The sequence below is a fragment of the Nocardioides sp. WJ219 genome (genome assembly GCF_058559815.1).
Genome location: NZ_JBZUJV010000002.1, coordinates 449,915 through 506,714 on the forward strand (window position 1 = coordinate 449,915; position 56,800 = coordinate 506,714).

Consider the following 56,800-nt stretch of genomic DNA (forward strand, 5'->3'; position numbering starts at 1 on the left):
CGGCCCTCGAACTGGGCGCCGACCTGCTCGAGCAGCGACGCCTTGACGTCGTCGAGCTTCTCGTCGCGCTCCTGCTTGCCGGCGATGGCCAGGGCCTCGGAGGTCTGGGGGGCGACCGCGGCGTGGACGGCGTCGTAGACGTCGTCCTCGAAGTCGAGGAAGACCGGGAAGTCCTGGACGGGCTTCGCGGCACCCTTGGCCAGCTCGGCCTGGGCCTCGCACAGCTGCTTGATGAACGGCTTGGCGGCGTCGAGGCCGCTGGCCACGATCTCCTCCGACGGCGGGGTGGCGCCGCCGGCGACGAGCTCGTAGGTGTTCTCGGGGGCCTCGGCCTCGACCATCATGATCGCGACGTCGCCGGAGTCGGTGACCCGACCCGCGACGACCATGTCGAAGGTGGCGCTCTCGAGCTGGCTGTGGCTCGGGAACGCGACCCACTGACCCTCGATGAAGGCGACGCGGACGCCGCCGACGGGGCCGGAGAACGGCAGGCCGGACAGTTGCGTGGACAGCGACGCGGCGTTGATCGCCAGGACGTCGTAGGGCTGGTCGGGGTCGAGCGACATCACGGTGATGACGACCTGGACCTCGTTGCGCAGGCCCTTCTTGAACGTCGGCCGCAGCGGGCGGTCGATGAGGCGGCAGGTGAGGATCGCGTCCTCGCCGGGCCGACCCTCGGACCGGAAGAACGAGCCGGGGATCTGGCCCACGGCGTACATCCGCTCCTCGACGTCGATCGTCAGGGGGAAGAAGTCGAAGTGGTCCTTGGGGTGCTTGCCGGCCGTGGTGGCCGAGAGCAGCATCGTCTCGTCGTCGAGGTAGGCGGTCACCGAACCGGCGGCCTGACGGGCCAGCAGGCCGGTCTCGAACTTGACGGTGCGGGTGCCGAACTTGCCGTTGTCGAGAACGGTCTCGACAGCACTGATGACGGGTTCTGTCACGTCTGATCCTTTTGTTCGCGGTGCGATCCGCGAGTCCCGCGCACGAGCCGGGCTCCGGCGCCCCGGAGGTCCGGGACGAGGTGGAGGCCGGGCGGTGGGCCGATCTTCGATCGAGACCCGCAGGCCCGGCGTCGGACGACGCTCGTGCTCCTGAAGATCACTACCGAGGACCGGGCCGGACGGTGGCGCGGATCGCTCCTGTGTGTGGGTGTTCAGTTGTGGTGGTGCGAGGGGGCGTGAGCCCCCGGAACGCAGACGTCGGGACCCACCAGGTGGTGGATCCCGACGGCGACGTCAGCGGCGCAGACCGAGGCGCTCGATGATCGAGCGGTATCGCGCGATGTCGGTCTTGCGCAGGTAGTTGAGCAACCGCCGGCGCTGGCCGACGAGCAGCAGCAGACCACGACGGCTGTGGTGGTCGTGCTTGTGCGTCTTGAGGTGGTCGGTGAGGTGGGCGATGCGGTGGCTGAGCAACGCGATCTGCACCTCGGGCGAGCCGGTGTCGCCCTCGGTCGTGGCGTACTCGGCGATGATCTTGTTCTTCGTCGCTGCGTCGGTCCCGACGGACATGGCGGCTCCTCCTGGTATGTACTCGCTGCGCGGCGCGCCGGGGCCTGTTCTCCCGGGCACTCGATTCCGCGGCCGTTGCACGGCACCGTGAAACATACCGTCGGGCGCGGCGCCACCCCAAAACCCGGCCCACCCGCACCATCCAGCGCGGCAGCGCGGCAGCGCGGCGGCCGCGCGTGGCGGCGCCGCCACGCGGCCGGGCCACCAGCACGACGATGCGGCGCCGACAGGGGCACGGACGACGCGCTCGCGTCATCGAGATCAGTAGCGAGCCGCGCGCACCACCATCACGTCGGGGAGGTTCGCCACGACGGGCCGCCAGGTGCGCTCGGCGTCGGTCGAGGCCCAGACCGCCCCGTTGCGGGCGCCGACGTAGAGCCCGACCGGGTCGTGGTCGTCGGCCCACATCGCGTCGCGCATCACGCCGACGTAGCAGGGGTCGGGCAGGCCCTCCCCGAACGTCGCCCAGGTGGTGCCGGCGTCCTGGGAGCGCCAGACGCCGGCGCGGGCCTCGGGTGGGTAGCGGCGGCCGCTGCCCTCGAGCGGGAACACGTAGACCGTGTCGGCGTCGTGCGGGTCGACCACGGCCGGGAACCCGAAGTCGGCGGGCAGCCCGTCGGCGATCGACTGCCAGGTCGCGGCGTGGTCGTCGGAGCGGTAGACGCCGCCGTGGTTCTGCAGGAAGAGCCGCTCGGGCCGGTCGGGGTGCCGGTCGATCTTGTGCACGCACTGGCCGAACTCCGGGAACTGCTGGCCCTCGGGGAGGAACTCCGCGCGGATGCCCTCGTTGCGCGCCTCCCAGGTCTCGCCGCCGTCGGCGGTCTGGTAGACGCCACCGGAGGAGATCGCGACGGTGATCGAGGCGGGGTCGGTGGGGTGGGGCAGGATCGTGTGGAACGCCTGGCCGCCGTAGCCGGCGCCCCACTCGGGGCGGTGCGGGTGGTCCCAGAGACCGCGGACCAGCGCAAAGGTGCGGCCGCCGTCGGCCGAGCGCCACACAGCCCCGGGCTCGGTGCCGGCCCACACGACGTCGGGCTCGATGCCCGGCGTGAGCTGCCAGACCCGCTCGACCGTGGCGCCCTGGCCCTCCTCGAAGCGGATGCCGCCGCCGGGCGTCTCCTGCCAGGTGGCGCCGAGGTCGTCGGACCAGCGCACCTGCGGCCCGAACCACGACGACGACGCGCCGGCCAGCAGCCGCGGCGTACCGCCGGCGCGGCCGTCGACCAGGCAGGAGTAGACCTCCTCCATGTCGTGGTGCGGGCCGGTGACCGACCAGTCCTGCCGGGCGTCGTCCGACGTCGCGATCCACAGGCCCTTGCGGGTCCCCACCATCAGTACCGTGCCCATCAGGTCCTCCTCGGGTCGATGCGTCCGCGCGCCCCGGTGACGGAGTGCGTCAGGAGGACTGACCGGCCCGGGCCGGGGTACTCATCGCCGCGGTGCGGGATCCGCGTGCTCGAGCAGCCAGAGCGCGATCTCCTCGCCGGCGAGCACGCCGGTGGCCTCGGTGACCGGGCCGTCCCAGCCGTGCGACTCGAGGTAGGCACCCCGTGGCACGAGCGCGTGGCGGGCCATCCGGAGCATGCCCTCGTCGAGGATGGAGTCGCCGGCCGCGGCGACCAGCTCGCCGCCGTCGAGCTCGCAGAGGCGGGCGAGGCCAGCCTCCTTGGTGAGCGTGTCGGGCATCGCGTAGACCTTGGTCTGCTCGTGCGTCAGCCGCCAGCCGTCCTCACCCGCGATCGCCTCGAGCTCCTCGACCCACGCGGCCTCGACCGGTTCGCCGTTGAGCAGGAAGTAGCCGAAGGCGCCGTCGGCGTCGCGCAGGCTGCGCACGTGGGGCGCCTCGACGAGGTGGGCGACGCGCTGGGTGAACTCGGCCATCGGCCGGCGCTGCGCGACGAGCTCGGCGGTGGCGCGCGCGTGCTCGGCGTCCGGCTCGCCGTCGACGAGGAGCACCCCGCCGTTGAGGCACAGGATGCGGCGGTACGTCGGCAGCCGCAGCCGCAGCACCTGGGCCGGCGTCCGCGTGGTGCAGAGCACGAGCTCGGCGGCGGCGGCCTCGACGAGCGCGTCCCACGCCCGCTTGGTGACGTAGGCCCAGTCGCGTCCGTCGAGCACCTCGAGGCACTCCAGGGACTCCAGCGGCACGTCGCCGATCCGCTTGTGCGACCACAGCAGGGTGCGGTCGATGTCGCTGGCGATCATGGGGTCCTCACGACTCGGTCCGGGCGAACTTGGGGTGGATCAGGCCCATCGAGGAGTAGGCCAGGTCGTCGACCACCTCGACGGGGACGCCGCGCTGCTCGGCGAGCAGCTCGACGTGGCCGAGCTCGTGGCGCCGGTCGGGGTGCACCAGCACGCGCCAGGGCACGCGTCGCAGCAGCACCCGCGTGGTCTCGCCGACGCCGGGCTTGACCAGGTTGACGTCGCCGATGCCGTAGGCCGCGCTGACCTCCTCGACCGCCGCCCACCCCGACCACGTCGGGGCGCGGTCGGCTGCGAGCAGCCGGGTCGCCTCGGCGCGGGCGTCGGCGGCGACGGCGTCGAAGTGCGACTCGACGGTCTCGACGTACTGCATCGACACGTCGGCGGGGGCGAGCTCGGCGTAGAACTTGGCGCCGTGGAAGTCGTCGGGGCCGATCAGCCGGTCGTTGAGCACCGTGCGCGAGACCAGCCCCGAGACGGTGGAGTTGAGGCAGGCCGAGGGGATCAGGAAGTCGTCGCGGGTGCCGTAGACCTCGGTGCTGCTGCCGGGGTCGGCGAGCACGGCCAGCGACGGGTCGAAGCGCAGCCCGAGCCGCTGCTCCATCTCGGCGCAGGCCGCGGTGAGCTCGCGCGAGATCGCCCCCTTGCCGGTCCAGCCGTCGACGAAGACGACGTCGCCGGGGTCGTGCTGCCCGGCGAGGTGCTGGAGCGCGACCGCGTCGAGGCCGCGGCCACGGACGATCGACATCGTGTAGTGCGGCAGGTCGAGCCCGAGCCGGCGGGCGTAGCGGCGCAGCAGGATCCCGATCGGGGTGCCGGCGCGTGCCAGGGACACCAGGACGGCGTCGGGCCCGCGCAGGTCGACGACCAGGTGCACGAGGGTGGCGGCCGCGAGGGCGACCCGCCGGGCCTGCTCGGACAGCGCCTTGTCGAACAGCGCGTAGTAGTCGTCGCTGGGCTGGTACTCCACCGGCAGCGACTCGGCGTAGTGGGCGCGCCCGGCCTGGATGGCCTCCTCGCGTTCCTCGACCGGCGCCTCGAGGGCGGCGTGGCTGAGGTCCTTGAGCAGCCAGGTGACGTCGTCGGCCGGGTAGGACCCGAACGCCGGACCGTGCAGCGGGGTCGGCATCAGGCGCCGCCGACCCGGGCCACGACCAGGCGGTCGCAGAGCCCGCGCAGGGCCGCGCGCAGCTCGACCGCCCCGTCGGCCGGCGTGGCGTCGTCGACGACGAGCACGATCGCGTCGAAGCGGCCGTCCTCGAGGTTGTAGGCGAAGCGGGGCTTGGCGTCGTCCGCGCCGTCGTGGGGCGGGAAGGTGATGCCGTGGCGCACGGCGTACGCCGGGTCGTCACGGACGACGACCGGGGACCGGGTGGTCGACGAGACGGTGACCGCCAGTGCCGGGCGGGTCGCCTCCAGGTGCTCGGCGATGCGGTGCGGGAGGTACATCAGCTCCTCGGTGCCGAGCACGTGCACGCTGCTCGCGCCCGCGGCGAGGTCGCCGACCTCGGTGGCCAGGGCGCTGACCGCGGCCTCGAAGCCGTCGGCGTCGGCCGGACCCAGCCCGTGCCGGCCACCGTCGGGCACGCCGGCGGGCCAGGCGTAGGTCGTGGCCACCTCGGACGCGCGCTCGGGACCGGGCGTCGGGAGGGGCCCGTCGGTCGCGACGGCGTCGCGGACGTCGGCGTCGGGCTCGTGGGTGCTGCGGACCTCGCCCTGCAGCAGTGAGACGAAGGTGATCGACGTGCCGAGCTCGGCGGCGACCCGGTCGGCGGTGGCGTGGGCCTCGTCGGGGCGCAGGTCGACCAGCGCGGCGACGACGTAGGCCGGTCGCGGGGAGATCGCGTGCAGCTCGCGGACGGTGTTGAGGATCGTGCGGCCGGTGGTCAGCTCGTCGTCGACCAGGACCAGTGGGCCGGTGCCGCGCAGCAGGTCGGGGTCGCGGGGCTGGAGCCGGTGGGTGGTGGCGTGGCTGTGCTCCTCCTCGAAGCTCAGCGCCGACCACCCCGGGCGCCGGGTGGAGTGGATCGCGGTGGCGCCGAGCCGGTCGGCGACCAGGTGGCCGAGACCGGTGGCGGTCTCGGCGTAGCCCAGCACCAGCTCGGCGCGGGTGCCGCCCAGCGCGGCCTCGGCGAGTGCCCCGAGGTCGGAGCCGTGCCGGCGCGCGACCGACGGCGACACCGGGACGTGCTTGGCGAGCACGGTGCTCACGACGAGGTGGACGCGGCGCGGGTTGCGCCGTACGGCCAGGCCGACGAGGTCGTCGACCGGCGCGCTGCCGGGACGGGTGACCAGCTCGACGCCGGCGTGCTCGCAGACCCACTCCCCCGGCCACACGGTGCGGGGTCCGCTCACAGGCGCGTCTCCTCGGTGGCCGCGGCCAGCAGGTCGACGAAGGTGACGTCGGGCGCGGCGACGCCGAACACCTCGGCGCGCAGCAGGCACTGCTGGGCCCAGGCCAGGTGGGGGTTGGCCTCGTTCATCTTGTTCCGGTACGACGACCGCGTGACGCCGCCGCCCTCCTCCTTGGCCGACAGCACGTCCTGCGCGTCGTCGTACTCCTCGTGGGAGACCACGGACAGCGCGTGCACGACCGGCACGTGGCTGGGGTGGATGACGGTCTTGCCGACCAGGCCGTTGGCGCGGTCGAGCAGCACCTCGCGGATCAGGCCGTCGAGGTCGCGGGCCAGCAACCGGGCGCGCAGCTCGCGGTCGTCGTTGCGGACGAACGGCGACTCGCGCAGCTGCGGCTTGAAGAGGCGGTCGGGCGCGGTGAAGTACTCCCACACCGGGCCGGTGACGGCGTGCCCACCGGGCCGGCCGAGCACGTTGACGACGTCGGCGACGGCGCCGGCGATGATCCGGACGTCGTAGATGGTGAGGTCGCGGGGGCGGCGCAGCGCGAAGACCGAGGCCATGTCGGTCGCGCCGATGCGCACCGCGAGCACGCGGTCGGCGTGCTTGGCGAGCAGCGCACGCATGCCGAGGAGCTCCTCGATGCGGGTCTCGCGGTACATCACCTCGGGGGTCTCGATCACCGGCATCACCATCAGCCGGCGGCCGACGACGCGCTCGCAGTCGCCGACGGCGTCGAGGAACTCGGGACCGTGCAGCGTGGAGAACTTGGGCAGCACGAAGCCGTCGATGACGTCGGCGGCCTCGCCCATCAGCGCGGCCAGCTGCCCCGGCTGCTCGGGGGTGCGGACGCGCACGAACACCAACGGCAGGTCGTCGCGACCCCGCAGCCGGGCGAGCTGGTCGGCGACGTGGGTGACGGCGTACTCGACGGCGTTGTCGGGGATCGAGTCCTCGAGGCACACCACGCAGCTGCCGACCCCCAGGCGCGCGACCCGCAGGACGTCGGCCGCCAGCTCGTCGCGGTTGGCCGGGATGTAGAGCGTGGCACCGAGGGCGTGCGCGAGCACGCCGAGGGAGTCGTCGCGGCCGAGATCTGCCGGCTCGCGGTGGAAGAGTCGAGCCCGGTCGACCGGGTCGAGGAAGTGGAACTGTCGCACGACGTCGTCCCGCCTCTCCATGTGGGGAACGGACGCGCAGGAGACGAGTCCGGAGGTTCGGGACAGGATAGGACGAGCAGGCATCTACACAACTCCTCCCGAGTAACGTGCAGCCCAACAGTCCCCGAGCACCGAGGAGCACCCATGCCCGTTTCGCTGTCCAAGGGCGGCAACGTCAGCCTGACCAAGATCGCCCCCTCGCTGCAGGCGGTGCGGGTCGGCCTGGGCTGGGACGCACGGACCACCGACGGCGCCGACTTCGACCTCGACGCCAGCGCCCTGGTGTGCGGGCCGAACGACAAGGTGCTCTCCGACCAGCACTTCATCTTCTACAACAACCTGGCCTCCCCCGAGGGCACCGTGCGGCACGCCGGCGACATCCGTGACGGCGCTGTCGCCGGTGACGACGAGGTGGTCGACGTCGCCCTCGCGCAGCTGACCCCCCAGACCGACAAGGTGGTCTTCAGCGTCACCATCCACGACGGCCTCCAGCGCGGCCAGAGCTTCGGCCAGGTCAAGAACGCCTACATCCGCGTGCTGGACCAGGCCAACGGCTCCGAGCTCGCCCGCTACGACCTCACCGAGGACGCCTCCACCGAGACCGCCATGGTCTTCGGCGAGCTCTACCGCAACGGCCCGGAGTGGAAGTTCCGCGCCATCGGCCAGGGCTACGCCTCCGGCCTGCAGGGGATCATCAGCAACTACGGCGTCACGTTGTAGGTCTGGTCGGCCTCCGGCGGACTCCCCGGCTGGCCGGGGATTCTGCCGCTGCGGTGGCGGGCTCGCGAGTAACTCACCGTCCGGTGGACCTACCCGCCCGAATTCGGGCGGGTGAGTCGGGCGGACGGTGAGTTACTCGCGCCCCGCCCGGTGCCCGCCCGGGCCCGGATCCGCTACAGCCCCCGGAACCGCTCGACCTGCCGCGTGACGGCGTCGGTGATCCGGTCGCCCTCCTGCAGCAGCGCCCAGTAGTCGGGGTGGGTGCCGCGCAGGCCCGAGCGGAGGCCGTCGAGGCGGCGGGCGAGGGCGTCGAGGTCGCGGGCGACGGCGTCGGCGCCGGGCTTGGGGGTGTTGACCACCATCAGCTGGGCGTCGCGGAGCCGGAAGCGGACCTTGCGCATGACCTCCTCGGGGTCGGCCTTGACCCCGCGCAGGGCGGCCAGCCGCTCGCCGGGGGCGGCGACCTCGGCCTTGGCGGCGTCGAGCTCGACGCGCGCCTCCTCCAGCAGGCGCAGCGGCAACGACCACTCGGCGCCGGCGTCGACGAGCCGGTCGAAGTCGTGGAGCCGGCTGCGGGCGGCGGCCAGGTGCTGGCGCACCGAGTCCTCGGTGGAGTCGAGGTCGTCCCAGTTGCCCAGGCTGAACTCGCGGCGCAGTGCGGCGAGGTCGTCGTGCATCCGGTCGAAGCGGGACTCGACGGCGTCGACCGCGGTGCGCAACGACGTACGACGGGTGGGTGCCTTGGCGACCCGCTGCGGGTAGTCGGCTGCGAGCTGCTCGACGGCCGCGGCCACCTCCTCGAGCTCGGCGGCGGCCTGCTCGAGGGCGGGGAGCCCGGTCGCCGGCTGCCAGTCGCTGGCCACCAGGGCGGCCGTGCGGGTGCGGGCCAGGAGGCCGTTGAGCTCGGGGGCCTCGAGCCCGGTCTGGCGCAGGACCGTCGCGGCGTCGGCGACCCGCCGCGCCTGGCCGGCCGCGACCTCCCGCAGCTCGCGCGCCCGCTGGACGGCCCGGCCGATGCGGGTCAGCTCGGCGTCGTAGTCGGCGACGACCTGGTCGAGCGCCGCGGCGTGCCGGGCGAGCCGGGGCCCCACGTCGGCGTAGGCGCGGTGCGCGTCGCCGAGGCTCCGCTGGTCGAGGGTCTCGTCGTAGGGGTGCTGGTCGAGGGTGGTGAGGTACTCCCCGATCAGCCGCTCGGCCTCCTGGTCGAGCACCCGGAACCGCGGGACCAGGCCCGAGGACGCCGCCCGCTCGGGCAGGTAGGCCTGGAAGCTCTCGACCATGCCGCGCAGGGTGCGCTGGGCGTGGTCGAGGTGACGGAAGTCCTCCATCAGCTGGTCGAGCGCGCTCCGGGTCGCCTCGCGCTGCGACTCCGGGGTGCGACTCGCCACGTTCGTCATCGTACGAGTCGCGGCAACGACGTCGGCCCGCCCCTCTGCGAGAGGGACGGGCCGACGTCGGAACGGGTGCTGCGGAGGGCTACACGTGCAGCGTGTGGTCCTCGTCGGCGTGCGACCTGTTGTAACGGACGCTCGACCACAGCGCGGCCAGGATGAACCCGACGCCGATCAGCCCGGTGACCACCTCGGGGACGTGGAGCCCGAGGTTGGCGAACAGCAGGAACGCCAGGGCGCCGATCGCCCAGTGCGCGCCGTGCTCGAGGAACACGTACTCGCTCAACGTTCCCTGGTGCACCAGGTAGATCGTGATCGACCGGACGTAGAACGCGCCGACACCGAGACCGATCGCGATGATGATCGGGTCGGACGTGATCGCGAACGCGCCGATCACGCCGTCGAAGCTGAACGACGCGTCGAGCAGCTCGAGGTAGAGGAACAGCGAGAACCCCGCCTTGCCCGTCGCCAGCGCCACGGCGCCGACCTCCTTGCCGGTGCTGCGCGACTTGGTCTGGGTACCGCGGTCGGTGCCGCTCGCACCCGTGCCACCGCCCGGGGTCGCGCCGGCCGGTACCGGCGGGTTGTGACCGAGGTCGTCGTCGTCCTCGACCTCCAGTCCGCCCTCGAAGAAGTCACCGAGGCCACCGACCAACAGGTAGAGGATGATGCCGAAGACCCCGGCGAGCATCAGGTCCTCGGCGTCCTCGGAGAAGATCCGCGAGAACGTGAAGAGCCAGATCAGGGCGACCAGCACCGAGACCGCGGGGAAGGCTGCGGCCCTGGACATCGCCCGCTCCACCGGACCGAACCAGTGGTGCTCCTTGTCCTCGTCGAAGACGAAGTCGAGGAAGATCATCAGCAGGAACATGCCACCGAAGGCCGCGATGAGCGGCTCTGCCTCTTCGAGGATGTAGCCGTAGGTGCCCGGGGTCTCCGGGTTGCCCTTCTCCAGTGCCAGCTCCCACGCCTCGACCGGCCCGAGGTTGGCCGTGACGAACACGATCACCAACGGGAACAGCAGCCGCATGCCGAAGACGGCGATGAGGATGCCGACGGTCAGGAAGATCGTCCGCCAGAACTCCGACATCCGGGTCAACACCTTGGCGTTGACGACGGCGTTGTCGAACGAGAGCGAGACCTCGAGGACGATCAGGATGGCGGTGATCGACAACCCCGTCCAGGTGTCGTACCAGAACGCGACCGCGAGGCCGATCAGGGTGATCAGGAAAGACCAGCGAAGGGCCTTCAGCAGTTCCACAGGTTCAGCTCACTGTCAGTTGGGAGAGGGCGACGGTCGCGACCGTCAGAGGTTCACGCCGTAGTCGCGCACGATGCCGGCGAGGCCGGAGGCGTAGCCCTGGCCGATGGCGCGGAACTTCCACTCGGCGGCGTTGCGGTAGAGCTCGCCGAAGACCATGGCGGTCTCGCTGGAGGCGTCCTCGGAGAGGTCGTAGCGGGCGAGCTCGGTGCCGTTGTTGGCGTCGACGACGCGGATGAAGGCGCCGGTCACCTGGCCGAAGTTCTGCCCGCGGGCGTCAGCCTGGTCGATCGAGACGGCGAAGACGACCTTGTCGACGTCGGCACCCATGCCGGCCAGGTCGACCTCGACGACCTCGTCGTCGCCCTCGCCCTCACCGGTGCGGTTGTCGCCCTGGTGGACGACGAAGCCGTCGGGCGAGGTGAGGTTGTTGTAGAAGATGAAGTGCTGGTCGGTGACGACCTTGCCGTCGGCGCCGCAGGACAGCGCGGAGGCGTCGAGGTCGAAGTCCTGACCGGTGGTGGTGCGCACGTCCCAGCCGAGGCCGACGAGCACCTTGTTGAGTCCGGCGGGCCCGGCCTCCTTGGTCAGGGAGACGTTTCCGCCCTTGCTCAGGCTCACTACCATGTCGATCATCCTTCGGGTCGGTGTGTGGGTTGCGGAGGTAACACTACAAACGAGTCCAGGCTGGTGCGCGATCCCCGCCTCCACGGGGTCCGGTGGTCGGACGGTAGGTCGGTCTCAGCCGACGTTGACGCCGTAGTCGCGGGCGATCCCGGCCAGCCCCGAGGCGTAGCCCTGACCGATCGCGCGGAACTTCCACTCGCCGTCGCGGCGGTAGAGCTCGCCGAAGAGCATCGCCGTCTCGCTGGAGGCGTCCTCGGACAGGTCGTAGCGGGCCAGCTCGGTGCCGGTGGCACGGTCGACGACCCGGATGAAGGCGTTGGTGACCTGGCCGAAGGACTGCCGGCGCGCGTCGGCGTCGTGGATGGAGACCGGGAAGACGATCTTGTCGACCTGCGCCGACATGCCCTGCAGGTCGACGTTGACGGACTCGTCGTCGCCCTCGCCCTCGCCGGTGAGGTTGTCGCCGGTGTGCTCGACCGTGCCGTCCGGGGAGCGCAGGTTGTTGTAGAAGACGAAGTGGCTGTCGTCGAGGACCCGCCCGTCCTGCCCGCAGACCAGGGCACTGGCGTCGAGGTCGAAGTCGGCGCCCGCCGTCAGGCGGGTGTCCCAGCCCAGGCCGATGGTCACGGCGGTGAGGCTGGGGGCGATCTTGCTCAGGCTGACGTTGCCGCCCTTGTTCAGGGACACAGACATCGCGGTCCTCCATCTACGTCGGATCGGTGGTGCTCGGGACCGTACCCGTTCGCGCCCACCCGAAGCCGGTGGGCAGCGTCGAGGCACTCGCCGTGGACGCCCGGGGGTGCCACCATGACCCGATGGGCGTCCTGAGCCAGCCACCCGTCCCTCCCGGCTTCACCGGGACGCGCCTCGGCGTGTGCAACCTGTGCGAGGCGATCTGCGGCCTGCGCCTGACCCTCGAGGACGGTGTCGTCACCGGCATCCGCGGCAACCCCGACGACCCGTTGTCGCGGGGCTACGTCTGCCCCAAGGGCGTCTCGATGGCCGACGTGTACGCCGACCCCGACCGGTTGCGCCGTCCCGTGCGCCGCGTCGACGGGCCCGACGGACCGCAGTGGGTCGAGCTCGACTGGGACGACGCCCTCGACCTGGTGGCCGACCGGCTCGCCGCCACCACCACCGCCCACGGCGGCGACGCGGTGGGCGTCTACCTCGGCAACCCCAACGCCCACTCGCTCGGGTTCGGCACCCACGGCCCGGCCTTCGTGCGCGCGCTGGGCACGCACCACCGGTTCAGTGCCTCGACGGTCGACCAGGTGCCGCACCAGCTCGTGGCCTGGCAGCTCTACGGCCACCAGCTGATGGTGCCGGTGCCCGACCTCGACCGCACCGCGTTCTTCCTCGTCGTCGGGGCCAACCCGATGGCGTCCAACGGCTCGCTGATGACCGTGCCCGACTTCCCCCAGCGCGTGCGCGACCTGCGCGCCCGGGGCGGCCGGATGGTCGTGCTCGACCCGCGGCGCACCGAGACCGCCAAGGTCGCCGACGAGCACCACTTCGTCCGCCCGGGCAGCGACGCGGCCGTGCTGCTGGCGATGCTGCACGTGCTGGTCAGCGAGGGGCTCGCCCGACCGCCGGCGTACGTCGACGGGCTCGACCGGCTGGCCGAGCTGGTGGCGCCGTTCACGCCCGAGCGGGCCGAGGCGCTCTCCGGCGTCGGCGCCGACGTCGTGCGCGGCCTGGCCCGCGAGCTCGCGGTCGCGGGGTCCGGCGTCGTCTACGGGCGCATGGGGGTCTCCACCCAGCGGTTCGGGACGCTGTGCCAGTGGGCGATCGCCTGCCTCAACCTGGTCGCGGGTCACTTCGACGAGCCGGGCGGCGCGATGTTCCCCGAGCCGGCGGTCGACACGGTCGGGCGGCGCGTCGTCGGTCCGGGTCGGCACGGCCGCTGGCGCAGCCGGGTACGGGGCATCCCGGAGCTCGCCGGTGAGCTGCCGGCCTCGACGATGGCCGAGGAGATCCGGACGCCGGGCGAGGGCGCGATCCGGGCGATGGTCACCGTCGCCGGCAACCCGGTGCTGTCGACCCCCGACGGGCGCGGCCTGGCCGAGGCGCTCGACGGGCTCGAGTTCATGGTCTCGATCGACCTCTACCTCAACGAGACGACGCGGCACGCCGACGTCGTGCTGCCGCCGACCAGCGCGCTCGAGCGCGACCAGTACGACCTGGTCTTCCACGGCTTCGCCGTGCGCAACACCGCCCGCTGGACGCCGGCGGTGTTCGAGCGCGACGACGACCAGCGCCACGACTGGGAGATCTTCGCCGGGCTGACGACCCGGCTCGCCGAGCGGCTGGGCGTGCCGCTCGGCGACGACGCGGCGGCGCAGCTCTCGGCCGCCCCGGCCGACCTCATCGAGCTGCTGCTCGACACCGGCGGCCGCACGACCGCCGCCGCGCTGGTCGAGCACCCCGAGGGCGTCGACCTCGGACCGCTGCGCCCCACCATGCCGGGGCGCCTGCAGACCGACGAGCAACGGATCGACCTGGTCCCCGCGTTGCTGATGGAGATGCTCGGGCCCGACCTGGCGCGGCTGGCCGCGGCCGAGCCGCCGGCGACCGACGAGCTGGTGCTCATCGGCCGCCGCCACCAGCGCGACTGCAACTCCTGGCTGCACAACACCACCAGGCTGACCCGGGGCCGTCCCCGGCACCACCTGCTGATGCACCCCGACGACCTGGCCGCCCGCGGGATCGCCGACGGCGCGAGAGTGGTGATCTCCTCGCGGGTCGGCGCGGTCGAGGTCGAGGTCAGCGGTGCCGAGGACATGATGCCGGGGGTGGTCTCACTCCCCCACGGCTACGGGCACCAGGTCGAGGGCACCCGCCTGACCCACGCCCGCACGGTCGCCGGGGTCTCGATCAACGACCTCACCGACCCCGACCTGCTCGACGTCTCGGGCAACGCCGCGCTCAACGGAGTGCCGGTGACGGTGTCGTCGGCCTGATCCCCGCCGGCTGCTCGGCGGCGACGGCGGCCGCGGGCCGCGACGGCCACCACGAGCGCTCCCCGAGCAGCACGAGGGCGGCCGGCAGCATCACCAGTCGCACCAGCGTGGCGTCGAGCAGGATCGCGGCCGACAGCGCCACGCCCATCATCTTCATCTCCAGCATCGACAGGGTCGCGAAGATCGCGAACACCGAGACCATCACCGACGCGGCGCTGGTGACCACCCCCGCGGTCTCGGCGATCCCCCGCTCGACGGCCTGGCGCGTGGGCAGACCGGCGTCGACGAGCTCACGCACCCGGCTGAGCACGAAGACGTGGTAGTCCATCGAGAGCCCGACCAGCACGACGAGCACGAACAGCGGCACCCAGTCGATGACGAAGCCCGGGGTGGTGAAGTCGAGCAGGTCGGCGCCCAGCCCCTCCTGGAAGACCAGGACCATCAGACCGAAGGCGACGCCCACCGAGGCCAGGTTGAGCACCGCCGAGAGACCGGCGATCACGACGCTGCGGAACGTCGTCAGCATGATCACGCAGGTCAGCAGCAGCACGAACCCGATGATCAGCGGGAGCCGCTCCCCCAACCGGTCGGCGAAGTCGAGGCTCTCGGCGGGGCCGCCGCCCACGGCGGTCTCGACGTCGCCGCCCAGCCCGCCGGTCGCTGCGGGCACCAGGTCGTCACGCAGGTCGCGCAGGGCGTCGTCGACCCGCTCGTCGGACTCCTCGTAGGGCATCGCGAGCTCGAGCACGGTCGTGGTGCGGTCGGCGGACGCGAGAGGCTCCGCCTCGGTGTCGACGAAGTCGTCTCCGGCGACGGCACCGCGCTCCAGGGCGACGAGCGCCGCGGCCACCCGCCCGGCCGCGTCGGCCTCGGCGCGGACGACGACGGTGGCGCTGGCGCCCTCGGCCGGGAACGCCGCGTTCAGGTCGCGTGCGGTCTGCACCTCGGTGATCGAGCCCGGCAGGGTGTCGAGGTTGGCCGAGTGGATGCGCAGGCCGAGCGCGGGGAGGGCGAGCCCGACGACCACGACGGTGGAGAGGACCAGCGCCGCCACCGGACGGCGTACGACGGGCGCGAGCAGGCGGCGGCTCAGCCCGCCGCGGCCGATCCGGGCGTTGAGGCGCCACAGCAGCGGCACCCGCGGACGGTCGACCCACCGGCCCAGGCCCGCCAGCAGCGCGGGCAGGACGGTGATCGAGCCCAGCACGGCCACGCCGACGACGAGGATGGAGCCGATCGCCAGGCTGTTGAACGTCGTGTCGCCGACCAGGAACAGCCCGGACATCGCGACCACAACGGCGCCGCCGGAGACCAGGATGGAGTGACCGGAGGTCTGCGCGGCGATGTCGACGGCCTCGAGGGTGGTGCGACCGGCGGCTCGCTCCTCCCGCTCGCGCTTGAGGTAGAAGAGCGAGTAGTCGACGCCGACGGCCATGCCGATCAGCACGATCATGCTGGTCACCGTCGACTCCGCGGGCACCAGGTGCGACAGCGGGGCCATCACGCCGACGGTGGCCGCGACGCTGCTGGCGGCCAGCAGCACGGGGAGGCCGGCGGCCACGAGGGCGCCGAACGCGACCAGCATCAGCAGCAGGGTGATCGGCAGGCTGATGCCCTCCGCGGCGGCGAGGTCGTCGGCGACCCGGTCGTCGATGGCGGAGTCCATCGTGACGTCGCCGGTGGCCCGCACCTCCAGCCCGTCGTGGGCCGAGGCGACGGCCGCCGCGGCGTCGTGCAGCTCGGCCGCGAGGTCGCCGCGATCGTCCTCCCCGTCGCGGGTCAGCTGGATCGGCACCAGCAGCGCCGAGCGGTCGTCGCTCCACTGCGGCACGAGGACCTTCTCGACGCCGGGAAGGGTCTGCACCCGGGTCCGGAGGTCGGCGGCGGCCGCGTCGGCGACCTCGGCGTCGGGCGCGCCGGTCCCGGCGGCGGTGACCAGGACGTTCTCGGACTCCGCCGGGTCGAGCCCGGCGGCGGCGATCATCGCGTCGGCGCGGCCGGACTCGCCCATCCGGTAGTCGGCGTCGTCGGCCTCGACGGTGGGCACGAGCGACGCCAGGGCGACGGCGATCGCCACGAACGCGAACCAGGCGCCGATGGCGCGCCACGGGTGGGTCGCGCTCCAGCGAGCGGCACGCCGCGGGAGGGTGGTGAGGGGGTTGGTCATGGGGGTGCTCCTGGTCTGCATGAGGTCGGGATCGGTGCAGACCTCAGCCTCGTGAGCCGGGCGCGCCGGGTCAGGGGCGCAGCCACCCCTCCCGCGGTGGTGCCAGCACCACTGCGCCGGCCCGCGGCGACGCGGGAGGATCGACCCGTGACCACCACGACCGAGGCCGAGCCGGCGCCGCCGTTCGAGCCTCCCGGCCACCTGCGGCTGACGGGGTACGCCGTCGCCCACCTGCTGCTCGGGGTCGTGGCGCTGGTGCTGCTGGTGCTCACCGTCGTCGGCGCGGTCCTGATGGTGGTCTGGGTCGGGGCGTTGCTGCTCGCGATCTCGCTGCCGCTCACCCGGCTCGTCGCCGACGCCCACCGCCGGATGGCCGCCGAGGTGCTCGGGCTCGACGTGCCCCGTCCCTACCTGCCGGTGCCGCGCCACCCGTGGCACGCACTGGTCGCGGTGGTCCGCGACCCGATGTCGTGGCGCGACCTGGCCTGGACGGCGTGGGCGTGCACCTTCGGCTGGCTGCTGGCGCTGCTGTGCGTGGTGGAGGCGATCGCCGTGGTCACCTGGCCGCTGTGGTGGTGGACGCTCCGCCCCAAGATGCGGACGCGCAGCCAGATCGACCTCTGGTTCCTCGCCACCAGCCGCACCGAGCGGCTGCAGCAGCGCGTGCAGCAGCTGACCGAGACCCGCGCCGAGGCCGTCGACCACGCCGCCGCCGAGCTGCGCCGCCTCGAGCGCGACCTGCACGACGGCCCGCAGGCCCGGCTGGTCGCACTGTCGATGAGCCTGGGCCTGGCGGAGCAGATGTTCGAGCGCGACCCCGACGGCGCCCGCCGGCTCGTCGGCGAGGCGCGCTCGACGACGTCGGCGGCCATCAACGACCTGCGCTCGGTGGTCCGCGGCATCCATCCCCCGGTGCTGGCCGACCGTGGGCTGGCCGGCGCGGTCGAGGCGCTCGCCCTCGACATGGCAGTGCCGGTGGTGGTCACCGCCCGGCTCGACGGACGTCCCCCCGCGCCGGTCGAGTCGGCGGTCTACTTCGGGGTCGCCGAGTGCCTGGCCAACGTCGGCAAGCACGCCGGCGCGAGTGCCGCGTCGATCGAGCTGTCCCACGACGGCGAGCGGCTGGTCACCCGCGTCGTCGACGACGGTGCGGGCGGCGCAGACCCGGCCGCCGGCACCGGGTTGCGGGGGCTGGGTCGCCGATTGGCCGCCCTCGACGGCACGATGTCGGTGAGCAGCCCGACCGACGGGCCGACGGTGGTGACCCTGGAGGTGCCGTGCGACTTGTCCTCGCCGAGGACCACGCCCTCCTCAGGGCCGGGATGATCCAGCTCCTCGAGGCCAACGGCTTCGAGATCCTGCACGCCGCCGAGGACGCGCCCTCGCTCACCGAGGCGCTGAGCGACCCCGCCGCCGACGCCGCCGTCGTCGACGTACGACTGCCGCCGACGCAGACCGACGAGGGCCTCCGGGCGGCCATCGCCGCACGCGCGGCCCGGCCCGGCTTCCCGGTGATGGTGATCTCCCAGTACGTCGAGCAGCTCTACGCGCGCGAGCTGCTCGCCAGCGGCGAGGGGGCGGTCGGCTACCTGCTCAAGGACCGCGTCTCCGACGTCGCCGAGTTCGTCGACGGCGTACGACGCGTGGCCGCCGGCGCCACGGTGCTCGACCCCGAGGTGGTCGCGGCGATCATGGCGCGGCGTCGCGAGGAGCCGGTCGACCGGCTCACCCCGCGCGAGCGCGAGGTGCTGGGGCTGATGGCCGAGGGGCGGTCCAACGCCGCGATCGCCGCGCGCCTCGTGGTCACCGAGAAGGCGGTCGCCAAGCACATCAACGGGATCTTCACCAAGCTCGACCTGTCGTCCGCCGACGACGACCACCGGCGCGTGCGAGCCGTGCTCACCTGGCTGCGCGCCTGACCGGCTCCCCTCAGGACACCGTCACCGGGTGGCGCACGACGGCGTCGAAGAAGTAGCCCTGGGAGTTGTACGGCGTCACGTCGGGCTGGGTGCGCCCGGCCCGGTCCGTGGCCCTCGCGAGGAGCTGGTGGGACCCCGCCGCCGGCCGGCGCCAGGTGACCGACCACGAGGTCCAGCCGAACCCGCGGTCGCCGCGGTCGCGGTGGTGGTGCCCGTGCCCGCGATCGTCGAGGTCGGCGCGCTGCCACGTGTCGCCGCCGTCGAGGCTGACCTCGACCCGCGCGATCGGGGCGGCGCCGCTCCACGAGCGGCCGGTGAGCCGGTGGGTGACGCCGGCGCGCAGGGTCGCGCCGAGCGGCAGCTCCCAGGCCGAGCGCACGGGGTTGACGGTCAGCGCCGGGGAGTCGGCCGGGTAGGAGCCGCCGGTGAGGCGGTAGAAGGTGGTGTTCCACGGCGAGGTGAGCTCGCGCCGGGCGACCTCGAGCGAGCCGAGCCACTTGATGCTGGCGACCCCGATCCAGCCGGGCAGCACGAGACGCAGCGGGAACCCGTGGTCGGGCAGCAGTGGCTCGCCGTTGGCCCCCCAGGCCAGCAGCGCGTCGTCGAGGGCCTTCTCGACCGGGAAAGGCCTGCGCACGCGCCCGTGGTCGGTGCCGCCGCTGCGGAACGGGTCGTCGAGACCAGTGGCCATGATCGACACCGCGTCGGACGACAGGCCGAGCCGGCGCAGCACCGACCGCAGGCGCACGCCCTCCCACTGCACGGTCCCGACCGACCCGAGCCGCCACGCCGTGCCGCTGACGGCCTGGCCCTGCTGGGTGGTGAAGAAGCTGCGCCCGTTGCCGGTGCACTCGTGGACCGAGGTCAGCCGCGTGCGCGGCAGGCGCTGGAGGTCGCGGAGGGTGAGGCTGAGGGCGTCGGCCTCGCCGCGGGCGGTCGCGAGCCCGTCACCGAAGACGCGCAGCGCGTACGTCGAGGGGTCGATCGTCGGCGTGCTCGTGTGGTTGCGCACGAACAGGTCGGACTGAGGCGTGAGGTGGCGCCGCGGGTCGGCGGACTCCCAGCGCATCTCGGCGTTGGTGCCGTGGTCGACGAACCGCTCGGGCGGGAGGGGCTTGAGGATGGCGGGTGCCCCGGCGACGGCGGGAGCGGCGGTGCCGTGGAGGACGGCGGCCGCCGCCGGCGCGGCGGCCGCGGCGGACAGGACGGTGCGGCGGCTCGCACCCACGCGGGAGGTCATGGCCCCGAAACTAACACGACTATGTCACCTCACTTACACAGACGTGCCGACCGGATCCCGGCCTGGGACACTGACCCCGTGACCGACGTGCGGGACGACGACCAGGCCGAGGCGGCGTACCGGCGCCGCGACCGGCGCCGCTCGTGGACGTTCTGGCTCGGCCTCGGTCTGGTGCTGTCGGGGCTGGCGATCCTGGCGTGGATCGGGTGGCAGCTCTACGGCACCAACTACGTCTCGCAGCGCCGGCACGACGACACGGTCCAGCGGCTGGAGAAGGAGTGGGCCCAGCCGAGGAGCGAGGCCGGCGCCGACGTCCAGACCGACCAGGGCCGGGCCACGGCCATCCTGCGGATCCCGGCGCTGGGAGACGACTACGCGATCCCGGTGCTCGAGGGCGTCGAGGACGACGCGCTCGCCTCGGGCATCGGTCACTTCGAGGACTCCGCCGGGCCGGGCGAGGTCGGCAACTACGCGCTCGCCGGGCACCGGATCACCCACGGCGAGCCGCTGCGCGACATGCCCGACCTCGAGCCCGGCGACACCGTCGTGCTGGAGACCCGCGACGCGGTCTACACCTACCGCCTCGACACCGGCGGCGACGACCTGCGGGTCCCCTTCACCTCGGGCTGGGTCGTCGACCCGGTCCCGGTCAACCCCGACGGCGGCGTGGGGCCCGTGGAGGGCGAGGAGCGGCTGCTCACCCTGACGACCTGCGCCGAGCTGTTCCACACCGACGACCGGCTGGTGGCCTTCGGGCACCTCGTCGACGTCGAGGAGCGGTAGCCGGGGTCAGGGGGCCGGCGGCGCGTCCTGCCGCTCGCGCAGGGTGAGGTAGACCGCGCGCATCCCGACCGCCCGGTCGAGCTCCTCGGTGACCGAGGCGAAGAACTGGCTGCGGTAGGCGTCGTCGGTGACCGCGTTGACGGTGAAGTAGAGCCCGGAGAAGGTGGCCAGGAACAGCGAGACCTTCATCAGCTGGACCGAGATGCTGAGGTTGCCGACGTTGTCGATGCCGCCCTCGAGCCCGGTCCAGGCCTCCTGCACCGTCTGGGTCATGATCAGCGACCCGAAGACCAGGAAGAACACGAACACCGCGACGATCAGCAGCAGCACCTGGACGACCTGGACCACGAGCAGGACGAGGATCAGGTTGGCGCGGGCGTAGCCGGTGACCTCGGCGTGGCGCGCCGGGTCGACGCCGGCGTCGAGCAGCCGCACGGTCGCCGCCTCCAGCGGGGTGCCGCGGGTGGTGCGGCGCAGGAACTCCTCGTCGACGGCGTCGTCGACGCGGTCGACCTCCTCCGGCAGGCGGACCAGCAGGAAGACCACGGCGAGCGTGGTCAGCAGCAGGACCGTCGTCCAGAGCAGGCCGGGCGAGAGGTTCGCGGTCATCTGCCACGCCTCGGCGTTGATGAACAGGAAGGTGACGAAGACCAGCAGCAGCGGCAGCGCGCGACTGGCCATCGGCACCAGCAGCCGCAGGGTGCTCAGCGTGCGGCCCCCGGCCCAGCGCACGATCGGACCGGCTCGCAGGGCGGTCATCGCGTAGACCACCAGGCCGGCACCCACGAAGGAGAACAGCACGGCAGGGGCCGCACTGATCTCTTCGGACCACCAGGCGAGCAGCACGCCGATGGCGATCGCCAGCAGCACGACGCCCAGCATCGGCGGCAGGAACCGGCGCGGTCGCAGCGCGGCGCGCACCGAGGACCGGACGTCGGGCACGAAGTAGGACAGGCCGTGCGCCAGGAACCAGCTCTCGGCCCTGTCCACCTCGGTGTCGCCGGTGATCTCAGGCACCCAGCAGCTCCCGCGCCCGGCGGACGTCGTCGGCCATCTGGGCGACGAGCGGGTCGATCCCCTCGAAGGCGACCATCCCGCGGAGCCGGTGGACGAAGGTGACCTCGACCTCGACGTCGTACAGCTCGAGGTCGGTGCGGTCGAGCACGTAGCTCTCGATGCGCCGGTAGCGCACGTCGTCGAACGTCGGGTTGGTGCCGACGCTGATCGCGGTCGGGAAGGACTCCCCCGTGTCGAGGCGGCGCAGCCGACCGGCGTAGACGCCGTCGGCGGGGGCGGCGGTCAGGCCGTCGGTGGGCACGTTGGCGGTCGGGTAGCCGAGCTCGCGACCGCGCTGGTCGCCGCGGACCACGACGCCGCGGACCGCGAACGGTCGGCCCAGCGCCTCGGCGGCACCGGCGACGTCGCCCGCGGCCAGGCAGGTGCGGACGTACGTCGACGACCAGACCTGCGGTCCCCCGTCGAGCTCGACGCCCTCGGCGGCGAACCCGGCCCGGGTGCCTGCCTCGACCAGGAACGCGAGGTCGCCGGCGGCGCGGTGCCCGAAGCGGAAGTTGGCCCCGACCACCACCGACCGCGCCCGCAGGCTCTCCACGAGCACGCGGTCGACGAACTCCTGCGGCGCCCAGGCGGCGACGTCGAGGTCGAACGGCAGCGCGAGGACGTGGTCGACCCCGGCCTCGGCCAGCAGCGCCGCCCGCTCCTCGAGCGTGGTCAGCATCGAGGGCGCGTGCTCGGGGCGCAGCACGGCCATCGGGTGCGGGTCGAACGTCACGGTGACCAGGGGTACGCCGAGGTCGTCGGCCCGCGCGCGAGCGCGGGCGAGCACGACCCGGTGGCCGCGGTGGACGCCGTCGAAGTTGCCGACCGTGACGGCCGTCCCGGACCCGACCACCGCAGCCGGGACCTCGTCGGAGGAGCGCCAGATCGTCACGACGCCCAGCGTAGAGAACCAGCGACCCGCCGCGGCTGCCGCCCACCCACCGGGTGGGGTCAGACGAAGACGGCGACGGCGCGCGAGCCGTCGCCGGCCGGCTCGTAGAGGGCCAGGAACGCCCCCGACGGGTCGAAGACCGCGGTCAGGCCGGCCAGGGGGCGCGCGAGGCGCCGTCCGAAACGGACGTCGCCGGCCTCCTGCTCGTCGAGGTCGACGGCGGCGAACGTCGCCCGCGCCGCGGCGGCGATCGGGACCACCGCGAATCCGTCGGCCAGCTCGTCGAGCGTGCGGGCGGCGGTGAGGTCGAACGCGCCGACCGCCGTGCGCCGCAACGCGGTCAGGTGGCCACCCACACCCAGGGCCCGCCCGGCGTCGCGGGCGATCGCGCGGATGTAGGTGCCGCTGGAGCAGCGCACCGAGATCCGGACGTCCGGGCCGGTGACCTCGTGGACGGTCAGGTCGTGGACGGTGACCCGGCGCGGCTGGAGCTCGACCTCCTCACCGTCGCGGACGCGCTGGTAGGCGCGCTTGCCGTCGACCTTGATCGCCGAGACCGCGGTCGGGACCTGGTCGATCTCGCCGACGAAGCCGGCGAGCACTGCCCGCACCTCGGCCTCGACCAGGTGCTCGGCGGGGCTCTCGGAAACGACCTCGCCCTCGGCGTCGTCGGTGGTGGTGGCGACCCCGAGCCGGATCGTGGCGTCATAGGACTTCTCGGTGAGCACCAGGTGACCCAGGAGCCGGGTCGCCCGGTCCACGCCGAGCACCAGCACCCCGGTGGCCATCGGGTCGAGGGTGCCGGCGTGACCCACCTTGCGGGTGCCGGCGAGGCGACGCACCCGGGCGACCACGTCGTGCGACGTCATCCCCCCGGGCTTGTCGACGACCACCAGGCCGGGCTCGACGCTCACGCCTCGCGGGTGTCGGCGTCGGACGGCTCGTCGTCCGTCTCGTCGGCCGTCTCGTCGGGGTCGTCGGGGTCGTCGTCCCCGGCCTCGCGCGGCTTCTTGTAGGGGTCGGGCTCGCCGGCGTACGTCGTGCCGCGGGCGGCCGCGGTCGCCTCGTCGAGGGCGCGGGCGCGGGCCAGCACCTCGTCGAGCGCCCGGGCCTCGTCGGGCAGCGCGTCGTGGAAGAAGGTGAGCGTCGGGACGATGCGGGTGCCGAGCTGCTTGGCCACCTCCGAGCGCAGGACGCCCTTGGCGGACTCGAGCGCGGCGGCGGTGCCGGCCATCTCCTCCTCGGTGCCGAGCACCGTGTAGAAGATCGAGGCCTGCTGGCCGTCGCCGGTGAGACGGACGTCGGTGATGGTGACGAACCCGAGCCGCGGGTCCTTGATCCGCCGCTCCAGCATCTCGGCGACGATCACCTGGATCCGGTCGGCGATCTTGCGCACGCGAGGACTGCTCATGGTTTCTTCCTATCAGTACGGCGCCGCTGCGGCGCCGGACGAGCTGGACGGGGCACCGCCCGCCGGTGGTGCGAGCGGAGCGAGCCTGGCAGGGCGGAACCGACGACGAGCGCGGCGGAGCCGCTCCGCGCCTGTGACGCCGCAGGCGGCCCCCGCGAAGCGGGGGCCGCCTGTGGTGGGGAGCGTCAGCTCCGGGGGATCTCCCGCATCTCGAAGGCCTCGATGATGTCGCCCTCCTTGATGTCCTGGAAGCTGCGCAGCACCAGACCGCACTCGAAGCCCTCGCGGACCTCGGAGGCGTCGTCCTTCTCGCGCTTGAGCGAGGCGAGGTCGAGGTTGTCGGCCACCACCTTGCTGTCGCGCAGGACCCGGACCTTGGCGTTGCGCCGGATCACACCGCTGGTGACCATGCAGCCGGCGATCTTGCCGATCTTGGAGCTGGAGAAGATCGCTCGGATCTCCGCCTGGCCCAGGGTCGACTCCTCGAACTCCGGCTTGAGCATGCCCTTGAGGGCCGCCTCGATCTCGTCGATGGCCTGGTAGATGACGGTGTAGTACCGGATCTCCACGCCCTCCTTGTCGGCCATCTCGGTCGCCTTGCCCTGCGGGCGGACGTTGAAGCCGATGATGATCGCGTCGGAGGCGGCGGCCAGGTCGACGTTGGTCTCGGTGATCGCACCGACACCGCGGTCGATGACGCGGATGCTGACCTCGTCGCCGACGTCGATCTGTGACAGCGCGTCCTCGAGGGCCTCGACCGAACCGGACACGTCGCCCTTGAGGATCAGGTTGAGCTCCTGGCTCGCACCCTTCTCCATCGAGGCCATGAAGTCCTCCAGCGTGCGCCGCACGTTGCGCTTGGCCTGCATGGCCGCACGCTGGCGGGACTCGCGCTTCTCGGCGATCTGGCGGGCCATCCGGTCGTCGTCGACGACGAGGAAGTTCTGACCCGCACCGGGCACCGCGCTGAGGCCGAGCACCATCGCCGGACGTGCCGGGAGGGCCTCGGTGATCTCGTCGCCGTGCTCGTCGAGCATGGCGCGCACCCGGCCGTAGGCCGCACCGGCGACGATCGAGTCGCCGACGCGCAGCGTGCCGCGCTGGACCAGGATCGTGGCCACGGGGCCGCGACCGCGGTCGAGGTGGGCCTCGACGACCAGACCCTGTGCGTCCTGCGTGGGGTTGGCCCGCAGGTCGAGCGAGGCGTCGGCGGTCAGGACGACGGCCTCGAGCAGCTTGTCGAGGTTGAGCTCGGACTTGGCCGAGACGTCGACGAACATCGAGTCGCCGCCGTACTCCTCGGGCACCAGGCCGTACTCGGTCAGCTGGCCGCGGACCTTGGTCGGGTCGGCGTCGGGCTTGTCGATCTTGTTGACCGCGACGACGATCGGGACGCCGGCGGCGCGGGCGTGGTTGAGCGCCTCGACCGTCTGCGGCATGACGCCGTCGTCGGCCGCCACCACGAGGATCGCGATGTCGGTGGCCTGCGCACCACGCGCACGCATGGCGGTGAACGCCTCGTGACCCGGGGTGTCGATGAGGGTGATCCGGCGCTCGTTGCCGTCGACGTCGGTGGCGACCTGGTAGGCACCGATGTGCTGGGTGATGCCACCGGCCTCCTTGTCGACGACGTTGGCGTTGCGCAGCGCGTCGAGGAGCTTGGTCTTTCCGTGGTCGACGTGACCCATGACGGTGACCACCGGCGGGCGGAACACCAGGTCGGACTCGTCGCCGTCGTCGGAGCCGAACTCGATGTCGAACGACGAGAGCAGCTCGCGGTCCTCGTCCTCGGGCGAGATGATCTCGATGACGTAGTTGAGCTCCTCACCGATGAGCTCGAGCGTGGCGTCGTTGACCGACTCGGTGGCGGTGACCATCTCGCCGAGGTGGAACAGCATCTGCACCAGCTGGGCTGCGTCGATACCGGCCTTGTCGGCGAAGTCGGTCAGCGAGGCGCCGCGGGCGAGACGGATGGTCTCCCCGTTGCCCTTGCGGACCCGCATGCCGCCCAGCGTGGGGGCATCCATGGCCTCGAACTCTTGGCGACGAGCGCGCTTCGACTTGCGACCACGTCGCGACGGACCACCGGGGCGACCGAACGCACCCTGGGTCTGGCCGCGCTGGCCGGGACGGTTGCCGCCGCCGGGGCGGCCACCACCGCTGGGGCCGAAGCCGCCGCCGGGGCGACCGGCACCGGCGGGTGCGCCACGACCGGGCGCACCGGTGCGGCCGGGGGCTCCCGGGCGACCGGGGCCGCCGGGACCACCGGCACGGCCACCAGGACCACCGGGGCCACCGGGGCCGGCAGGTCCGCGGCCGAAGGCGGCCGGGGACTTGGGCATCATCGCCGGGTTGGGGCGCGGCATGCCGGGACGCGGCGCGGCACCGTCGCGAGCGGCGGGCGGGCGCGGCGGACGGTTGTCGCCACCCTCGACCTCGGGCTCGGGGCGGGGTGCGGCGGGACGACGTCCCATGCCCTGGTTGGCGCTGAACGGGTTGTTGCCCGGACGCGGGGCGCCGGGGCGGCCGACCGGGCGCGGGGCCGGGGCCTTGGGGGCCGGAGCCTTGGGGCTGGCCGAGGCGGCGGGCGCAGCCGGGGCGGCCGGCGCTGCGGGCGCGGCCGTCTCAGCGGCGGCGGCAGCGGCCGGCGGAGCAGCCTCGGTGACCGGCTCGCCCGGTGCTGCGGCGGCCGGGGCCTCCACGACGGGGGCCGGCTCGGGCTCGGGGGCGGCCTTCGGGCCGGGCTTGGGGCCCGGCCGGGGGCCGGGCTTGCCGGGCGCCTGGGCGGCCGGCTTCTCAGCGGGTGCGGGGGCGGCTTCCTTGAGCGCCGCTCCGACCTCCTTGCGGAAACGCATCTCCGCCGGGAGCTCGACGGTGGAGCTCGCCGACTTGACGAACTCCCCCATCTCCTTGAACTTCTCGAGAACGAACTTGCTCTCGACGCCGAACTCCTTGGCGAGCTCGTGCACGCGGGTCTTGGCCACAATTCTCCTTCATGGGCCCGACCCGCCAACCCGTGTTCGGGGAGCGGTGACCGAGCCTCAGTGGTGGTGTTGCAAACTCATCGGGAAGTACTCATCGAGTGCTCATGAGCTGCTGCTCCAGTTCCTTGGTCGTCACTTCTCGGTGTGTGCGTGCCGGAGGTAGTCCCCCACCGGTCCGCTGGGGAGCCCCGGGTCGGAGCGCAGTGCCCGCCCGAACGCCCTCCGGCGTACCGCGAGGTCGTAGCACTCGGTGGTGGGGTGCAGGTGCGCCCCCCGACCGGGTGCGGTGGCTGTCGGATCGGGCACGACGGCCGGCTGGCCCCCTGCGTCCGAGCCGGCGGTCACCCGCAACAACTCGCGCTTGGCGGCTCGTCGCCGACACCCGACGCACGTGCGGACAGGACCCGCAAGCACAGGAGGAGACGGTTGCCGAGCCACCACCAGCAGTCTAGCCAACTCCGCCCCAGAGACCGAACCGGGCAGAATCGCACCCGTGCCGACCCTGCCGTGCCCCGCCACCCCCGCCCTGGTCCGGGTCGACGCCGACGGCCCGGGGTGCACCGCCCGGGAGGCACCGTGAGCCGCGAGACCACCGACCTGCGCTTCGACGGTCCCGGGCTGGACCGTGACCGCTGGCTCCCCCACTACCTGCCGGCCTGGTCCTCGCGCGCCGCGAGCGCGGCGTCGTACCGGCTCGAGGACGGCGCGCTGGTGCTCGACGTGCCGGTCGACCACCCGGTGTGGTGCCCCGACGACCACGACCCGCCGCTGCGGGTCTCGGGGCTGCAGACGGGCAGCTGGTCGGGCCCGGTGGGCTCGACGCTGGGCCAGCAGCGCTTCCGCGAGGGACAGGTCGTCCGCGAGGAGCAGCCGCGCTTCGCGGGCTGGCTGCCCGAGGGCGGCACGGTCGCGATCCGGGCGTCGATGCGGCTCTCGCCGCGGTCGATGGCCGCGCTGTGGCTCAACGGGCTCGAGGACGACCCCGCCCAGCTGCGGTGCGGCGAGCTGTGCGTCTTCGAGGTCTTCGGCAAGGACGTCGAGCCCGGCCGCTCGGCGGAGGTCGGGGTCGGGATCAAGGCCTTCCGCGACCCGGCGCTGACGCAGGACTTCGCCGCCCCCCGCGTCGAGGTCGACGTCACCACCGAGCACGACTACGCGGTCCGGTGGGACGCCGAGGAGGCGGTGTTCTCGCTCGACGGCGTCGAGCTGCGCCGCTGCCCACGGCCGCCGGCGTACCCGGTGCAGCTGATGCTCGCCGTTTTCGACTTCCCGGAGTGGTCGGTCGGTGACGACGACCACCTGGTGCCCGAGCTGCGGGTCAGCCGGGTGTGGGGCGACTGAGCTCGGAGAGCCCGAGCACCCGCAGCAGGTGCGGCCACAGCAGCGCCCCGAGCTCGCGGTCGGCGCCGTGCGTGCCGCCGTGGGCCATCGGGCGACCGCCGGTGATCGGGGTCTCGCCGGGCAGCACGAGGCGGTGCCCCGCGTCGGGGTGGGTGACCACGGTCGTGGGGAGTCCCGCCGCCTCGCGCCGGGTGGCGACGGCGGCGGCGAACTCGCAGGCCGGCCACACGAGGTCGGCACCGCCGGCGGCGAGCAGCACCTCGCCGCGGATGCGCTCGACCGGCAACCGGGCGGCGGCCACCCGGTCGGCGTACCGCTCGAGACTCTGGAGGTAGGCACCCACGAACGCCGGGAGGCCGGGGTCGGCGGGCTGCCAGTCGTCGTCGTAGGGCACGAACGGGAGGGGCTCGCCGCCGCTGGTCCACGACGAGCGCTGCGGGCGCTCGGCCGTGAGGGCCGCCCAGACGACGTGGCTGGGCGCCACGGCGACCACGGCCTCGACCTCGGGGTGCCGGGCGCCGAGGAGCAGCGCCGCCTCGGCCCCACGGGAGCTGCCCAGCACGACGAGCCGGTCGCAGCGCTCGTGCAGCGCGGCGAGCGCGTCGTCGAACGACTCGAGCGGCACGCGGTCGACGGCGTCGCCGAACCAGCGGTAGGACATCGCGGTGGCTCCCGCAGCCGCGAGGACGTCGCAGCGCACCGTCTCGACGCGCCCGCTGGAGCCGCTGAGCACCAGCACGCCGGTGGGACCGTCGCCGGCGACGTAGGGCGCGCTCATGCCCGGTCGGGCTCCTCCTCGTCGCCGTGGATGTCGATGCGCCAACCGGTCAGCCGCGCGGCCAGCCGGGCGTTCTGCCCCTCCTTGCCGATGGCCAGGGACAGCTGGAACGACGGCACGACGACCCGCGCCGACCGGGCGGCGAGGTCGACGACCTCGACGCTGGTGACCCGGGCCGGCGAGAGGGCGCTGGCCACGAACGTCGCCGGGTCGTCGGAGAAGTCGACGATGTCGATCTTCTCCTCGTTGAGGGCGTGCATCACCGACCGCACCCGCTGGCCCATCGGGCCGATGCAGGCGCCCTTGGGGTTGATGCCCGGCACGGTCGCCTTGACCGCGATCTTGGTCCGGTGGCCGGCCTCGCGGGCGATCGCGGAGATCTCGACCTGCCCGTTGGCGATCTCGGGGACCTCGAGGGCGAAGAGCTTCTTGACCAGGTTGGGGTGCGACCGGGTGAGGGTGATCTGGGGTCCGCGCATGCCCTTGCGGACCGAGAGCACCAGGCACCGGATCCGGGTGCCGTGGCTATAGGACTCCCCCGGCACCCGCTCGCTGACCGGCAGCAGGGCCTCGACCTTGCCGAGGTCGACCAGGACGTCGTCGGGGTTGCGACCCTGCTGGATGATCCCGGAGATCAGGTCGCCCTCCTTGCCGGAGAACTCGCCGTACTTGATCTCGTCCTCGGCGTCGCGCAGGCGCTGCATCATGATCTGCTTCGCCGTCGTCGCGGCGATCCGCCCGAACCCGGCGGGGGTGTCGTCGAACTCGCCGACCTTCTCGCCGTCCTCGTCGAGCTCGGCGGCCATCACGACCACGTGACCGGACTTGCGGTCGAGGACGACGCGGGCGTCCTCGATCGCGCCCGGCGACTTGTGGTACGCCGTCAGCAACGCCTGCTCGATCGCCTCGACGAGCACGTCGAACTTGATCTCCTTCTCCCGCTCCAGCTGCCGCAGGATGTTCAGGTCGATGTCCATCTAGTCCTCGTCCTCCGTCTCGACCGCGTCGTCGACGCCGTCCGTCTCGTCTGGGTCGCCCACGTCGGCGTCCACGTCTGCGTCGTCCACGTCGTCGGCGGCCGGCTTGCGGTTGAACTCGACCTGCACCAGGGCCCGGTCGACGTCGGCGTAGGCGAGGGTGCGCGCGCGGCCGGACACCTCGAGGGTGACGCCGCCGTCGGGGTCCTCGTCGTGGCTGGTCACGCGCCCGGTCAGCGACGAGCCGTCGGTCAGCTTGACCTTGACCAGGCGGTCGACGTTGCGCCGCCAGTGGCGCGGCAGGGTGAGCGGGCGGTCGACGCCGCGGGAGGTGACCTCGAGCGTGTAGGGCTGCTGGCCCATCGCCGCCGCCAGCTCGCCGTCGAGCACGTCGCCCACGCACCGTGTCGCGTCGGCGACCGCATCGAGCGTCACGCCGCCGTCCTGGTCGACCGCGACGCGCACGACGCGGCGCTTGCCGGCGTTGCTCACCTCGACGGCCTCGACGTCGAGACCCAGCGCGGCCAGGGGGTCGGTGAGCGCGGTTTCGATCCGGCTGGACAACGCCTCCTGGGCGGACATCCTCGACCTCCTGTGCTGTTGTGTGCTGCTGGGGTGCTCGCGGTGCGCGGTGGTGCTGGTGGTGCTGCTCGTCCACCTTAGGGCATCGACTCCGTGCCTCCGGCAGCCGCGGGATATCGTCGCCCGGTGCCGTCCCGCCCGCCCGCCGTGACCCGACGGGCCGTGGTCGGAGCCCTGGTCCTCGGCACGGCCGGCTGCTCGCTCGACTCCCTCGACCCGACGTCGGACGACCCCACCCTCACCCCCTCGACCACCCCGTCCGGCACGGCCACGACGTCGGGCGACGTCCCGGTCGACGAGCCCGACGACGGCGCCCTGGTCGCCGAGGTGCTGGCAGCCCTCGCCCTGGCGCACCGCACGGCGCGGGCCAACGCACGGGCGCACCGCGACCTCGCCACGACGCTGCGCCCGTTCGAGCAGCTGCACCGCACCCACGCCGCCGAGCTCGGCGACCTGCCGCGCACCACCGGCCGGGTCAGCGACCCGGCCGAGCCACCGGCAGCCGTGCTCGCCCGGGTCGACCGCGTCGAGGAGCGCCTGCAACGCCGCCTGGTCGCCGCGGCCACCGTCGCCGGCAGCGGCGCGCTCGCGCAGACGCTCGCCTCGATGGCCGCCGGCACCGCCCAGCTGCGCACCACGCTCGAGCCGGGCGGTGCGGCATGACCTACGTCGACGCGCTGCAGACGACGCTCGCCGGCGAGCACGCCGCGGTCTTCGTCGTCGGCTTCCTGGGCGCGCAGACCTCGCAGTCGGCCACCCCACAGCTCTACGCCGCCTTCCGCGACGCCCACCAGGTGCACCGCGACCGGCGCGACCAGCTCGTCACCGCGATCCGCGACGCCGGGGCCGACCCGGCGCCGGCCGCGGCGTCGTACGAGCTGCCGCCGGTGGTGCCCGACGACCAACCGTCGCTCTCCGCGGCCGGCGTCGCGGTCGAGCGGGCGTGCGGGGCGACGTACGGGTTCCTGGTGGCCAGCGCGCCGTCCGAGCAGCGGGGCTTTGCCGTCGAGGCCCTGCTGGACTCCGCGGTGCGCGAGCTCGAGCTCGGCGGAACCCCGCGCGAGTTCCCCGGGCGCTGACCCGGCCCTCCGGCCGCCCGGCCGCGACCTCCGGCCCGATCCGGCCGATCCTGCAGGATCCTGCAGGTTTGTGCATTGCAGACTTGTGATGATTCAGCGCCGTAGGCGCCCTGGCCTCCGGTGTTGCAGACTTCTGCACGAAGGGTGTCCCCCCGGTCCCCGCCGGTCCCTTCACCCGGCCTCTGTCCCAGGCCACCCAGCGGTCCGCGTACTCGTCCCTCCGGGGGGCATCTCGGGAGTTCCCCGGAGGATGAGTTCGCGGACTGCTCTGTTTTTCGCTGCTCGGTCCCGGGCGCGAGACTTCACCGGTGAACCGGGGATGTCTGAACTTCCCGGGCAATATCCCGCCTGGGAAGTTCAGGTTTCACCGGTGGACCGGTGAGATCTCGCTCAGCCGGCCCACCCGCCCCGACCGCCCGACGCGGTGCAGCGGACCGGCCGTCGGCGTCAGCGCCAGCCGTCGACGATCCCCACGATGTCGGCCAGCGTGCTCACCACGGCGTCCGGCTCACCCTCGGTGTGACCCACCTGGTCGGCCGGGATGACGCTGTGCGGCACGTGGATCGCCCGGAGGCCGGCCTGGTGGGCTCCCCAGACGTCGTCGTAGAGGCGGTCGCCGACGTAGACGCAGCGGGCGGGGTCGGTGGCGCCGACGGCGTCCATGGCGGCGCGGAAGGCGTGCGGGGACGGCTTGGTCCACGGGATCTCGCTCGTGTAGACGTCGCCGTCGACGAGGTGCCCGACCCCGTCGCGCTCGAAGAAGCCCTCGTGCAGCGACCGCGGCCAGATCGTGTTGGAGAGCACGCCGACCTTGATGCCGCGCTCACGCAACGCCTCCCACAGCGGACCGACCTCGGGGTCGGTCGCCGTGTGCGGCTCCCAGAAGGCGTAGTAGGCCTCGAGCAGGTCGGGGTCGTGCGCGAGGCCGGCCTCGGTGAACAGGTCGGCGACCGTCGAGCTCTGCTGGTGGTCGCGGCTGCGCCCCCAGACCACCTGCCCGGCGCGGTGCAGCCGCTCCGCGGACACGTGGACGTCGTGGTCGACGTCGACCACCGCCTGCGCCAGCGCCAGCGACTCGGCGTGGAAGTCGATGTCGTGCCAGCGGGTCAACGTCCCGCCCCAGTCGAAGATCACCGCGTCGATCACGCGGCCAGCCTAGGGTGGGTTCGTGGCGAGACGCACGCAGGCCGAGCGCACGGCGGGCACCCGAGCGGCGCTGGTCGCCGCGGCCCGGCCGCTGTTCGCCGCCAAGGGCTACGCCGCCGTCGGCACCGACGAGCTCGCCTCCGCGGCCGGCGTCACCCGCGGCGCCCTCTACCACCAGTTCGGCGGCAAGGAGGGCCTGTTCGAGGCGGTCTACGAGGAGCTGTCGGTCGAGATCGTCGAGCACCTCGCCGCCGGCCGCTCGCAGATCGTCGGCGCCGACCCCTGGTCGGCCATGCGCGCCGACATCGACGCCTGGCTCGCGGTCTGCGGCCGTCCCGAGGTGCAGCGGATCGTGCTGATCGAGGCACCGGTCGCGCTCGGCTACGCCCGCTGGCGCGACCACGGACGCCGGCACGGGATCGCGCTGGTCGAGGAGGTGGTCGCCGAGCTCGTCGAGTCCGGCGCCATCGCCCCCCAGCCGGTGACCCCCCTCGCGCACGTGCTGATCGGCGCCCTCGAGGAGGCGGCGCTCTACGCCGCCCGCGCCGACGACGCCGACCGCGACCGCGCCACCGAGGAGGCCCGCGCCGCCCTGGTCACGCTGGTCGACGGGTTGTCGCGGCCGCAGCGGGTGTGAGCCGCGCTGGGTTCGGGGCGGGATCCGCGGCTGGCCGGGGGTGCCGGCGTCGGGGGCGAGATTTCACCGGTGGACCGGGGATGTCTGAACTTCCCGGGCAATATCTTGCCTGCGAAGTTCGGGTTTCACCGGTGGACCGGTGAAATCTCGCTCCACCACTCAGCCCCCACCAACCCCACCCGTCACGACCGGACGAGCGCCACCAGGTGGTCGACGACGGCCGCGGTGGGGACCTCCACGCGCTCGCCGGTACGCCGGTCCTTGACCTCGACGACGCCGTCGGCGAGCCCCTTGCCGACCACGACGATGGTGGGGACGCCGATCAGCTCGGCGTCCTTGAACTTCACGCCAGGGCTGATCTTGCCGGCGCGGTCGTCGAAGAGCACCTGGACTCCGGCGGCGTCGAGGTCGCGGGCGATCTGCTCGGCGGCGGCGAAGACGGCCTCGTCCTTGCCGGTGGCGACGAGGTGGACGTCGGCCGGGGCGACGTTGCGCGGCCAGCACAGGCCGACGTCGTCGAGGGTGCCCTCGGCGATCGCGGCGACGGCCCGGGTGACACCCACGCCGTAGGAACCCATGGTGACGGTGACGAGCTTGCCGTTGACGTCGAGCACCCGCAGGTCGAGCGCGTCGGCGTACTTGCGGCCGAGCTGGAAGACGTGGCCCATCTCGATGCCGCGGGCCGTCTCGAGGGTGCCCGAGTCGCAGTTGGGGCAGGGGTCGCCGTCGCGGACCTCGGCGGCCTCGACGGTGCCGTCGGGGGTGAAGTCACGGCCGGCGACCAGGTCGAGGACGTGGCTGCCCTCGACGTCGGCCCCGGTGACCCAGCGGGTGCCCTCGACGATGCGCGGGTCGACCAGGTAGCGGATGCCGGTAGCGTTCTTCTCCCCCAGCGCGCCGGGGCCGATGTAGCCCTTGACCAGCCCGGGGTGCTGGGCGAACTCCGCCTCGCCGAACGGCTCGACCTCGATCGGCTCGAGCTGTCCGTCGAGGCGCTTCTGGTCGACCTCCCGGTCACCGGGTACGCCGATCGCGACCGGCTCGCGGGTGCCGTCGGGGTGCTTGAGGACGACGAGCACGTTCTTGAGCGTGTCGCCGGCGTGCCACGGGCGGTCCGTGCGCGGGAACGCGGCGTTGAGGTGGTCGACCAGGCTGTCGATCGTGGGGGTGCCGGGGGTCTGCTCGGCGTGCGCGGCCGGTGCGTCGTCGTAGGGGATCGGCGCGGGCGGGCGGACCTGCACGGCCTCGACGTTGGCGGCGTAGTCGCAGGTGGTGCAGCGGACGTAGGTGTCCTCGCCGACGTCGGCGCGCGCCAGGAACTCCTCGGACTTCGACCCGCCCATCGCACCGGAGGTGGCCTTGACGACGACGTAGTCGAAGCCGAGCCGGTCGAAGATCCGGACGTAGGCGTCGCGGTGCTTCTGGTAGCTGGCGTCGAGGCCGGCGTCGTCGACGTCGAAGGAGTAGGAGTCCTTCATCGTGAACTCCCGGCCGCGCAGCAGCCCGGCCCGGGGACGCGCCTCGTCGCGGTACTTGGTCTGGATCTGGTAGATCGAGAGCGGCAGGTCCTTGTAGGAGGAGTAGAGGTCCTTGACCACCAGGGTGAACATCTCCTCGTGGGTGGGACCGAGCAGGTAGTCGCCGCCCTTGCGGTCCTTGAGCCGGAAGATGCCGTCGCCGTACTCGGTCCAGCGGTTGGTGGCCTCGTAGGGCTCGCGCGGCAGCAGGGCCGGGAAGCTCAACTCCTGGGCCCCGATGCCGTCCATCTCCTCGCGGATGATGGCCTCGACGCGGCGCAGCACCCGCAGGCCCAGCGGCAGCCAGCTGTAGATGCCGGGCGCCGCGCGCCGGATGTAGCCGGCCCGGACGAGGAGCCGGTGGCTCGGGACCTCGGCGTCGGCAGGGTCGTCGCGCAGCGTGCGCACGAACAGGGTCGACATCCGCAGGATCATGGACCGAAGGCTACGGGTGGGTCGTCGTCCCCGACGAACCAGTTCCGGGTGGGGCCGATCAGGCAGCCGGACGGCGGGTGGCGGCCAACGCCGCCCGGATCATCGGCCACTGCAGCGGCAGGCGGGCCAGCGCGCCGGCCTTGAGCGCCGTCTTGTCGGTGCCCAGGGCGTCGACGGCCATCTTCACGTTGGCGGGGTAGACGCCCAGGAGCAGACCGACGCTCCCCCAGCCGGCCCACCGCCGGGTCGGGGGCGCGAGCAGGCCCACGGCCAGCACGATCTCGGCGACGCCGCTGGCGAGGACCACCTCGCGGTGGCGCGGCACCCACGCCGGCACGATCCGCTCGTAGACCTCGGGCTTGAGGAGGTGGACGACGCCGCTACCGACGAAGCCGGCGGCCAGGACCTGGGTGCTGCGGGCGAGGGTCACGGACGCGATCCTAGGGACCGGCACCGATCCGGACCGGCCGGCACCGGTCGGGAGGCGGGCAGCGCCTAGAACATCACGGTGGAGAACCGGCAGGTCTCGCGGAAGCCGACGCGGGTGTAGGCGCGGCGCGCAGCCTGGTTCCACTCGTTGACGTAGAGCGACACCGCGGGCGCGATGTCGGCCTGCACCATCCGGACGACGGCGGCCATGCCCGAGACCGCGAGGCCCTCGCCGCGGCGGTCGGGCGGGACCCACACGCCCTGGATCTGGGCGGCGTCGGCGGTCGCGCACGCGACCTCGGCCTTGAAGACGAGCCGGCCGTCCTCGAAGCGCGCAAACGACCAGCCGCGCGACATCAGCTGGGTGACCCGGGCGCGGTAGAGGTCGCCGGTGCCGCCGGCCTCGGGCGAGATGCCGACCTCCTCGGTGTACATCGCGACGCAGGCCGGGTAGAGCACCGGCAGGTCGGCCCGCTCGGTACGCCGCACGTAGGGGTCGCCCTCCACCTCGGGCGGGCTGTCGATCACCATGTGCGGCTGCATCCAGCGGGCCTCGCGCGGACGGCCCCAGCTGCCCGCGACGCCGTTCCAGAACGTGCGGACCGCCTCGTGCGGGCCGACGATCGTCGTCGCCGTCCGGCTGCGCGTCAGCGCGCGCTCGGCGAAGGCGGTGGCGTCGTCGGGCGTCGCCTCGATCGGCACCAGGTTGGCGCCCACGTGGCAGGCGGAGACCAGCTCGCCGGCCTCGAACCGGCCCCACATCTCGCCGCCCAGCCAGCGCGGCTCGAGGCTGGTCGTGCGGGCGCGGTAGAGGGCGAACACGTTGGCCACCGGGTCGCGGTTGGCCAGCTGCACGAACGCCTCGAGGTCAGGGGTCCCGAGGACCCGGACCCCGTGACGGCTGGCTGGCACGAAGGCAGCCTAGGGCCTGGACACCGGCGGCCGCCGCACCCGTCTGGACGGAGGATCAGCTCCGGGGGCCGTCGACGTCGGCGTGCGGCACGCTCGGGACGGAGGGGAACTCGGCGTCCCAGAACCGGGTGATCTGGCTGATCGCCGTCACCAGGGCGAACCCTGAGCCGAGGGCGATGTCGAAGGCCTCCTTGATCAGCCCGGCGACCTTCGCGAGCCGCTTGGCCACCTGGCCGGGGGCCGAGAGCGGGTCCTGGACCAGGTCGGCGAGGTCGCCCACGGTCGGCACCGCGTGCTTGGCGATGTCGACCATGTCGAGCAGGTTGTCGAGGTTGCTCGCCAGGGCCAGCGCCTCCGCCTTGATCCGCTGGCCCTGCTTGTTCAGGCCGTTCTTGTGGTGGCGCACCGCGAGGGCGAGCTCCCGGATCCAGGCGAGGGCCGCCGAGGCGGCGTTGCCCGTCCAGACGCCGTCGAGCTGCTTGATCATGCCGTACAGGTCGTCGACCACCATGTCCTCGAAGGCCACCAGCATCCGGATGGCGCCGAGGGCCGACCCGACCTGCTTCCAGTCGCCCTCGAAGGTCTTCTTGATCGGCGCGATGGGGTCGGGCAGCCCGGCCTTGACGAAGATGTCGCCGATCCAGCCGAGCTCGATGATCTTCTCGACGGCGTCGCTGATCTCGACGAAGGCGTCGTACTCGGCGAAGGCGTTCTCGGGCTTGCCTCCGAGCAGCCTGGCGTAGCTGCCCTCGCTGACGCCCGCCTTGTTGGTGGTCCACGGCACCACGACCGACCGACCGGTCCCGTCGAGGGCCGCGTCGTAGCGGGCCGCCTCCTCGGTGTCGATCTTCTCGTAGCTGATCGCGTTGTCGCGCAGCGCGAAACCGGCCTGGTAGAGCCGGAGGTGGAGCGTCCCGCCGGGTGCGTAGGCGTCCGCGAGGTCCGTACGGACGGCGTCGAGCTCTCCCGCGAGCGCCCGCAGCACCGAGCCACCCGGCGCGAGCGCCAGCTCGGTCTCCGCGAGCCGCCCCGCGTCCTCGACGCTGTGGGCGAGGTCGTAGAGGTCGGCGCCCGCTGAGTAGAGGACGTCCGGTGCCACCGCGAACCCGTTGCTGCCCATGCCTGCGTCCCTCCTCCGCCCGAACGGTCGTCGGGGCACCGGGGTCCTGCCCCCGGCCGCGCAGCGGAAACGTCCTCAGCCGAGCCGGGCCACCTGGTCGGCGGTGAGCCGCAGGCCGCCGGCCGCGACGTTGTCGGCGAGGTGACGGGTGCTGCCGGTGCCGGGGATCGGGTGGACGACGTCGTCGCGCTGCAGCAGCCAAGCGAGCGCGACCTGGACCGGCGAGGCCCCGACCTCGGCGGCCACCGCGCGCAGGACCGGGCCGGCGTCGCCGGCGTCGACCGGGCGCCACGGGAGGAAGGCGACCCCGCGCTCGGCGCAGCGCTGCAGGACCGGCTCGGAGGTGCGGTCACCCAGGCTGTACTTGTTCTGCACCGAGTCGACCGCCCCGACGGCGCAGGCCGCGTCGAGCTCGGCGACGGAGACCTCGGACAGCCCGATCCGGGCGACCTTGCCCTCGGCCTGCAGCTCGAGCAGGGTGCCGACCTGGTCGGCCACCGGGACGTCGGGGTCGAGCCGGTGCAGCTGCAGCAGGTCGAGCCGCTCGGTGCGCAGCCGGACCAGCGCCTGCTCGGTCTGCGCCCGCAGGAAGGCGCGGTCGCCGCGCACGGCGTACGACGTCGGCGGGCCGGGCTGCCCGGGCGGGGTGTCGCCCAGGTCGATGGCGATCTTGGTGGCGACCAGGACGCCGTCGTAGGGGTGCAGGGCCTCGGCGACGAGCTCCTCGTTGGCGCCGGCGCCGTACATGAACGCGGTGTCGACCAGCTCGACGCCGAGGTCGACGGCGTGCCGCAGCAGGGCCACCGCCTCGGCCCGGTCGGCCGGGGGCGAGGTGGGCAGCCGCATGGCGCCGTAGCCGAGGCGGGCGACGCCGAGCGTGCTCAGGAGACGCTCACCTCGGCGGTGGCGCCGTCGACGGCCTCCATGCCCTCGGCGATGCGCATGGCCTCCTCGATGAGGGTCTCGACGATCTGCGACTCGGGGACGGTCTTGATGACCTCGCCCTTGACGAAGATCTGGCCCTTGCCGTTGCCGGAGGCGACGCCGAGGTCGGCCTCGCGGGCCTCGCCGGGACCGTTGACGACGCAGCCCATCACGGCGACCCGCAGCGGCACCTCGAGCCCGTCGAGGCCCGCGGTGACCTGCTCGGCGAGGGTGTAGACGTCGACCTGGGCGCGGCCGCAGCTGGGGCAGCTGACGATCTCGAGCTTGCGCTCGCGCAGGTTGAGCGACTGGAGGATCTGGATGCCGACCTTGACCTCCTCGACCGGCGGCGCACTGAGGCTGACCCGGATGGTGTCGCCGATGCCCTGGCTGAGCAGGGCGCCGAAGGCGGTGGCCGACTTGATGGTGCCCTGGAACGCCGGGCCGGCCTCGGTGACGCCGAGGTGCAGGGGCCAGTCGCCTGCCTGGGCGAGCAGCTCGTAGGCGCGCACCATCACCACCGGGTCGTTGTGCTTGACCGAGATCTTGAAGTCGCGGAAGCCGTGCTCCTCGAACAGGCCCGCCTCCCACACGGCGCTCTCGACGAGGGCCTCGGGGGTGGCCTTGCCGTACTTCTCCATGATCCGCTTGTCGAGGGAGCCGGCGTTGACGCCGATCCGGATGCTCGTGCCGCGGTCCTGGGCGGCGCGGGCGATCTCCTTGACCTGGTCGTCGAACTTGCGGATGTTGCCCGGGTTGACGCGCACGGCGGCGCACCCGGCGTCGATCGCGGCGAAGACGTACTTGGGCTGGAAGTGGATGTCGGCGATCACCGGGATCTGCGAGTGCTCCGCGATCTCCTTGAGCGCATTGGCGTCGACCTGGTCGGGGCAGGCGACCCGGACGATGTCGCACCCGGTGGCGGTGAGCTCGGCGATCTGCTGGAGCGTGGCGTTGACGTCGGCGGTGACGGTCGTGGTCATCGACTGCACCGAGACCGGCGACTCGCTGCCGACCCCGACCTTGCCGACCCGGATCTGACGGGTGGGACGACGGGGCGCCAGCACCGGCGGCGGCGCGGCGGGCATGCCCAGGCTGATGGGCGTGGAGGTCATGCCTCCAGGCTACTGCGGGCCTGTCCGGCACCCCATTCCACCGACCCGGACCGGGCCTTTACGACGGTGGTCACCCGCGGTACGACGACTGCCGGTGACCCACGCTGGTCGAGCCGGGCGAGCGCCAGCGAGCCCGAGTCGAGACCACTCCCCCACGCTGGTCGAGCCGGGCGAGCGCCAGCGAGCCCGAGTCGAGACCGGCGAGGTGCGCATCCCCAGGTGGTTTCGAGACGGTTGCCAACGCAACCTCCTCGCCACCGGTGGTCGGTGACCCACGCTGGACGAGTCGGGACCCGGCGAGGTGGCTGCCCTCCGTGGGTCAGAAGGGGCCCTGGACGGGCGCGACCAGGTCGCCGACGATCAGGACGACGCCGAGCACCAGCATCACGCTGGCGACGACGTAGGCGACCGGGAGGAGCTTGGCCGCGTCGACGTGGCCGGGGTCGGGGCGGCGGCGGAGGCGCGCGATGCCGCGGCGCATGGCCTCCCACAGGGCCGAGGCGATGTGGCCGCCGTCGAGGGGCAGCAGCGGCACGAAGTTGAACAGGCCGATGAAGAGGTTGAAGCCGGCCACCAGCATCAGCAGGAAGTTGAACTTGTCGGTGGTGGTGAACTCGTCGCCGTTGGCGAGCTCGTCGGCGGCCGTGGCCTCGCCGGCGAACCGGCCGCCGCCCACGATGCTGACCGGGCTGTCGGGCTGGCGCTCCTCGACCCCGACGATGGCCTCGCCGACCTCGTAGACCTTGACCGGCAGGGAGGCGATGGCCTTGACGGTGTCGACCGTCATGGTGCCCATCTTGTCGAGGGTGTAGAGCGGACCGCCGGTCTCGACGACCTCGCGGGTGACCGGGGTGACCCCGAGGAAGCCGACCTCGGTGAGCGTGTCGCTGCCGGGCTCGGACGGCCGGGCCTCCACGGTCGTGTTCACCGTGCGGGTGATCGTCTCGCCGTCGCGCTCGTAGACCAGCTGCGCCTCGCCCTCGGCGTTGGCACGGATCAGCTTGCTCAGCTGCTCCCAGCCGGTGATCTCGGTGCCGGCGAACGACACGATCGTGTCACCGGGCTCCAGCCCGGCGAGGTAGGCGGGCGCGTCCTTGTCGGAGTCGCGGCAGGCGCGGCCGTCCTCGGCGTACGGGATCACGCACCGGCTCACCTCGGCGACGACCGGTGCGCCCGGGCGGACCTCCTCGAAGCGCTGGCCGTAGGTGGAGAAGACCAGCCAGAACAGGAAGAAGGCGATCAGCAGGTTGACCGTGGGGCCGCCCGCCATCACCACGACCTTCTTCCACGACGACATCTTGTAGAAGAGGCGGTCGGTGTCCTCGGGACGCACGATCTCCCACTCGGCCGCGCGCGCGTCGCTGATCAGCTGGGTGAACAGGCCCGTGTTGGACTTGCGGACACGCTGGACCTGGTTGCCGTCCTCGTCGACCTCGACGGAGTCGACGAGACCGGCGGCGCCCGGGGGCAGCATCCCGACGATCTTGACGTAGCCGCCGAGCGGGATCGCCTTGACGCCGTACTCGGTCTCGCCGACCTGCTTGCTCCACACCGTCGGGCCGAAGCCGACGAAGTACTGCGTGACGCGCCCGCCGAACTTCTTGGCCGGGATCATGTGCCCCAGCTCGTGGAGGCCGATCGAGGTCAGGATCGCGCCGAAGAAGATCAGCACACCGAGGGCGTACAGGAGGACGGTCAACTCAGGTTCCGATCAGGTGGTGCGCCAGGTCGCGGGCCCACCGGTCGGCGGCGAGGACGTCGTCGATCGTGGGGGTCCTGTCCGAGGGTACGTCGTGGGCCCGCACCACGTCGGCGACCCGGTCGACGAGGTCGACGAACGCCAGCCGTCCGGTGCGGAACGCGTCGACGCAGACCTCGTTGGCGGCGTTGTAGACCGCGGGCGCCGTACCGCCCCGCTCGCCGGCCTCGCGGGCCAGCGCGACCGCCGGGAACGCCTGGTCGTCGAGGGGGGTGAACTCCCACGTCTCGGGGCGGCTCCAGTCGACCGCCGGGGCGGTGTCGGGCACCCGGTCGGGCCAGGCCAGGCCGAGCGCGATCGGGATCAGCATGGTGGGCGGGCTGGCCTGGACCAGCGTCGAGCCGTCGACGAACTCGACCATCGAGTGCACCACGCTCGTCGGGTGCACGACGACCTCGATCCGGTCGAAGGGGATGCCGAAGAGCAGGTGCGCCTCGATCACCTCCAAGCCCTTGTTGACCAGGGTGGCGGAGTTGATGGTGATGACCGGTCCCATGTCCCAGGTGGGGTGGTTCATCGCCTCCTCCGGCGTGACGCCGGCGAGCTCGGAGCGGGTGCGACCACGGAACGGGCCGCCGCTGGCGGTCAGCACCAGCCGGCGCACCTCGTCGGGCGACCCGCCGCGCAGGCACTGGGCCAACGCGCTGTGCTCGGAGTCGACGGGCACGATCTGACCCGGCTGCGCGCGCTCGAGGACCAGCGGGCCGCCCATGATCAGCGACTCCTTGTTGGCCAGCGCCAGCGTGGTGCCGGCGTCGAGCGCCGCGAGGGTCGGACGTAGCCCGACCGCCCCGGTGATGCCGTTGAGGACGACGTCGCACGACAACGCGGCCGCCTCGGTCGAGGCGTCCTCGCCGAGTCCGTGGAACACGTCGGGGTACGCCGGCCGCAGGTCGGCCACCTGCCGCTCGAACAGCTCGGGGTTGCTGCCGCCGGCGGTCAGGCCGACGACCCGGAACCGGTCGGGGTGGCGGCGGCAGATCTCGAGCGCCTGCGTGCCGATCGACCCCGTCGACCCGAGGATGACGACGTCTCGACGCCCAGGCCCGCGCTCCACCACGGGATGGAGTCTGTCAGCCCGAGGTCGGCGTACGGTGCCCCCATGCGTACCCGCCTCGCCTCCTTGCTCTGCACGGCCTCACTGCTCCTCGTCGTACCGCCCTCCCAGGGGGACCCCGCGGCGCAGGTGGCGCCAGGGCCGGACGGCCGGGGCAAGCACCCCGTGACCGAGCTGGTCGGGCAGTTCCCGCTGCCCAAGCTCCGGGCCCGCCAGGTCCACCTGAGCGTGTCGAAGTGGGGCTTCCGGTTCCAGGGCGGGGCGATCGGCAACCGGATGACCGTGACCGAGGTGGGCGACAAGGTGCGGTTCGCCGACACCGCCGCGCGGTCCTGGAAGCAGGTGCCGGCCGGCTGCCGCAAGCAGCGCTCGGCCCGCGCGGCCGTGGCGCTGTGCACGATCCCGCCGCAGTTCCGCGACGGACGGATGTTCGTCGAGATCTGGCCCCGCCTCGGCAGCGACCACGTCACCGGCAGCAGCCTGTCCGCGAAGTACCGGATGTGGGTGCTCGTCGACGCGGGCAACGACCGGATCAGCATGGGCGCCGGGGCCGACTTCGCCAACGGTGCCTTCGACAACGACGTGATCCTCGGCGGCGGCGGCAACGACTGGGTGCGCGCCGGCATTGGGTCCAACCAGGTCTTCGGTGGCTCCGGCGACGACGAGCTCTCCGGGGGCGATGACCGCGACCGCGTGCACGGCGGCCCCGGGCGCGACAAGGTGTTCGGCGGCAGCGGGAGCGACGTCCTCTGGGGCGACGAGGACGCCGACACCGTCGGCGGTGGGCCCGGGCGTGACATCGCCTACCGGGGCCGCGGTGACCGGGTCTTCGACTGCGAGGTCGTGCGCTCCTGAGCCCGGGTCAGCGCAGCCCGTTGCGCCGGGTGTACGCCGGCGCCCGCGGCGCGCGGAGCCACGCGTGGAAGAACCCGTCGAGCCGCTCGCCGGCGACCCGCTCGGCCAGGGACTGGAACGAGCCGACCGTGCCGTGACCGTGGCGCCGGTCGCGCACCCAGGTGCGGATCAGGCGCCAGAAGTCCTCACCACCGATCCGGTGGCGCAGGGCCTGCAGGGTCATCGCACCCCGGTCGTAGACCGCGATGTCGAAGAGGTGCCGCCGCCCGGGGTCGGCCAGGTCGAGCCGCCAGAACCCCGGCTGGCCGAGCAGGTGACGCCGGGTGGTGCGCAGCCACCGCTGGGCGTCGTCGCCGCTGACCCGCTCGGCGTGGAACTTCTCCAGGAAGGTCGCGAACCCCTCGTTGAGCCAGATGTCGCGCCACCGGCTGACCGAGACCGAGTCGCCGAACCACTGGTGCGCGAGCTCGTGGACGAGCAGCGACGGGTTCTCCACCGAGATGCCGGGGTAGGTCGGTCGGGTCTGGTTCTCCAGGGCGAAGCCCACCGGCAGCGAGGTGCTCAGCCCGCCGGTCGACGCGAACGGGTAGGGACCGAGCCAGCGCGCCAGGAGGGCGGTGACCTCGTCGCTGCGCTGCAGCGCGGCCATCGCCGACCGCCGGTCGCCGGCCGGGAGCTCCTTCGACACCGCGACGTACGACGGCAGCCCGCCGCGGGTGCTGCGCGCGAGGTCGTAGCGGCCGAGCGCGAAGAAGGCGAGGTAGGTCGTCATCGGGTCGGTCGCGCGCCAGTGGGCCGTGGCCTCGTCGCCGTCGACGGTGCGACTGACCGGCAGGCCGTTGGAGACGACCTGGTGGGTCGCGGGGCCGGTGATCGTGACGTCGAAGGTCGCCTTGTCGCGCGGGTGGTCGTTGGCCGCGAACCACCACGGCGCGATGTGCGGCTCGTTCATCGTCACGACCTCGCGCGGGCTGGCGTTCCAGCTGCGCTCGCCGGCGTAGGCGAGGGAGCCGGGCCGGCCGGCGTAGGTGACCGCGACCTCGACGTCGTCGCCGCGGGTCAGCGGCACCACGGGCGTGATCTGCAGCTCGTGGCTGTCGGGCTTGGTGAACGCCGCGGGCACGCCGTCGACGCTCACCTGCGAGACGGGCAGCAGGAGGTCGAGGTTGAACCGGGAGAGATCGGCGGTGGGCCGGATCGTGAGGGTCGTGGTGCCGGAGAGCCGGCCGGTCTCGAAGCTGTAGCGGTCGGCGATGTCGTAGTGCCGCACGTCAATGCCGCCGTTGCCGTCGAGCGGCCAGTAGGGGTCGCCCACCCCCGCGGCTCCCGGGACGGGGTCGGCCGGCGCGGAGGCGTCCGTGGCCGCCGACAGCACCCCGACGGCGAGGGTCACGGCGAGCGTCGGGCCGAGCAGGCGGAGGGTCCGGGACATGGGCGTGAACCTAGTCCTCGCCGAGGCCGGGCGACACGTCGACCTTGACGGCACCGGACGCCGGTCTAGTATAATTGTAGTTAGTTGGTCTACTTAGTGATGGAGGTGTGCACATGGCACGGATCGACCACCAGGACCACCCGCACGTGGGCGCCGGCGCCGCCCACCCCCGACCCGCCCGGGCGGCGACCGCCGTCGACGTCAGCGACGCGGTCCTGGCCGGTGCGTGGGTGGTCGACCTGCGCTCGCGCGCCGAGTTCGCCCACGCCCACCTGCCGGGCAGCATCAACATCGAGTACGGCGCGCAGTTCGCCACCCACGTCGGCTGGCTCATCCCGTGGGGCGACGACGTCGTGCTGCTCACCGACACCCCCGAGGTCCTGGAGCCGGCGCTGCGCGACCTGGCGCGCCTCGGCTTCGACGGGGTCGGCGCACACGTCTTCGACGCCGACACCGCGACCGGGCCCGGCGCCCCGACGGGGCCGCGCCTCACCGCCCGCTACCGGCGCGCCGACTGGGCGGCCTACCGCCAGGCCCGCGCCACCAGCCAGGCCGCGGGCACCCGCCCGCCGGTGGTGGTCGACGTACGCCGGATCGACGAGTGGCGCGACGGCCACCTGCCGGGCGCGATCCACCTGCCGGTGCACGAGGTCGAGGCCGTCGGCCACCGGCTGCCGCCGGGCCGGCTGTGGGTGCACTGCCGCACGGGCCACCGTGCCGGCATCGCCGCCAGCCTGATGCACCGCGCCGGCCGCGACGTCGTCCACGTCGACGACGCGTGGGAGCGCGTCGGCGAGCTGCACATCGAGACGATCCCGGCCGCCGCCTAGGCCGCGCTCCTGGCTGCGCGGCCCGCCGCCTGGTTGGCTGGCCGGGATGGTCGACCTGGTCTGGTACGCCGCCTACGGCAGCAACCTGTCCGCCGAGCGGATGGGTCTCTACCTGCGCGGCGGGACGCCCGCGGGCGCGCGGCGCGGCGTGCCCGGCGCCCGCGACCCCGCTCCCCCGCGCGACCGGCGTGCCGTCGCGCTGCCCGGCTCGGTGTACTTCGCGTGGGACTCACCCACCTGGGGCGGCGGCATCGCGTTCCTCGACCCGCACGGACCCGGCTCGTCGGCCGGGTCGGCGTACCTGCTCACCCACGAGCAGCTCTCGGACGTCGCCGCCCAGGAGATGCACCGGCCGCCCGGGACCGACCTCGACCTCACCCGGCTCCGGTCCACCGGCAGCCACGTCCTCGGCCCCGGGCGCTACGAGACGGTGCACGTGGTCGGCTCGGTCGACGGCCACCCGGTCGTCACCCTCACCGCGTCGTGGGACGGGCCGGTCCCCCACCGCCCACCGACGGCGCCCTACCTGACCACGGTGGGCCGGGGGCTGGCCGAGAGCCAGGGGTGGACGGCCGAGCAGGTCACGGCCTACCTGCTGGCGTGCCCGGGCATCGGCCCCGACTGGGACGAGCCGGCGATAAACGGGTTGCTCTCGGCCTAGCCGATGACCCACCGTGGGCACGAGCCATCGGTGACCCGCCGGTGCCGTCGAGAGGAGCGTGACATGTCCATGACTGTCCTCGGCCTGCCCGCCGACCGCCTCCTCCTCGAAACGAGCACCACCACCCATGACCTCCCAGGACTCCCTTCCTGACCCCACGCACCCCACGCACCCCAAGCACGACGCCGGCCCCGGCGAGCCCCACCCCGACTTCACCCTCGACTGGACGACCTACGACGAGGTCGACGAGTCCACCCAACGCTGGTCCACGTGGCTCAGCGTGGAGCCCCTGTCCCGGGGCCCCGAGCCGCGGCCCGACTGGGTCGTGACCTCCCAGGGCGCCGTCGACACCGACCTCGGCATCCTCAAGACCGGCAAGGAGGCCGACGTCTTCCTGCTCGAGCGGGCCGATCCGCTGGAGCCCGAGCGCGGCGTCGTGATGGCCGCCAAGCGCTACCGCTCGGCCGACCACCGCACCTTCCACCGCTCCGCCGGCTACACCGAGGGCCGCTCGATGCGACGCTCGCGCGACGAGCGCGCGGTCAAGCGCAAGTCCACCTTCGGCCGCCAGGTCGCCGCCGGCGAGTGGGCGGCCTCGGAGTGGGAGGCGCTCAAGCGCTTCTGGTCGCTCGGGCTGCCGGTCCCCTACCCCGTCCAGGTCGACGGCACCGAGATCCTGATGGAGTGGATCACCGTCGACGGCGAGACGGCGCCCCGCCTCGCGCAGACCCGCCCCGGACCGGCGCTGCTGGCGTCGTACTTCGACCAGCTGCGTGACGCGATGGCGACGATGGTCCAGGCCGGGGTGGTGCACGGCGACCTGTCGGCGTACAACATCCTCGCCGCGGGCGAGCGGCTGGTGATCATCGACCTGCCGCAGATCGTCGACCTCGTCGGCAACACCAACGGGTTCGACTACCTGATGCGCGACTGCGCCAACATCTGCGGCTGGTTCCGGCAGAAGGGACTCGACCGGTCCGACGAGCACGCACTGTTCGGCGAGCTGGTGGCGCAGGCGTTCTGAGGTGGCCGCCGATGCCCCAGGGGGTGTGCTGGGTAGCCTTCCCTGTCGTGAAGCGCACACACGGACGCGTCGTCAACGTCCAGTCGGTGGCCGACCTCGACCAACGGCTCGCCGCGGGCGTGACCCACCTCGACTCCTGGCGGGTGCACCGTCTCGACCTCACCGAGCGGGCGGCCCAGCTGTTCGCCGTCGACGTGCGGGGAGCGGCCTTCCTGGGCTGCCGCTTCCTGCCCGGTGACGACGACGCGCTGACCGCGGCCGGCGCGCTGGTGCTGCCCGACGTGGGCCGTGCCCCGCTCGACGTCTACCGGCCGCACCTCTACACGGCCGAGGAGCTCTTCGACCGGCAGCCCTACCCCCGCAGCCTCGACGCCCGGGCCTACGCCTGGGCGCAGCGGGTGCCCGACCGCGACGACTCGCTCGCCGCGGCGCTGCACGACCACGCGATCGACGAGGCGCTGACCCGGTTCATCCACGGGCGCCGGGTCGTCGGCGTCATGGGCGGCCACGCCCTGGCCCGCGGCGACGCCGGGTACGCCGACGCGGCCCGCCTCGGCCTCATGGTCAGCGCCTCGGCGCTGGTCGCCACCGGCGGCGGCCCCGGTGCCATGGAGGCCGTCAACCTCGGCGCCCGGCTGTCCGACGACGACCCCTCGGCCCTCGACACCGCCCTGGAGGTGCTGGCCCGGGTGCCGTCGTTCCGGCCCTCGATCGAGGCCTGGGTGCAGTCGGCCCACGACGCGCTCGCCGGCCTCACGGCCTCGGGCGACTCGCTCGGCATCCCGACCTGGTTCTACGGGCACGAGCCGCCCAACGTCTTCGCGACCGCGATCGCCAAGTACGTCCGCAACCCGGCCCGCGAGGCGGTCCTGCTCGAGATCTGCGACGGCGGGATCGCGTTCCTGCCCGGCGCCGCCGGCACGGTGCAGGAGATCTTCCAGGACGGCTGCGAGAACTACTACGCCGACGAGTCGTCGGTCGCGCCGATGGTGCTCGTCGACCGCCACCACTGGACCGAGACCCTGCCGGCCTGGCCGCTGCTGCAGTCCCTCGCCCGCGGACGGGGCATGGCCGAGCACGTGCACCTGGTCGACACGGTCGACGAGGCGGCCGAGATCCTCGCGGCGTTCTCGGGCTCCGCGGTCGACCGGGATCAGCGAGCCGGGACGGCGGCGGACGACCGGTCGAGCGGGACCCGGTAGCTGCGCAACCGGCCGTGGGCCTCGAAGCCGCTGCCGCGCAGGATGGGGGCCGAGGTCTCGATCCGCCCCCGCACCAGTGCCATCCGCGCCCCCTCGGCGACGGCGGCGTCGAGCCGGGCGTGGAGGAGTGCGCGGTAGACGCCGCGGCGGCGGTGGCTCTCGAGCACGGAGCCGCTCCACAGCCGCGCCACCACGGCGGTCTCGCCCTGGACCAGCGACACCCCGGCGGTCCCGACGGGCTGGTCGCCGTCGTAGGCGACGAAGACCTGGCTGGCCGGGGACGGGTCGTGGGTGATCTCGTCGTCGGGTGGCACCGGCTCGTCGAAGACGGCCGCGCTGACGACGTGGAAGTCGCGCTGGCCGGCGACGTCGCCCACCCGTCGTACGTCGATGCCCGGCGGGGGCGGCGGAGCGGCGGGCCGGGCGGCGGCGAGGTCGAGCGCGAGGAGGTCGAGGGCCGCGGCCGGCTCACCGCCGAGCGAGACGACCAGGGCCTCGGTGTCGGGCTCGGCGTCGGTCACCCACCACTCGACGACGGGCAGCCCCGTGGCCCGCGCCAGCGCGAGCACCTCGTCGGCCACGGCGCTCGGGTCGCGGGTCGGGCGGAAGCGCACGACCTGCTGGTAGCCGAACCAGGCAGGGAAGACCATGTGGTGGTACTCGTCGGTGACGGTCTCGGTGCCGCCCGGCGGCATCCACACCCAGGCCGCGCCCGCGGCGAGGACCTCGGCGCGGGTCAGGCTCATGCCTCGGTGGCAGCGAGCTGGCCGCAGGCCCCGTCGATCTCGCGACCGCGGGTGTCGCGCACCGTGGTGGGGATGCCCTTGGCCTCGAGGCGGCGCACGAACTCGCGCTCGTCGGCGGGGTCGGACGCCGTCCACTTGCTGCCGGGGGTCGGGTTGAGCGGGATCAGGTTGACGTGGACCCAGCCCCAGTCGCCGCGGTGGAGCACGTCGGCGAGCAGGTCGGCGCGCCACGCCTGGTCGTTGATGCCGCGCATCATGGCGTACTCGATGCTCACCCGCCGCTTGGTGGTCTGGGCGTAGTGGAACGCGGCGTCGACGGTCTCGGCGACGGAGTAGCGGGTGTTGATCGGCACCAGCTCGTTGCGCAGCTCGTCGTCGGGTGCGTGCAGGCTGAGCGCCAGGGTGACCGGGATGCCCTCGTCGGCGAGCTGGCGGATGCGCGGCACCAGACCCACGGTCGAGACCGTGACGCCGCGGGCGCTCATGCCGAGCCCGTCGGGGCTCGGGTCGACCAGGCGGCGTACGGCGCCGATCACGGCCTTGTAGTTGGCCATCGGCTCGCCCATGCCCATGAAGACCACGTTGGAGACCCGTCCGGGCCCGCCGGGCACCTCGTCGCGGGCCAGGGAGCGTGCGGCGGCGACGACCTGCTCGACGATCTCGGCGGTCGACATGTTGCGCTGCAGGCCGCCCTGGCCGGTGGCGCAGAACGGGCACGCCATCCCGCAGCCGGCCTGGCTGGAGACGCAGACCGTGGCGCGGTCGGGGTAGCGCATCAGCACCGACTCGACGAGGGCGCCGTCGAAGAGCTTCCACAACGTCTTGCGCGTGGTGCCCTTGTCGGCCTCCATCGTGCGCAGCGGGGTCATCAGGTCGGGCAGCAGGGTCGAGACCAGCTCGTCGCGCTGGCCCGCCGGCAGGTCGGTCATCTGGGCGGGGTCGTCGACGAGCCGGGCGAAGTAGTGCGTGGAGAGCTGCTTGGCGCGGAAGCCCGGCAGGCCGTTGTCCTCGAGCAGGGCCTTGCGGCCGGCGGCGTCGAGGTCGGCCAGGTGGGGCGGTGGCTTCTTGCGGCCCCGGGGCTCGTCGAAGACCAGGGACAGCGTGGTGGCGCCGGCGGGCGGGGCGGGAGTCTCGGACATGGCCGTCCGATTCTCCCACCGCGCCCCGGCCGTTCCTAACTGAGCGGTACGACGTCGGCGGCGCCGAGCCGCGCGGCGTCGGCGGTCGCGTCGTCGGGCATCTGCTGGCTCTCCAGCTCGGCCTCGACCCGCTTGCGGTAGTGGTCGATCTCGAGCGCCGTCTGCTCGGGGCTCCAGCCGAGCACGGGCCCGACGAGGGCGGCCACCTCCTCGGCGGCGCGGGCGCCGCGGTCGAAGCTCTCGATGGAGACGTGGGTGCGCCGGGCGAGCACGTCGTCGAGGTGACGAGCGCCCTCGTGGCTCGCGGCGTAGACGGCCTCGACGCGGAGGTACTCGGGAGCGCCGGCCAGCGGCTCGCCGAGCGACGGGTCGGCGGCGACGAGGTCGAGCAGCTCGTGGACCAGCGACCCGTAGCGCCCCAGCAGGTGGTCGATCCACACCTCGTGCAGGCCCGACGACTCGGCCAGCACGTGGCGGGAGTTGACCAGCGCCTGGTAGCCCTCGGCGCCCAGCAGCGGCACCTTGTCGGTCACCGACGGCCCGACCCGGCGGTCGAAGACCGACGACAACCCGAACACGGCCTCGTCGACGGCGTCCTCGGCCATCACGCGGTACGTCGTGTACTTGCCGCCCGCGACCACCACCAGGCCCGGGGCGGGGTGGCCGACGGCGTGCTCGCGGGAGAGCTTGGCGGTCGCCTCCGACTCGCCCTCGAGCAGCGGCCGCAGGCCGGCGTAGACGCCCTGCACGTCGGCGCGGGTCAGCGGCGTCTCGAGCACGGCGTTGACGTGCTCGAGGATGTAGTCGATGTCGGCCTGGCTGGCGGCCGGGTGGGCCTTGTCGAGGGTCCACTCGGTGTCGGTGGTGCCGATGATCCAGTGCTGGCCCCACGGGATGACGAAGAGCACCGACTTCTCGGTGCGCAGGATCAGGCCGACCTCGGAGCGGATCCGGTCCTTGGGCACCACGAGGTGCACGCCCTTGCTGGCCCGCACGTGGAAGACGCCGCGCTGTCCGCCGAGGTCCTGGGTCTCGTCGGTCCACACGCCGGTGGCGTTGATGACCTGGCGGGCGCGGATCGTCACGGTGGCGTCGTTCTCGAGGTCGCGCACGACCGCCCCGGTCACGCGCTCGCCCTCGCGGAGCAGCTCGACCACCCGGGCGCGGCTGGCCACGTGGGCGCCGTAGGCCGCCGCGGTGCGGGACAGGAACATGGTGTGGCGGGCGTCGTCGACCTGGGCGTCGTAGTACTTCAGGGCGCCGACGAGGGCGTCCTTGCGCAGCGAGGGCACCAGCTTGCGGGCCCCGCTGCGGGTCAGGTGCCGGTGGAGCGGCACGCCCGAGCGGCCCGAGACGCGCGACATCGCGTCGTACAGCGCGACGCCGGAGCCGGCGTAGAAGCGCTCCCACCCGCGGTGCTGCAGCGGGTAGAGGAACGCCACGGGGTGCACCAGGTGGGGGGCCAGCTCCTGCAGGAGCAGGCCGCGCTCCTTGAGCGCCTCGGAGACGAGGCGGAAGTCGAGCATCTCGAGGTAGCGCAGACCGCCGTGGACCAGCTTGCTGGAGCGGCTCGACGTGCCCGACGCGAAGTCGCGCGCCTCGACCAACCCCACGGTGAGGCCGCGGGTGGCGGCGTCGAGCGCGCTGCCCGCGCCGACGACCCCGCCGCCGATCACGAGGACGTCGAGCTCCTGCGCCGCCATGGCCTCCAGGGACGCGGTGCGGAACTCGGGTGACAGTGCGACGGACCTCATGCGGGGCAACCTCTCGTGGCGGTGGTGGGTGGTGCGGGGCCGGTCCGGGGATCGCCCGGACCGGCCCCGGATCAGGGTGACCGGTCTGGTCGGGTCAGTCGACGTCGACCCAGTCGAGCGTGCGGGTCACGGCCTTCTTCCACTGGGTGTAACCGGCTTCGCGCTGCTGGTCATCCCACTGTGGCGACCATCGCTTTCCCTCGTTCCAGTTCTCGCGCAGCTCGTCGGTGTTGTTCCAGAACCCGACGGCGAGCCCGGCGGCGTACGCGGCCCCGAGAGCGGTGGTCTCGGCCACCACCGGTCGGCTGACCTCGACCCCCAGCACGTCGGCCTGGATCTGCATGCACAGCTCGTTGGCGGTCACGCCGCCGTCGACCTTGAGCACCTCCAGGCGCACGCCGGAGTCCTTCTCCATGGCCTCGGCCACGTCGCGGCTCTGGTAGCAGATCGACTCCAGGGTCGCCCGGGCCAGGTGGGCATTGGTGTTGAACCGCGACAGCCCGACGATGGCCCCGCGCGCGTCGGAGCGCCAGTACGGCGCGAACAGCCCCGAGAACGCCGGGACGAAGTAGACGCCGCCGTTGTCGTCGACCTGCCGGGCCAGCGACTCGCTCTGCGCGGCGCCGCTGATGATGCCGAGCTGGTCGCGCAGCCACTGCACCGCCGAGCCGGTGACGGCGATCGACCCCTCCAGGGCGTAGATCGGCGCGTCGTCACCGAACTTGTAGCAGACGGTGGTCAGCAGGCCCGACTCCGAGCGCACCAGCTCGGTGCCGGTGTTGAGGAGCATGAAGTTGCCGGTGCCGTAGGTGTTCTTGGCCTCACCGGGCTCGAAGCACACCTGGCCGACCGTGGCGGCCTGCTGGTCGCCGAGGATGCCGGTCAGCGGCACCTCGCCGCGCAGCGGGCCGTTGGCGCGGGTGGTGCCGTAGCCGCCGGGCTCGCTCGACGAGCGGATCTCGGGCAGCATCGCGCGCGGGATGTCGAAGAGCGCCAGCAGCTCGTCGTCCCACTCCAGCGTCTCGAGGTCCATCAGCATGGTGCGGCTGGCGTTGGTCGGCTCGGTCACGTGGACGCCGCCGTCGGTGCCGCCGGTGAGGTTCCAGATCAGCCAGGAGTCGGTGTTGCCGAACAGGGCGTCCCCGGCCTCGGCCGCCTCGCGCACGCCGTCGACGTTCTCGAGGATCCACTGGATCTTGCCGCCGGAGAAGTACGTCGCCGGCGGCAGCCCGGCCTTGCGCTTGATCAGGTCGGCGTGGCCGTCGCGCTCGAGCTTGCTGGCGATCCGGTCGGTGCGGGTGTCCTGCCACACGATCGCGTTGTAGTAGGGCCGACCGGTGTTCTTGTCCCACACGACCGTGGTCTCGCGCTGGTTGGTGATGCCGAGGGCGACGAGGTCGCTCGCCTGCAGCTTGGCCTTGCTGAGGCCCTTCTGGATCACCGAGCTGGTGCGCTCCCAGATCTCCACGGGGTCGTGCTCGACCCACCCGGCCTGGGGCAGGATCTGCTCGTGCTCGAGCTGGTGGCGGGCGATCTCGTTGCCACCGTGGTCGAAGATCATGAAACGGGTGCTGGTGGTGCCCTGGTCGACGGCACCGACGTACTGGGTCATCTGCTTCTCCTACGGGTGTGGGTTGGAAGTCCGGGGGCTAGGTCCGGCGGGTCAGACGGGGTCGGACTGGACGCCCTTCGGGGCGGCCACGTCGGGGTCCTCGAGGGGCAGGTGGATCTCGATCAGGAACTTGAAGGCGGCCCCACCGATCAGACCACCGATCACCGGTGCCACGAGCGGCACCCAGAAGTACAGGTCGGAGCTGTTGGCCGACTCCCACACCTGGTTGCCGTACCCCGTCATCCACGCGGCGAGGCGCGGCCCGAGGTCACGGGCCGGGTTGATCGCGTACCCGGCGTTGGCGCCCCAGGCCATGCCGATCGCGACCACGATCATCCCGACGAACCACGGCGTCAGGTTGGCCAGCGGCGGGTTGTTGACCGCGGTTGTGAGGGCGAGCACGAGGAACACCAGGATGGCGGTCCCGAGGATCTGATCGGCGAACGCGGTCGTCAGCGACACCACGGCCTCGCCGTCGGCGGTGGCGCCGGGCGAGGTGAAGAAGATCCCCATCGACGCCTTGCCGAGGTCGGGATCGACGGCCTTGATGAAGTCGGCGTAGGTGAACCGCACGATGAGGGCGGCGACGAAGGCGCCGGCGAGCTGGGCCAGCGAGTACGGCGCCACCTTGCTCCAGGGAAAGCCGCGGAACGCCGCCAGGGCGATCGTGACGGCCGGGTTGAGGTGGGCGCCGGTGATCTTGCCCGCGGTGTAGATGCCGAGCACCACGCCCAGGCCCCACGCCCAGCTGATCGTGTCGGCGTCGCCGCGACCGGCGGCGACCACCGAGGCCACCACCCCGCAGCCGAACAGGATCAGGATCAGGGTGCCGGCGAACTCGGCGCTCAGCTCCCCGAGGAGGGTGTTCTTGGTCTTCACGTTCTGTCTCCTTCCCGCGACGCCCCGTGGCGTCCGTCACACCGTGCCGCACGGACCCGCCGCCGGGAAGGCCAGGCGTTCGGCATCGTCGAACGTTGGGTCGACATTGTCGAACGGCGTAGCCTGCCGGGGTGCCGGGTTCCATCCAGTCCATCGAGCGCGCGGCCGCCGTGCTGCACTTCCTCGGCGCCGTCGCCGAGCCGGTGCCCCTCGGGGAGCTCTCCCGGACGCTCGCCCTGCCCAAGCCGACCGTCCACGGCATCGTGCGCACGCTGGTGGAGGTCGGGTTCGTCGTCCAGGACCCCGACACCGGCCGCTACACCCTCGGCGCGGGGCTGGCCCGGCTCGGGGAGACCCTCGACCCCCACCTGCTGCGCTCGCGCAGCGTCAACTGGGCCGACGGGCTGGCGGCCCGGACCGGCCTCGAGGTCCAGCTCGGCGTGCTCGCCGGCCGCGGAGTCGAGCTGCTCCACCACGTCTTCCGCCCCGACGGATCGCCCCAGCGCCTGCGCGTCGGTGAGCTGCAGCCGCTGCACGCCACGGCGCTGGGCCAGGTGCTGCTGGCCTTCTCGCCGGCCGCCTCCCGGCTCGAGGAGCTCGACCCGTACACGGCGCCCACGGGGACCAGCCGCGTCACGCTGACCCGCGCCGTCCAGCTGGCGTTCCGCCGCGGCTGGGGGGTGGCCGACGGCACCTTCCGGCCCGGTGTCGCGGCGATCGCGGCACCGATCCGGCACCACGTCGGGGTGGGGGTCGGGGCGCTGGCCGTGGTCGGGCCCCGCGAGCGCGTCCTCTCGACGACCGGCGAACCCGTGCCGGCGCTCGTCGACCAGGTCGTCGCCGCGGCCGCCGCGATCTCCGCCCACCTCGAGGACCGCCTGTGACCACCGCCAAGTACGTCGCCGCGATCGACCAGGGCACGACGTCGACGCGGTGCCTGGTCTTCGACCAGGGCGGCCGGATGGTCGCCGTCGCCCAGCACGAGCACCAGCAGCACTTCCCCCGACCCGGCTGGGCCGAGCACGACGCCTCGGAGATCTGGCTCAACACGCTCCGGGTGCTCCCCGAGGCGCTCGACCAGGCCGGGCTGCTCCCCTCCGACCTGGCCGCGGTCGGCATCGCCAACCAGCGCGAGACCACGATCGTGTGGGACCGCGCGACGGGCCGTCCCGTGGCGCCCGCCATCACCTGGCAGGACACCCGCACGTCCGAGATGGTCGAGGAGCTCAACCGCGGGCCGTCGGCCGCGCTCTTCCGCGAGGTGTGCGGGCTGGCCCCGGCCGGCTACTTCGCCGCGCCGCGGCTGCGCTGGCTGCTCGACCACGTACCGGGCCTGCAGCGCCGCGCCCGGGCCGGCGAGGTCGCCTTCGGCACCGTGGAGAGCTGGTTGATCTGGAACCTCACCGGCGGCACCGACGGCGGCGTCCACGTCACCGACGTCACCAACGCCAGCCGGACGATGCTGATGGACATCCGCACCCTCGACTGGGACCAGCGGCTCCTCGACGCGCTCGACATCCCTCGTGAGCTGCTGCCCGAGATCCGGCCCAACGCACAGGTCTACGGCTCGTGCGCGGTCGGGCTGCCGGGGGTGCCGATCGGCGGCGCCTTCGGCGACCAGCAGGCCGCGCTGTTCGGCCAGACCTGCTTCGCCGCCGGAGAGGCCAAGTGCACCTACGGCACCGGGGCCTTCCTGCTGATGAACACCGGTGACCAGATCGCCACCTCCGAGCACGGGCTGATCTCGACGGTGGCCTACGCGCTCGAGGGCCGGCCGCCGGTCTACGCCACCGAGGGGTCGATCGCCGTGGCCGGCGCCCTCGTGCAGTGGTTCCGCGACTCGTTGGAGATGATCCGCTCCGCGCCCGAGATCGAGACGCTGGCCAGCCAGGTCGAGGACAACGGGGGCTGCTACATCGTGCCGGCCTTCGCCGGGCTCTTCGCGCCCCGGTGGCAGTCCGACGCCCGCGGCGTGGTGGTGGGACTGACGTCGTACGTCACCCGCTCCCACCTGGCTCGTGCCGTCCTCGAGGCCACCGCCTGGCAGACGGCCGAGGTGGTCGAGGCGATGGCCGCCGACACCGGCATCGCCTCCACCGGGCTCAAGGTCGACGGCGGGATGACCGCCAACCACCTGCTCATGCAGTACGTCTCCGACGTGCTCGACCTGCCCCTCGAGCGGCCGCTGATGGCGGAGTCGGTCTCGCTCG

The 56,800-nt window shown here is 73.0% G+C and carries 53 protein-coding genes (2 of these 53 cut by a window edge); 16 read left to right on the forward strand and 37 right to left on the reverse strand.

Going from position 1 to position 56,800, the window contains the following annotated elements; genetic code table 11:
* From AC4MBH_RS06205 to AC4MBH_RS06235, 7 genes are all read right to left on the reverse strand, one after another.
* Positions 1-941 carry the start of a polyribonucleotide nucleotidyltransferase gene (locus tag AC4MBH_RS06205; protein WP_491793536.1) on the reverse strand. It extends 1,288 nt beyond the left edge of the window, so 941 of the gene's 2,229 nt are visible here — the first part of the coding sequence; it begins with the start codon at positions 939-941; the stop codon falls past the left edge of the window.
* A 294-nt stretch (positions 942-1,235) separates the two neighbouring features.
* Positions 1,236-1,511, reverse strand: coding sequence for a 30S ribosomal protein S15 (gene rpsO, locus AC4MBH_RS06210; protein WP_491793538.1), 276 nt, complete (start codon positions 1,509-1,511; stop codon positions 1,236-1,238).
* Between the two features lie 261 nt (positions 1,512-1,772).
* Positions 1,773-2,858: a WD40/YVTN/BNR-like repeat-containing protein gene (locus AC4MBH_RS06215; protein WP_491793540.1), complete on the reverse strand. Its 1,086-nt coding sequence runs from the start codon at positions 2,856-2,858 to the stop codon at positions 1,773-1,775.
* An 81-nt stretch (positions 2,859-2,939) separates the two neighbouring features.
* Positions 2,940-3,716, reverse strand: a complete 777-nt coding sequence (locus AC4MBH_RS06220; RefSeq protein ID WP_491793542.1) for a Cof-type HAD-IIB family hydrolase — start codon at positions 3,714-3,716, stop codon at positions 2,940-2,942.
* A gap of 7 nt (positions 3,717-3,723) precedes the next feature.
* On the reverse strand, positions 3,724-4,845 hold the full coding sequence (locus AC4MBH_RS06225) for a cysteine protease StiP family protein (RefSeq protein ID WP_491793543.1): 1,122 nt from the start codon (positions 4,843-4,845) through the stop codon (positions 3,724-3,726).
* The gene (locus tag AC4MBH_RS06230) at positions 4,845-6,071 is read right to left on the reverse strand and encodes a phosphoribosyltransferase family protein (RefSeq protein WP_491793545.1); all 1,227 of its coding nucleotides are present in this window, start codon (positions 6,069-6,071) and stop codon (positions 4,845-4,847) included. The genes AC4MBH_RS06225 and AC4MBH_RS06230 overlap by 1 nt, the downstream gene beginning before the upstream one ends.
* Positions 6,068-7,252 (reverse strand): HpcH/HpaI aldolase/citrate lyase family protein, encoded by a 1,185-nt coding sequence (locus AC4MBH_RS06235; RefSeq protein WP_491793547.1) that lies wholly within the window; start codon positions 7,250-7,252, stop codon positions 6,068-6,070. Before AC4MBH_RS06235 ends, AC4MBH_RS06230 begins: the two co-directional genes overlap by 4 nt.
* A 123-nt stretch (positions 7,253-7,375) precedes the next feature.
* On the opposite strand from AC4MBH_RS06235, the gene AC4MBH_RS06240 reads away from it, so the two are divergent.
* Complete coding sequence (locus tag AC4MBH_RS06240; protein ID WP_491793549.1) at positions 7,376-7,951, forward strand: TerD family protein; 576 nt, start codon at positions 7,376-7,378, stop codon at positions 7,949-7,951.
* Between the two features lie 173 nt (positions 7,952-8,124).
* Here the strand turns inward: AC4MBH_RS06240 and AC4MBH_RS06245 are convergent, their stop codons facing one another.
* From AC4MBH_RS06245 to AC4MBH_RS06260, 4 genes are all read right to left on the reverse strand, one after another.
* Positions 8,125-9,339: a hypothetical protein gene (locus AC4MBH_RS06245; RefSeq protein WP_491793551.1), complete on the reverse strand. Its 1,215-nt coding sequence runs from the start codon at positions 9,337-9,339 to the stop codon at positions 8,125-8,127.
* Between the two features lie 88 nt (positions 9,340-9,427).
* Positions 9,428-10,603: a DUF475 domain-containing protein gene (locus tag AC4MBH_RS06250; protein WP_491793553.1), complete on the reverse strand. Its 1,176-nt coding sequence runs from the start codon at positions 10,601-10,603 to the stop codon at positions 9,428-9,430.
* 45 nt (positions 10,604-10,648) lie between these two features.
* The gene (locus AC4MBH_RS06255) at positions 10,649-11,230 is read right to left on the reverse strand and encodes a TerD family protein (protein WP_491793554.1); all 582 of its coding nucleotides are present in this window, start codon (positions 11,228-11,230) and stop codon (positions 10,649-10,651) included.
* A 114-nt stretch (positions 11,231-11,344) separates the two neighbouring features.
* Positions 11,345-11,923: a TerD family protein gene (locus AC4MBH_RS06260; RefSeq protein ID WP_491793556.1), complete on the reverse strand. Its 579-nt coding sequence runs from the start codon at positions 11,921-11,923 to the stop codon at positions 11,345-11,347.
* Positions 11,924-12,045: 122 nt separating this feature from the next.
* On the opposite strand from AC4MBH_RS06260, the gene AC4MBH_RS06265 reads away from it, so the two are divergent.
* The gene (locus AC4MBH_RS06265; protein WP_491793558.1) at positions 12,046-14,193 is read left to right on the forward strand and encodes a molybdopterin-dependent oxidoreductase; all 2,148 of its coding nucleotides are present in this window, start codon (positions 12,046-12,048) and stop codon (positions 14,191-14,193) included.
* Here AC4MBH_RS06265 and AC4MBH_RS06270 read toward each other — a convergent pair.
* On the reverse strand, positions 14,159-16,360 hold the full coding sequence (locus AC4MBH_RS06270) for an MMPL family transporter (RefSeq protein ID WP_491793559.1): 2,202 nt from the start codon (positions 16,358-16,360) through the stop codon (positions 14,159-14,161). The genes AC4MBH_RS06265 and AC4MBH_RS06270 overlap by 35 nt on opposite strands.
* Positions 16,361-16,507: 147 nt before the next feature.
* On the opposite strand from AC4MBH_RS06270, the gene AC4MBH_RS06275 reads away from it, so the two are divergent.
* Both AC4MBH_RS06275 and AC4MBH_RS06280 read left to right on the forward strand, forming a co-directional pair.
* Positions 16,508-17,686 (forward strand): sensor histidine kinase, encoded by a 1,179-nt coding sequence (locus AC4MBH_RS06275; RefSeq protein ID WP_491793561.1) that lies wholly within the window; start codon positions 16,508-16,510, stop codon positions 17,684-17,686.
* Positions 17,638-18,279: a LuxR C-terminal-related transcriptional regulator gene (locus AC4MBH_RS06280; protein ID WP_491793563.1), complete on the forward strand. Its 642-nt coding sequence runs from the start codon at positions 17,638-17,640 to the stop codon at positions 18,277-18,279. The genes AC4MBH_RS06275 and AC4MBH_RS06280 overlap by 49 nt, the downstream gene beginning before the upstream one ends.
* A gap of 10 nt (positions 18,280-18,289) precedes the next feature.
* On the opposite strand, the gene AC4MBH_RS06285 is transcribed toward AC4MBH_RS06280, so the two are convergent.
* A complete protein-coding gene (locus AC4MBH_RS06285; RefSeq protein ID WP_491793564.1) occupies positions 18,290-19,519 on the reverse strand; it encodes a molybdopterin-dependent oxidoreductase in 1,230 nt (409 codons plus the stop codon).
* A 78-nt stretch (positions 19,520-19,597) separates the two neighbouring features.
* Here AC4MBH_RS06285 and AC4MBH_RS06290 point away from each other — a divergent pair, with 78 nt between their 5' ends.
* Positions 19,598-20,302, forward strand: a complete 705-nt coding sequence (locus AC4MBH_RS06290; RefSeq protein ID WP_491793566.1) for a class E sortase — start codon at positions 19,598-19,600, stop codon at positions 20,300-20,302.
* A 6-nt stretch (positions 20,303-20,308) separates the two neighbouring features.
* Here AC4MBH_RS06290 and AC4MBH_RS06295 read toward each other — a convergent pair whose 3' ends face one another.
* From AC4MBH_RS06295 to AC4MBH_RS06320, 6 genes are all read right to left on the reverse strand, one after another.
* Entirely contained in the window at positions 20,309-21,319 is a 1,011-nt protein-coding gene (locus tag AC4MBH_RS06295) for a hypothetical protein (RefSeq protein ID WP_491793568.1), read from the reverse strand.
* Complete coding sequence (locus AC4MBH_RS06300; protein ID WP_491793570.1) at positions 21,312-22,253, reverse strand: bifunctional riboflavin kinase/FAD synthetase; 942 nt, start codon at positions 22,251-22,253, stop codon at positions 21,312-21,314. Before AC4MBH_RS06300 ends, AC4MBH_RS06295 begins: the two co-directional genes overlap by 8 nt.
* Positions 22,254-22,312: 59 nt before the next feature.
* Entirely contained in the window at positions 22,313-23,167 is an 855-nt protein-coding gene (gene truB / locus AC4MBH_RS06305) for a tRNA pseudouridine(55) synthase TruB (RefSeq protein ID WP_491793572.1), read from the reverse strand.
* On the reverse strand, positions 23,164-23,664 hold the full coding sequence (rbfA, locus tag AC4MBH_RS06310) for a 30S ribosome-binding factor RbfA (protein WP_491793573.1): 501 nt from the start codon (positions 23,662-23,664) through the stop codon (positions 23,164-23,166). Before rbfA ends, truB begins: the two co-directional genes overlap by 4 nt.
* Positions 23,665-23,849: 185 nt before the next feature.
* A complete protein-coding gene (infB, locus tag AC4MBH_RS06315; protein ID WP_491793574.1) occupies positions 23,850-26,648 on the reverse strand; it encodes a translation initiation factor IF-2 in 2,799 nt (932 codons plus the stop codon).
* Positions 26,649-26,780: 132 nt separating this feature from the next.
* Positions 26,781-27,293 (reverse strand): DUF448 domain-containing protein, encoded by a 513-nt coding sequence (locus AC4MBH_RS06320; RefSeq protein ID WP_491793576.1) that lies wholly within the window; start codon positions 27,291-27,293, stop codon positions 26,781-26,783.
* Between AC4MBH_RS06320 and AC4MBH_RS06325 the strand changes: the two genes are divergently transcribed.
* A complete protein-coding gene (locus AC4MBH_RS06325; RefSeq protein WP_491793578.1) occupies positions 27,225-27,989 on the forward strand; it encodes a glycoside hydrolase family 16 protein in 765 nt (254 codons plus the stop codon). The two genes, AC4MBH_RS06320 and AC4MBH_RS06325, sit on opposite strands and share 69 nt — an antisense overlap.
* Here the strand turns inward: AC4MBH_RS06325 and AC4MBH_RS06330 are convergent.
* From AC4MBH_RS06330 to rimP, 3 genes are read right to left on the reverse strand one after another with little or no spacing between them, the layout of a single operon-like run.
* The gene (locus AC4MBH_RS06330; protein WP_491793579.1) at positions 27,967-28,767 is read right to left on the reverse strand and encodes an acyl-CoA thioester hydrolase/BAAT C-terminal domain-containing protein; all 801 of its coding nucleotides are present in this window, start codon (positions 28,765-28,767) and stop codon (positions 27,967-27,969) included. The two genes, AC4MBH_RS06325 and AC4MBH_RS06330, sit on opposite strands and share 23 nt — an antisense overlap.
* Entirely contained in the window at positions 28,764-29,744 is a 981-nt protein-coding gene (gene nusA, locus AC4MBH_RS06335) for a transcription termination factor NusA (protein ID WP_491793581.1), read from the reverse strand. Before nusA ends, AC4MBH_RS06330 begins: the two co-directional genes overlap by 4 nt.
* Entirely contained in the window at positions 29,745-30,326 is a 582-nt protein-coding gene (gene rimP / locus AC4MBH_RS06340; RefSeq protein ID WP_491793582.1) for a ribosome maturation factor RimP, read from the reverse strand.
* 126 nt (positions 30,327-30,452) lie between these two features.
* Here rimP and AC4MBH_RS06345 point away from each other — a divergent pair, with 126 nt between their 5' ends.
* Both AC4MBH_RS06345 and AC4MBH_RS06350 read left to right on the forward strand, forming a co-directional pair.
* Complete coding sequence (locus AC4MBH_RS06345) at positions 30,453-30,989, forward strand: hypothetical protein (RefSeq protein WP_491793584.1); 537 nt, start codon at positions 30,453-30,455, stop codon at positions 30,987-30,989.
* Positions 30,986-31,405 (forward strand): DUF4439 domain-containing protein, encoded by a 420-nt coding sequence (locus tag AC4MBH_RS06350; RefSeq protein WP_491793586.1) that lies wholly within the window; start codon positions 30,986-30,988, stop codon positions 31,403-31,405. The genes AC4MBH_RS06345 and AC4MBH_RS06350 overlap by 4 nt, the downstream gene beginning before the upstream one ends.
* 447 nt (positions 31,406-31,852) lie before the next feature.
* Here AC4MBH_RS06350 and AC4MBH_RS06355 read toward each other — a convergent pair whose 3' ends face one another.
* Positions 31,853-32,551 carry an HAD family hydrolase gene (locus AC4MBH_RS06355; protein WP_491793588.1) on the reverse strand — a complete coding sequence of 233 codons (699 nt, stop codon included), beginning with the start codon at positions 32,549-32,551 and terminating at the stop codon, positions 31,853-31,855.
* Positions 32,552-32,573: 22 nt separating this feature from the next.
* On the opposite strand from AC4MBH_RS06355, the gene AC4MBH_RS06360 reads away from it, so the two are divergent.
* Positions 32,574-33,188, forward strand: a complete 615-nt coding sequence (locus AC4MBH_RS06360) for a TetR/AcrR family transcriptional regulator (protein ID WP_491793590.1) — start codon at positions 32,574-32,576, stop codon at positions 33,186-33,188.
* Between the two features lie 182 nt (positions 33,189-33,370).
* Here the strand turns inward: AC4MBH_RS06360 and AC4MBH_RS06365 are convergent, their stop codons facing one another.
* The 8 genes from AC4MBH_RS06365 to AC4MBH_RS06400 all read right to left on the reverse strand — a co-directional run bounded on the left by AC4MBH_RS06365 (position 33,371) and on the right by AC4MBH_RS06400 (position 42,459).
* Complete coding sequence (locus tag AC4MBH_RS06365; RefSeq protein WP_491793592.1) at positions 33,371-35,140, reverse strand: proline--tRNA ligase; 1,770 nt, start codon at positions 35,138-35,140, stop codon at positions 33,371-33,373.
* 58 nt (positions 35,141-35,198) lie between these two features.
* Positions 35,199-35,570, reverse strand: coding sequence for a DoxX family protein (locus tag AC4MBH_RS06370; protein ID WP_491793594.1), 372 nt, complete (start codon positions 35,568-35,570; stop codon positions 35,199-35,201).
* Positions 35,571-35,635: 65 nt separating this feature from the next.
* The gene (locus AC4MBH_RS06375) at positions 35,636-36,481 is read right to left on the reverse strand and encodes a GNAT family N-acetyltransferase (RefSeq protein WP_491793596.1); all 846 of its coding nucleotides are present in this window, start codon (positions 36,479-36,481) and stop codon (positions 35,636-35,638) included.
* Between the two features lie 55 nt (positions 36,482-36,536).
* Positions 36,537-37,601: a hypothetical protein gene (locus AC4MBH_RS06380; protein WP_491793598.1), complete on the reverse strand. Its 1,065-nt coding sequence runs from the start codon at positions 37,599-37,601 to the stop codon at positions 36,537-36,539.
* Between the two features lie 75 nt (positions 37,602-37,676).
* Positions 37,677-38,486: an aldo/keto reductase gene (locus AC4MBH_RS06385; protein ID WP_491794129.1), complete on the reverse strand. Its 810-nt coding sequence runs from the start codon at positions 38,484-38,486 to the stop codon at positions 37,677-37,679.
* On the reverse strand, positions 38,483-39,640 hold the full coding sequence (ispG, locus tag AC4MBH_RS06390; protein ID WP_491793599.1) for a flavodoxin-dependent (E)-4-hydroxy-3-methylbut-2-enyl-diphosphate synthase: 1,158 nt from the start codon (positions 39,638-39,640) through the stop codon (positions 38,483-38,485). The genes AC4MBH_RS06385 and ispG overlap by 4 nt, the downstream gene beginning before the upstream one ends.
* A 319-nt stretch (positions 39,641-39,959) precedes the next feature.
* Entirely contained in the window at positions 39,960-41,339 is a 1,380-nt protein-coding gene (locus tag AC4MBH_RS06395) for a M50 family metallopeptidase (RefSeq protein WP_491793601.1), read from the reverse strand.
* 1 nt (position 41,340) lies between these two features.
* Positions 41,341-42,459, reverse strand: a complete 1,119-nt coding sequence (locus AC4MBH_RS06400; protein WP_491793602.1) for a 1-deoxy-D-xylulose-5-phosphate reductoisomerase — start codon at positions 42,457-42,459, stop codon at positions 41,341-41,343.
* A 42-nt stretch (positions 42,460-42,501) separates the two neighbouring features.
* Between AC4MBH_RS06400 and AC4MBH_RS06405 the strand changes: the two genes are divergently transcribed.
* Positions 42,502-43,311, forward strand: a complete 810-nt coding sequence (locus tag AC4MBH_RS06405; protein ID WP_491793603.1) for a calcium-binding protein — start codon at positions 42,502-42,504, stop codon at positions 43,309-43,311.
* Positions 43,312-43,318: 7 nt separating this feature from the next.
* Here the strand turns inward: AC4MBH_RS06405 and AC4MBH_RS06410 are convergent, their stop codons facing one another.
* Positions 43,319-44,743: a M1 family metallopeptidase gene (locus tag AC4MBH_RS06410; RefSeq protein ID WP_491793605.1), complete on the reverse strand. Its 1,425-nt coding sequence runs from the start codon at positions 44,741-44,743 to the stop codon at positions 43,319-43,321.
* 113 nt (positions 44,744-44,856) lie between these two features.
* Here AC4MBH_RS06410 and AC4MBH_RS06415 point away from each other — a divergent pair, with 113 nt between their 5' ends.
* From AC4MBH_RS06415 to AC4MBH_RS06430, 4 genes are all read left to right on the forward strand, one after another.
* Positions 44,857-45,573, forward strand: coding sequence for a rhodanese-like domain-containing protein (locus AC4MBH_RS06415; protein ID WP_491793607.1), 717 nt, complete (start codon positions 44,857-44,859; stop codon positions 45,571-45,573).
* Between the two features lie 46 nt (positions 45,574-45,619).
* Entirely contained in the window at positions 45,620-46,234 is a 615-nt protein-coding gene (locus tag AC4MBH_RS06420) for a histone deacetylase (protein ID WP_491793609.1), read from the forward strand.
* A 127-nt stretch (positions 46,235-46,361) separates the two neighbouring features.
* Positions 46,362-47,258, forward strand: a complete 897-nt coding sequence (locus AC4MBH_RS06425; protein WP_491793611.1) for a serine protein kinase RIO — start codon at positions 46,362-46,364, stop codon at positions 47,256-47,258.
* Between the two features lie 47 nt (positions 47,259-47,305).
* Positions 47,306-48,460: an LOG family protein gene (locus AC4MBH_RS06430; RefSeq protein WP_491793613.1), complete on the forward strand. Its 1,155-nt coding sequence runs from the start codon at positions 47,306-47,308 to the stop codon at positions 48,458-48,460.
* Here the strand turns inward: AC4MBH_RS06430 and AC4MBH_RS06435 are convergent.
* From AC4MBH_RS06435 to AC4MBH_RS06455, 5 genes are all read right to left on the reverse strand, one after another.
* Positions 48,412-49,206, reverse strand: a complete 795-nt coding sequence (locus AC4MBH_RS06435) for a GNAT family N-acetyltransferase (RefSeq protein ID WP_491793614.1) — start codon at positions 49,204-49,206, stop codon at positions 48,412-48,414. The two genes, AC4MBH_RS06430 and AC4MBH_RS06435, sit on opposite strands and share 49 nt — an antisense overlap.
* Entirely contained in the window at positions 49,203-50,345 is a 1,143-nt protein-coding gene (rlmN, locus tag AC4MBH_RS06440; protein WP_491793615.1) for a dual-specificity RNA methyltransferase RlmN, read from the reverse strand. Before rlmN ends, AC4MBH_RS06435 begins: the two co-directional genes overlap by 4 nt.
* Positions 50,346-50,380: 35 nt before the next feature.
* Entirely contained in the window at positions 50,381-52,099 is a 1,719-nt protein-coding gene (locus AC4MBH_RS06445) for a glycerol-3-phosphate dehydrogenase/oxidase (RefSeq protein WP_491793616.1), read from the reverse strand.
* Between the two features lie 94 nt (positions 52,100-52,193).
* Positions 52,194-53,711, reverse strand: coding sequence for a glycerol kinase GlpK (glpK, locus tag AC4MBH_RS06450; RefSeq protein WP_491793618.1), 1,518 nt, complete (start codon positions 53,709-53,711; stop codon positions 52,194-52,196).
* Positions 53,712-53,762: 51 nt separating this feature from the next.
* Entirely contained in the window at positions 53,763-54,590 is an 828-nt protein-coding gene (locus AC4MBH_RS06455; RefSeq protein WP_491793620.1) for an MIP/aquaporin family protein, read from the reverse strand.
* A gap of 131 nt (positions 54,591-54,721) precedes the next feature.
* Here AC4MBH_RS06455 and AC4MBH_RS06460 point away from each other — a divergent pair, with 131 nt between their 5' ends.
* Entirely contained in the window at positions 54,722-55,474 is a 753-nt protein-coding gene (locus AC4MBH_RS06460; RefSeq protein ID WP_491793621.1) for an IclR family transcriptional regulator, read from the forward strand.
* Positions 55,471-56,800, forward strand: partial view of a glycerol kinase GlpK gene (gene glpK, locus AC4MBH_RS06465; protein WP_491793623.1) — the 5' portion only. The gene runs 209 nt beyond the window's last position; 1,330 of the gene's 1,539 nt are visible here — the first part of the coding sequence; the start codon lies at positions 55,471-55,473; the stop codon falls past the right edge of the window. The genes AC4MBH_RS06460 and glpK (AC4MBH_RS06465) overlap by 4 nt, the downstream gene beginning before the upstream one ends.

Coding starts and splice junctions, on each gene's coding strand:
- AC4MBH_RS06445 (WP_491793616.1), bottom strand. CDS start 52,099: ATGAGGTCCGTCGCACTGTCACCCGAGTTCCGCACCGCGTCCCTGGAG.
- nusA (WP_491793581.1), bottom strand. CDS start 29,744: ATGGACATCGACCTGAACATCCTGCGGCAGCTGGAGCGGGAGAAGGAG.
- AC4MBH_RS06420 (WP_491793609.1), top strand. CDS start 45,620: ATGGTCGACCTGGTCTGGTACGCCGCCTACGGCAGCAACCTGTCCGCC.
- AC4MBH_RS06235 (WP_491793547.1), bottom strand. CDS start 7,252: ATGGAGAGGCGGGACGACGTCGTGCGACAGTTCCACTTCCTCGACCCG.
- AC4MBH_RS06270 (WP_491793559.1), bottom strand. CDS start 16,360: ATGACCAACCCCCTCACCACCCTCCCGCGGCGTGCCGCTCGCTGGAGC.
- AC4MBH_RS06435 (WP_491793614.1), bottom strand. CDS start 49,206: ATGAGCCTGACCCGCGCCGAGGTCCTCGCCGCGGGCGCGGCCTGGGTG.
- AC4MBH_RS06225 (WP_491793543.1), bottom strand. CDS start 4,845: ATGCCGACCCCGCTGCACGGTCCGGCGTTCGGGTCCTACCCGGCCGAC.
- AC4MBH_RS06410 (WP_491793605.1), bottom strand. CDS start 44,743: ATGTCCCGGACCCTCCGCCTGCTCGGCCCGACGCTCGCCGTGACCCTC.
- AC4MBH_RS06405 (WP_491793603.1), top strand. CDS start 42,502: ATGCGTACCCGCCTCGCCTCCTTGCTCTGCACGGCCTCACTGCTCCTC.
- AC4MBH_RS06330 (WP_491793579.1), bottom strand. CDS start 28,767: ATGAGCGCGCCCTACGTCGCCGGCGACGGTCCCACCGGCGTGCTGGTG.
- AC4MBH_RS06220 (WP_491793542.1), bottom strand. CDS start 3,716: ATGATCGCCAGCGACATCGACCGCACCCTGCTGTGGTCGCACAAGCGG.
- AC4MBH_RS06380 (WP_491793598.1), bottom strand. CDS start 37,601: ATGGGCAGCAACGGGTTCGCGGTGGCACCGGACGTCCTCTACTCAGCG.
- AC4MBH_RS06265 (WP_491793558.1), top strand. CDS start 12,046: ATGGGCGTCCTGAGCCAGCCACCCGTCCCTCCCGGCTTCACCGGGACG.
- ispG (WP_491793599.1), bottom strand. CDS start 39,640: ATGACCTCCACGCCCATCAGCCTGGGCATGCCCGCCGCGCCGCCGCCG.
- AC4MBH_RS06365 (WP_491793592.1), bottom strand. CDS start 35,140: ATGATCCTGCGGATGTCGACCCTGTTCGTGCGCACGCTGCGCGACGAC.
- AC4MBH_RS06285 (WP_491793564.1), bottom strand. CDS start 19,519: ATGACCTCCCGCGTGGGTGCGAGCCGCCGCACCGTCCTGTCCGCCGCG.
- rpsO (WP_491793538.1), bottom strand. CDS start 1,511: ATGTCCGTCGGGACCGACGCAGCGACGAAGAACAAGATCATCGCCGAG.
- AC4MBH_RS06255 (WP_491793554.1), bottom strand. CDS start 11,230: ATGGTAGTGAGCCTGAGCAAGGGCGGAAACGTCTCCCTGACCAAGGAG.
- glpK (WP_491793618.1), bottom strand. CDS start 53,711: ATGACCCAGTACGTCGGTGCCGTCGACCAGGGCACCACCAGCACCCGT.
- AC4MBH_RS06415 (WP_491793607.1), top strand. CDS start 44,857: ATGGCACGGATCGACCACCAGGACCACCCGCACGTGGGCGCCGGCGCC.
- rimP (WP_491793582.1), bottom strand. CDS start 30,326: ATGTCCGCCCAGGAGGCGTTGTCCAGCCGGATCGAAACCGCGCTCACC.
- AC4MBH_RS06425 (WP_491793611.1), top strand. CDS start 46,362: ATGACCTCCCAGGACTCCCTTCCTGACCCCACGCACCCCACGCACCCC.
- AC4MBH_RS06260 (WP_491793556.1), bottom strand. CDS start 11,923: ATGTCTGTGTCCCTGAACAAGGGCGGCAACGTCAGCCTGAGCAAGATC.
- AC4MBH_RS06240 (WP_491793549.1), top strand. CDS start 7,376: ATGCCCGTTTCGCTGTCCAAGGGCGGCAACGTCAGCCTGACCAAGATC.
- rbfA (WP_491793573.1), bottom strand. CDS start 23,664: ATGAGCAGTCCTCGCGTGCGCAAGATCGCCGACCGGATCCAGGTGATC.
- rlmN (WP_491793615.1), bottom strand. CDS start 50,345: ATGTCCGAGACTCCCGCCCCGCCCGCCGGCGCCACCACGCTGTCCCTG.
- AC4MBH_RS06350 (WP_491793586.1), top strand. CDS start 30,986: ATGACCTACGTCGACGCGCTGCAGACGACGCTCGCCGGCGAGCACGCC.
- AC4MBH_RS06215 (WP_491793540.1), bottom strand. CDS start 2,858: ATGGGCACGGTACTGATGGTGGGGACCCGCAAGGGCCTGTGGATCGCG.